The following is a 57,671-nucleotide window of genomic DNA, read 5'->3' on the forward strand; positions in this document are numbered from 1 at the left end:
TCAAAGCCTGTGAAATTTTACTCTTCGTAAAATTTCACAGGCTTTTTCATTTCAGAAGGGGGTTTTGTCCCAGCCTCTTTTTACCTTATGTGATTATTTATTTATCGCTGGATTCGCATTGAGAAATTGCTGGATTCTTTCCGCCGCTTGAGCAAGTCTATCCGAAGGCTGGACAAGAGCCATTCGCACATACCCTTCACCTAATTTACCAAATGCATCACCTGGAACAACCGCTACTCCTGCCTTTTCAATTAATTCAAACGCAAATTCACGGGAAGTCCACCCCGAAGGGATCTTAGCCCAAACGAACATGGTCGCAGGAGACTTTACAACTTGCCATCCAGCCTTTGCTAAGCCTGAAATGAATACATCGCGACGGGATTCGTACTCTTTTACCTGTTCCTCAAGGGCTGAGTAGTCTGAGGTCAGAGCCGTAACTGCGGCCATTTGAATGGGATAAAAAATTCCATAATCAATATGTGACTTTAAGGCAGCCAATATCCTGATAGCCTCCGGATTTCCTACAACATATCCAATGCGGCAGCCTGCCAAATTAAAGGTTTTAGAAAGTGAGTTAAACTCAATTCCTACCTCTTTTGCACCTGGAACAGACATGAAGCTTATTTTGGGATGCTGGTCGAAAATCAATTCTGAATAGGCAAAATCATGTGCGACAAGGATATTATTTTTTCTCGCAAACGCAACAACCTCTGCAAAGAAGGACTCATTCGCTAAGGCGGTAACCGGATTTCCCGGATAGCTGATAATCATCATTTTCGTTTTTTGTAAAATCTCTGTTGGAATTTCATCAAGCTTTGGCAGGTATTGATTCTCCTCCAGCAACGGCATTGGATACACAAGACCGCCAGCTAGCGACACACTCGCTTCATAAATAGGATAACCCGGGTCTGGAACCAAGACATACTCACCAGGATTAACGATGGCGGTTGCCAAATGGGAAAGCCCATCCTGAGAACCCATCAGCTGCAAGACCTCTTCTTGCGGATGGATGTCCACTCCATATCGCTGTTTATAAAAGTGTGAAACACCTTCATGAAATTCTTCTATTCCCTTTAACGTGTAGCCATATTTCGTTCTATCTTTACTATGCTCTAAAAGGGAATCAACCACATAAGAGGAAGGCATCATATCAGGACTCCCGACACTTAAATCAATCACATCAATTCCTCTTTTAAGAGCATCCTGTTTTTTCCCTGCAAGTTCAGTAAAAATACCAGTTGTTAATTTCTTTAGTTTCTCCGATGCAACAATCTTCATTGTTTTCCCCCAAATCTTTTTTTGCATTTTTCAGTATCCCGTAGATTCTATCTAAATGTTACCATAATTATATGATGATAGGATTCGCCTCAATAAATTTAGTTGACATCCCAAGTAAAAAACCTTTATAATTTATCTTGAATTAAAGATTTTTTAAATAAAAGTAATTAACAAAAAAAACATCATGAGCTTAACTGTTTAAGGTAACGATATATTTACTAGCACAAAAATAACAATCAAAGGGGATTATTATGATAAGAAAAATAGACAACTCAAAAATGGGAAGAAGCAACCTTGGCTGGCTCCAAAGTATTTTTCATTTTTCATTCGCAGAATACTATAATCCAGCCAATATCAATTTCGGTGCGCTGCGTGTCATCAATGACGATTTAATTGCACCTCAAACCGGCTTCGGTACCCACCCGCACCGGGATATGGAAATCATTTCATATGTTGTTGATGGAGAACTAACACATGCAGATAGTATGGGAAATGAAAATTCAATTACACGCGGCCAAGTCCAATATATGAGTGCGGGTACTGGCGTTCTGCACAGTGAATACAATCATGGACAAGATACGTTAAGAATGCTGCAAATCTGGATTATTCCTGATCAGAGAAACTATACACCAAATTATGGCGATTACCGTTTTAATTGGGACGACCGTCAAAATAAATGGCTTCACATGGTATCAAAAAAAGAAGGAAATGCTCCAATTAAAGTTAATCAAGATGTTAACTTCTACTCACTAGAGCTTTCTAAGGATAACGAGATTAGCTTTCCTGTAAAACAAGGAAGACAAGCCTATTTAGTTCAAATAGAAGGTGCATCAACCATCAATGACACTTCTTTAACGGCACGGGATGGACTGGAAATTGTTGAGGAGGATATTACAATTCACGCAGCTGAAACCTCACACTTTCTAGTGATAGAAATGTCAATGGCAGTTGAATAGAAATAGAACGACAAAGAGCGAGCAGTGTCCTGTTCGCTCTTTGTTTAAATCAGATTTTTGGCTTCTTCAATAAACTTATTAGAAACAATTGATTGTGTTCGATTGATATTGTATACAAGATAGAAATATCTTTCATGGTCAAAATGCTCAATGTCATACAAACGAATTTTTTCACTTCCGCTATATTCTCTTGCAGCAATCTCTGACATAATCGAAATTCCAATGCCTTCTTTCACAAACTGCAATAGGCTTTGACTGCTGTCCGTATAGGCAATAGTGTTCAATTGATCATGCGAAATCCTATTTTCTTTAAAAAATCGTTCAAGAAGTGCATTCGTTCCAGAATCAGAATGGCGCATAACAAAAGGATACTTTACCAGCTCATCTATATTTACCGGGCTTTTAAATTCCAGCTCATCAGATGAGACTAGCACTAATTTCTCCTTTATTAGCGGTATATACTGCAGCTTATCATTATCATATTTTTCACCGATAATGCCAAAATCAACTGATCCATTTAATACTTTTTCGGCTGCATTCTTAGAAGATGATTGATTAATATAAAAAATAACATGTGGAAAGCTCTTTCGAAACTGCTTTACCATTTTTGGAATCATAAATTGCCCAGGAACAGAGCTTGCCGCAATACGGATATTCCCCTTTAATTCTGTCATATCTTGACTTAAATCAAGCAAAGCCTGATCCTTTAGCTCTAATAGCTTTAAGGCCCATTCATACAGCCTTTCTCCATGTGGAGTCAGAACACTCTCTCTTCCCACACGATCAAAAAGAGTAACATTAAACATTTTTTCCAGCGAATGAATATGTGAGCTGACAGTGGATTGGCTTAAGTAAACATGTTCAGCTGCTTTGGAAAAGCTTCTGTGCTCAACCACCTTCGTAAAGATATATAATTGATGTAAATCCATATCACACCTCAAATCCAACCATCAAACGATTAAAATTCGTATAAAAAAATAAAGGTTGATTTTATTATTATAACTTTATAATGATTAGAATGAAAATTTTTCTTGGATCATTTACGACTTTTAACGTATATGGACCAGTTCCCCTACATACCTTAGTGTGATATCCAAATTGATCGTCAGAGGTGATGAAATGCATTTTCCCCCTCGCTATCAGAACTATCAGCCATATACACCATATAGAAACGGCTATCCTTTTACAATGACCATTGAAGGAGAAGGTCAATTAAAGGTTAAGCCTGACCAGGCAACCATTTCATTAGGTGTTGTAACGGAAAATCTCAATCCACAAAAGGCTCAGGAAGAAAATGCTGAAATTACTAGTTCAGTGATTCTTGCATTAAAAGAAGCAGGGATTGACGAAAATGATATTAGAACAACTTCCTATTCAGTCAATCCCCGCTATGATTATATTGATGGAAAATCAGTCCTAAGAGGCTATGAAGTAGAGCACCAGTTGGAAGTAACCGTGAAAAATCTGGCTGCCATTGGAAGCATTTATGATACAGCTATAAAAAATGGAGCAAATCGGAGCGGAATGATTCAGTTTCTTGTTGCACAGCATGATCTCTTTTATCGAGAAGCACTTAACAGAGCTGTCCAAAATTCAAAGGAGAAAGCCGAAGAAATAGCTCAATCGATTGGAGCAGTACTAAACCCCATGCCAATAAAAATAACAGAGCTGCGAGATCAGCCCATTACACCTTTCCCAGCTTTTTCAATCGGAGCCACTGCAGTTACGAAGCATGAAGCACCGCCGATTCAAACGGGTGTCCACACAATTATTGCACGAATCAAAGTGGTCTATGCCTATAACGGATGAATACACCTTATATAAAAAGAAGCTGGTTAACTCCCTTCAAACGAAGTGGTTTAACGAACTTCTTTTTTGTCATTATCTGGCGTTTACTAAGCTTTCTATTTCCTTTTTGGAAGGAAGCGCTGAAATGGCTCCAGATCCTGTTGTTGTTAATGCCCCGCTTGCATTTGCAAAGCTCAGTATTTCTTTATGATGTAAATGTACTATTGTTTCTAAGTTTAAGGTATTAGTCTCAAATTCTAACAGTTTATATAATAACCCACCAATAAATGCATCACCGGCACCAGTCGTGTCTTTTACTTCGACTGAATATCCTTTTGAATGATATTTTTCTGATAGCATGATTAATTCTGCACCAGCTGCACCCTTTGTGAACACTACTGCTTTTACCTTTCCCATAAACAAGGATTGAAGTGCTTCTTCCTCATTATTGATTCCGGTAATAAACTCAAGCTCTTCATCAGAAACCTTTACTATGTCTGCAAGGGGAAGAAACTCAAGTATTGCTTTTCGACAGTCTTCTTTATTATTCCATAGTGGCAGCCGTACGTTGGGATCAAAACTAACCATTCCACCTGCCTCTGAAACGGCATGTATTGCTTTCTTATGCGCTTGTTTCATTGGGCTCTCAACAAGATCCACAGAACAAAAATGAAGAAAATCACCCTCTTGAAACCAAGTTGGATTCACTTCCTCCTCTTTTAACAATAAATCTGCCGAGGGATTTCGATAGAAGGAAAAATCACGTTCCCCGTTTTCCTTAAGTGATACAAACGCTAAAGCTGTATTGGCTTCATCTGTCCGAAATATCTTATCTGTTTCAACCCCGGCCTCAATGAGTTTCTCCACTAAAAAATCTCCAAAAGCGTCCTTCCCTAATTTTGAAATCATAGAGGAGCTTTGCCCGTATTTTGAAACAGCTGCCGCCACGTTTGCCGGCGCTCCCCCGGGTGTTCTCTCAAAGGAATAAACGTCTTTTAAAGCTGCCCCTTTTTGCATTGGAATAAAATCAATTAATACTTCACCAATTGCAAACAGTTTTCCCATAGTTTCCACCTCATAAATCATTAAACTTCTTTGCCATATTCCATTTCATTGCCCTCAATTTTGTATGACCACCGTTAGCAAAGAAGTGTATCCCTCTGCTATCTTGATGAGGAAAAATTCTGCCTGTAAACACTTCTTCCCCATTATTTACGAACACTTCAACCGAAGATACATCAACAAATAGACGAAACGAAACGATATCACCATCTAAGTGACATTTTCTTATCTCACCAAACTCCATACCGACTGGCTGGCCGGAATGAGTTCGATCAAAAATAACCATCTTTTCAGCTGCATCATACTTAATGGTTGTTTTTTCCTGATGACCGACACGTACCTCTATTCCAAATTCCTGAGCATTACTTTCAGAGAACTCAATCAAAAGCTCGTAAGCATCGCCAGTAAATCCATCAATTGAAATACATTCATTTTTGAGCGTGATTTCGGCTTCAATCATTTCTCCTCGAAGACTTTCAAGCTCTATTACTGGCTGTTGGTAAAGCTTCCCTCCCCTGATTGATAGTTCTCTCGGAAGCGTTAAACAGTGAGCCCAGCCATTTTTATCTGTCGGATAGTCAATTTCCGGCAGACCCATCCAACCAACTACTATCCTGCGCCCTTTGGGGTCACACATGGATTGTGGCGCATAAAAATCAAAGCCTCTATCGAGTTCATGAAACTCTCCATGAGTCAGCTGTTGTTTGTCTATATCTAACGGACTGCCCATTACATAGCCTGATTGGTAAATATTTTGGAAATGGTCCCCTTCAGCTGCTATGCCTTGTGGCGAGAATAGAAGAATTCCTTTTCCATCAAGTTCAAAGTAATCGGGGCATTCCCACATATAGCCAAAATCTTTTAACCTTGTTTCGATTTCCCCTTGGAACGACCACTCCTTCATATCGGAAGATTGATATAAAACAACACATCCAGTTCCGCATTCCTTTTGTGCTCCAATTATTGCATAGAAGTGGTCATCTTGTTTCCATACCTTTGGATCTCGAAAATGATCTGTATACCCTTTTGGTACTCCATCAATAATAGGTTTATCCAGTTTTGTAATGGTTCCCGTTCTGTCCATGACGGCTAAACATTGATAAGGATGCCTTTCCCAATAATCATCCCTAGTGTTGCCAGTATACATTAAAAGTAAATTTCCTTCATGTTCAATCGCACTGCCAGAATAAACACCATGACTGTCAAACTGGTTCGTTGGCTTGATTGCAATCCCTACGTTCTCCCAATGAACCAGGTCCTTGGATTTTGTATGAAACCAATGCTTTAACCCATGTACCGGACCCAGAGGAAACCATTGATAGAATAAATGGTATTCACCATTGTAGTAGCTAAAGCCATTTGGATCGTTCAATAGACCAGTAACTGGTTGTATATGGTAGGACTGTCTCCATGGACATTCATTTACTATTTTTTCTAATGCAGTTAATTCTTCTACTGTAACATCTTCAAGCGCTCTATATCGTTCTTCTTTTGTCCATTCCATGTTGATCAACTCCTAAAAAAAGAAAGGAGAATCATCGGACTCTCCATTCAATTATTCATTATTACGCTGCTTTTTTTTCCACTCCTGCACTTTTTCTCTTTTTCTCATTTCTTCCAGCTAATATCATGGTGACAATAAACGAAACGGCAAAGGCAATGGCCATCCCAATAATATAAGAGATGATTGTATCTGGTCTGATTGAGATGATTCCCGGAAGACCCGCAGCCCCCAATGCAGTTGCTTTTACTTTGAATAAAGTGACAAAGCCGGATCCTACTGCCGAACCAATGATGGCACCAATAAATGGATAACGCAGCTTTAAATTAATTCCAAACATAGCTGGCTCTGTAATTCCTAATAAAGCTGATATTCCTGCAGCAGATGCAGTTCCTTTGACCTTAGCATCACGAGTTACCTTTAAGACAGCAAGTGTTGCAGCCCCTTGTGCAACGTTCGACATGGCAGCAATAACGAAGATAAAGGATCCTCCTGTCTTAGCCATATCAGCTAGTAACTGAGTTTCCACAGCGATAAAGCTGTGATGCATCCCTGTAATAACAATCGGAGCGTATAATAAACCAAAAATAATTCCTCCAACGGCTCCGGTTGCATCATAAAGCCAAACAATGCCATCTGTTAAAAGATTACCTGCAGATCGAGTAAGCGGTCCTACTAATGTAAAAGTTAAAATGCCTGTAACAAAAATCGAGATTAAAGGTGTTAACAAATTATCCAACGCGGATGGGATAACCTTTCGCAAATAGGTTTCTGTTTTTGCCAATATATATGAAGCAGCGAGAACAGGAAGTACGGTTCCTTGATATCCTACTTTTTCAATTTCAAAGCCAACTATCTTCCAAACTGGAACTTCATTATTAAGTAAAGCTGCACCATAACCATAGCCATTTAATAGGTCTGGATGAACCATAAGCATCCCAAGTGTTGCTCCAAGATAAGGGTTACCGCCAAAACGTTTGGTTGCAGAAAAGCCAATTAAAATGGGCAGGAATACAAAAGCTGCATTGGCAAATGTATTAATAAGTGCAGCTAAATCCGTCATTCCAGGATAAGCAGTGACTAATGATTTACCATCAATAAAAAGATCCTCTGCTGTTAATACATTATTAATCCCCATCAATAGACCGCCAGCAACAATTGCCGGGATAATTGGTACAAAAATGTCTGAAAGCATTTTTACAAATTGCTGCAAAGGGTTAAGCTTTTTACTCGCTGCATCCTTCACATCACTTGTAGACATCTCTGTTTGATCGGATAGTTTTGCAAAATGCTTATATACTTCATTTACTGTCCCAGACCCTAAAATAATCTGATACTGTCCCCCAGTTGAAAAAGTACCTTTTACGATTTCCATGTTATCTAGCTCTGATTGGTCTATAGCTGACTCATCATGTAACACTAGACGAAGACGAGTAGCACAGTGTGCTGCAGCTGATACGTTTTCTTTCCCGCCAATGGCTTCTAAAATCTCTTCAGCAACTTTCTTATGGTTCATCTTTTTTCACCTCTTATTTATAATCGTTTCTTCGGAACCGGTTCCAAAACACCGCAAAAAAATATTCATTATGGAGGATATTACGGAACCGGTTCCAATTTGATGGAAAAAAAATATCAAAAAGGAGAAACCGATTTCAACTATTACCAATCAATCGGTTCTTTTTGGAACCGGTTTCGTTACTTGTATTATAATGTCCCTTTTAATAGATTGTCAACGCTTTCTCGCTCAATAATTTCAAATTTAGATATCGTCAGTTGATCCAATTGTTTTTCATTTATTAGATCGATTATGTTTTCAGCGGCTTTTTTACCAGCTTCTTTATAAAAAAACTTGGCTGTTGTTAGTCCCGGATGGATAATTTCTGTAACCTCATATCCACCAAAACCTGTAACTGAAAGATCCTTAGGTATCGTTAATCCCATTACATAGGCCACTTTATGTACCCCAAGTGCGATATTATCAGTTGCACAGACAACAATAGTTGGTTTAAATTCATTGATTATTTTATAGGCTGCAGATTGAGCCGAAGGAATATTGAATTCCGTTTCATAATAGCGTACCTCACAGTCTTTTCTACCTTCCAGTGCCATTTGGAATCCCTTTTTCCGCTTAACACCAACAGCTATATCCTTCTCTGTTACACCCAAATAAGCTATTTTACGATGACCTTTTTCAAGGATATATTCCCCAATTTTATATCCCGCATGATAATCATCGTGAATAAGGCTGTGAAGGTCTTTATGCTCTTGACCAATCAACAGAACCGGAACGTTCACATCAGCAAATGCCTGTAAATGTAAATCTGTAATCTCTGTGGCCAGTAGGATAATACCTGCCATTTTTTGTTTTGCAAAACTATAAATACTTTCAATTTCACGTTCTATTTTTTGACTTGTATTAGAAATAAGCATCTGAAAGTTCGCTTTTTTTAATTGTTCATCAATCCCAATTAGAGTTTGGGAGGCAGCATATGAATCAAGTCGTGGTACGACGGTTCCAATAATGTTCGTCTTCTTTGCCTTTAAGCTTTGAGCAAATGGATTTGGCGAATAATCGGTTTCTTCTATTGCCGACTGGATCTTCTTTTTTGTTTCTTCACTTACAGAGCCGCCATTTAAATAACGAGAAACGGTACTTTTTGCCACTCCTGCAATTTTTGCAATATCTGAAATTGTACTAACCATTCATTTCTCCCCATATTTATTTCTTTTCTTCATTATATCCTATTCATATTTTAGTTAAAAATAAATCTAAGAAGGATTTTACAAAAAAGGCTCTGTTCAACTTTGTTGTTGATTTCCGTTCCAGTCACTTCGCTTTCCGTGGGCGACCGCAGGAGTCTTCGTGCCTTCCACGGAAATCTACAAGTGTCCAAAATCAACACCGTGCTTTAACAAGCAACAAAAAAAGAAAGGTATTAAGCATTCGAATCATGATGCCTGATACCTTCCTTATTACAGTTTTATGATCTCTAATGAATATTTTTTGACACATACTTTCCATAGTCTGGTAATGCAATCGCATCAAATTCCTTCACCAGCTTTTGCAGGCTTTCTGTTAATTCTGTTCCTGACATCGGCAATCCATGACCTGTTATAGCAACGGAGGGATTTAATGCTTCCAATTTTTCAACGGATGCTCGTGCTGCATCCCAGTCGGTTGTTAAGTATCTCGGCGGACCGCTTATTTCCAGCTCCTGTGTCAGCACTTTATAAAGATATTCCTGTTTTACTGTCACAAAAGCATCTCCTGCAATTAATGCCCGGTCTTCCTCGCGAAAAAGAGAAATATGCCCTGGTGTATGACCCGGAGTATGAATCCACCGGAACGAAGGCATATGCGGCACACTTCCATCCGAAGGAAGGGCCTCTACATGAGTTCCTAAATTTATTGGCTCAATTGGAAACATTGGGGACATTTTGGCAACCATTCCCCCTTCAACCGTAGGGTCTGGTTCAGGATATCTTTTTTTCCCCGTCAAATAAGGCATTTCTAACTCATGGGCATAAACAGGAATTCTCCAATGGTTTACTAATTCAATAATAGCTCCTACATGATCAAAATGACCATGAGTTAGTATGATTGCCTTCGGTGGATTATTTTCTCCAAATCGTTCCACTGTTACAGAGATAATTTCATCTGCTGATTTTGGCATACCAGCATCAACTAACACAAAATCCTTTGAATCTGGCTGGCCGACAAGACAAATATTGACTATTTGAATGGTATGACTGTATAAATCAGGTAACACATCTATTCCAACACCACTGCCAATTGATGTTGCTGGAATAAATTTATAATCATCACCGTATGACATAGGTTCACTCATAAAAAAACCTCCATAAGTTCGATAGCAAGGATAGTTTCTCCCTATGCAGTCCGTTTATTCCGAAGACAAACAGATCATCCACAGGAAGGCATAAAATAAATCATATTGCTCCAAACTAAGCTAAACAACCAATAGGAGGATCTCACATGTCACAACAATGCTTTTACTGTGCAAATGATACAGAAAAAGATGTCATTCACCATGTTACATTTCATGTGTCAAATTCCGAAAGAGAAGAACTTTTGTGTGAAGAGTGCTATCAAGAATGGCTTCAGGGAATAAAAGGGTAAATGCCTTTAGAAAATTGCATATGCCTGTCCAGCTTCCCCATTTTGTTGGGTAGCCAATAGACCGATTGGCTGCCTACGATACTAGTTTTTCAATTAATAAAAGCAGCCTACCCAACTGGCCGCCTTACGTTACATGTACTATTTCATTACATCTATATGATTCTTCATATACTCCCAGTGTTGCGGTGCAGTCAGACCGATATGCCAAAATGTTGTTCCAAGTAATTGATATTGGTCTATTAAATTATATTTTTCTATATAGCTCCTTATGTCCTCGAACCAAACGATATGTTCATCAATTCCTCTCCAATAACGAAACCACGGTGCTTGGGCATTCGTATCATATTGAATGGGTTCTTCCACAGTAAGGGCAAGATTTTGCGCACCTTGAACGGACATCGCAGCCGTCACATGACTTGAGACTACCTTATCATACCCATACAAGGGGAGTGATATTTGAAGCTTCCTTGGATTAATCTGTGTGGTGGCATACTGGACTACTTGTTCAATCCAGCCTATTGGGGCGATAGGATCGGGCGGTCCTGTCGGGTAACCATAGTCTATCGTCATCACGGCAACAAAATCAGCAATAGCTCCAATGGCTCTATAATCATAGCCGCCAACAATAGGATTTTGGGGCAAATCTTCACTTTTTGCATGTACGTTTACATGCAAAATCAAACCTCCTAGCCGGGCCTTTAATTCTCTCAAAAATAGAATGAAATCATTTCTCCGCGCTGGAGGAATAAATTCAAAGTCTATACTGACTCCACCATAGCCTCTTTGTTTGGCCAGATGCACTAAGCTCATAATTAAATTATTCCTCGTTGTTGGATTTCGGAGCACATTTCCAATTAATTCTGGACTAAATTGATTAGTTAAATTTCGAATCATTAATAATGGAATGACGTTCAGCTGTCTGCTTCTTTCCACCAGTCCACTGTCATTTAACCTCATGAAAGCATAGCCTTGATTTGTGAGGGCATAGGCGGTTACAGCCAAATATGATAAATGACTTGATGTTGCCTCTAAGCTCTGAATTGACGCTTCGAGTGAGAAAGGCAGGACAAAGCCTAACGTTGCAATTTTCATTTTTATTGGTGAAGGGATACGTAATCTCTGTCCAACAGATAAACTAGCACTTGTTTGCAATCCAAGATTCTCATTGATGATCGCAGTAACAGTCGTTTGATAACGCTGAGCTATACTCCAAAGCGAATCCCGTGCATTCACCTGATAATGTCGAATCTGTAATGGACCATTTTGGGGAATATAAAGGGCAAGTCCGGGTACAATGTTAGCTGCTGGTGTTAGTCCATTTATGCGGACAATTGTGGAAACTGGAATACCATAGTTACTGGAAATTGCCCATAAACTTTCACCGCTTTTTACCACATGAACAGCCATCCCTTTTTCCTCCTTTTTGACCATTTTATTTTTCGCAAAGAGCATATATGCTCTAATCAAAAAAACAATTACAACGCAAAAAAGTAACTTCATAATAAAGTTACTTTTTTCAACTATCCTCTTTATTTTTCGTACGAATAAGATCATCCATGCCGGTGTGTAACTTTCTCCTGCCAAATATGCTTAACAGCAAGTACTGGATGATATACAAGCATCCATGGACCTGAAAAAATCATAACATCTTTAATTTTTTGGCGATAGTCTGGTTTATAGCAATGGACAGGACAATACGAGCAAAAGCTCTTATCTTCCCCAAATTGACAGAAGGACAATCTCTTCATGGCATATTCTTGTAAGTCCTGACACTCTTCACATAGTTCATGGCGATGATGATGATTTTTCCGACAATAGACCTCAATCATTTTTGTGACCGTTTCTTTTTCCTTTTCAATTCTTGGTCCGGTATTGAGTATTTTTTTTTGTCTAGTAGTAGTCACCTTTCACAACCCTCACTTCTTAATGTATTTACTATATTTAGATTACAATCTCAACTAAACCATACCATATTTGCAAAATTAATAGATTGATTTATATCACATATTACTTAGATTTCCGTTCAAGAAACTTCGCTTTTCGCGGGCGACCGCCGAGCCTCCTCGACACTGCGTGTCTGCGGGGTCTCGGCTGTCTCGCTTCTCCCACAGGACATTGAATTACTTCTTCGAATCCGCCCACGCACGAGAAAATTCGATAGAATTTTCGAGGAGTCTTCGTGCCTTCCACTCCAATCAGAAAGTATCCAAAATTAACATTGCTCTGTATCAATATAAATAACCCGTTAGAACAAGACTTATTTGTCTTCTCCTAACGGGTTAACTAATTTCCAGCCAATTTCGTTACACCTTTTATGTTCCTGGACGTTTCTCCCAATGGATCCTCTGATGGTGTTGACCGTTTAATAAAGAAAGCCAATACAAGCGCAAAAGCAATAACAATGGTACTAATAAAGAAGGTAAAGTTAATTCCATCTAACGTTGCAGTCAAAAGCATTTGCTGCTGTATTTCTGCTGTTGGCTGACCTCCTCCTTGATGAAGGGCATCTGTCATCAGTCTCGTCATCACCGATTCCGTGCGGATTGACATGATTGTTACTAAAATCGCTGTTCCAATTGCTCCAGATACTTGGTTTAACGTATTATTCATCGCCGTACCGTGAGGATAGTATCGTCGTGGAAGCTGATTTAAGCCATTTGTTGATACAGGCATCATCACGAGTGACAATCCAAACATCCTGATAGCGTGAATAATGACTAAAGACATGTAGGTCGTTTCGAATGTTAATTGACTAAATAAATACGTTGCAATGGACGTAATGGCTAAGCCTGTAATGGCTAAAATCCTGCCGCCAATTCGATCAAATAATCTCCCTGTTATGGGAGACATGGCCGCGTTAAGAAGTGCTCCTGGCAGCAGCATTAATCCAGCATCCATTGGTGAAATTCCGCGAATGGTCTGAACGTAAATTGGCAGCAATAAAAACCCGGAAAACATCGCCATGTTCATAACCATCGTAATAACAGAAGATAAGGCAAACATCGGATACTTATAAACACCAAAGTTAAGCATTGGATCAGCAAGTTTTGCCTGACGTAAAATAAATATTATTAGTGAAACAGCTCCAATGCCAATCGTTACATATACTTGAGGATTATCCCACCCTTGATTTCCTGCCGAACTAAAGCCATATAATAATCCGCCAAAACCGATACTTGACAGCAAGACTGATAAAGAATCCAGTCTTATATCCACTTTCTCCTTTTTGTCCTTCAGCATGAAGAATCCAATTAAAAGAACCACAATGGCTATCGGCGTTATAAAGTGGAACAGCATTCGCCAATCATAATGCTCCACAATCCATCCAGACAGGGTAGGCCCAATTGCCGGGGCAAACATTAAAATTAAACCAAAGACGCCCATCGCTGTACCACGTTTATGAATTGGAAAACTAACTAACATAACATTCATTAATAAAGGCATCATGATGGCTGCGCCAGCTGCTTGAACCATACGACCTATCAATAATATGAAAAAAAGATGTGAAATCCCGGCAATTATGGTTCCTGCAGTAAACAAACCCATTGCTGTAAGAAATAATTGCCTTACCGAGTATTTACGAATCAAAAAAGCCGTTGTAGGAATCATGACCCCGCTCACAAGCATAAAGCCAGTGGTTAACCACTGAACCGTTGATGTTTCAACATGTAAGTCTTTCATAATTGATGGTAACGCAATATTCAGTAAGGTATTATTTAAAAAGGTAATAAAAGCACCGACCAAAAGGACTGCAATCAGTCCATAGGGCGGGCGGGCAGTATTGATCGATTGATCCATTGTTGTTCCCCCTAACTGCAATTCGTTCACTCGATAAACTGTGTTTCATAAGAATGGTCATCTAACAGTAGTTTAGTTTATTACATGCAAAATATCCGCACATTATCTATCTCGATATACTTTTACGGCAGGAGCATCTCTGATATAAAATCAAAAAGCTACTTTCAACAGAAAGTAGCTTTTCATCATAATTGCGATATTATGCTTCTCCAAAAATGTCTTTCCATTCATTTCTCTTGTCCAGCATTTCATGAGCCAATAGCTTAGCTCCTTCCAAGCTATGGCTGGCAGCCCAGCCACATTGAACCTCATTACATGCCGGTACTTCATTCGCTTCCAATACATCCTTTAGAGTCTTCTCCAGAATATCCAGAATCTCATCCTCATTATCATGATTAATCATGGTTAAATAATAGCCAGTCTGGCAGCCCATTGGACTTACATCCACAACTAGATCTGTATGATTGCGGATGTTTTCCGCCATTAAATGCTCCAGTGAATGCAGAGCAGGCATTTCCATATGCTCCTTGTTGGGCTGCTTAAAACGAACGTCATACTTATGAATGACATCACCATTTTGTCCAGTCTTTACGCCCGCCAAGCGAACATATGGAGCCTTTACTTTTGTATGATCAAGATTAAAGCTTTCAACATTCATTTTTTTTACCATCATAATCACTCCTTCATTAACTTATCCTATCTATATAAGCTTCCCAATCCCCCGGCGTCGCCAAGATGCGGCACGTCGAAGGAAGCATATAGATTATAACATATACCTACTCTTGTCATTTATAGATGGATTAACGGATAAAGCCAGGGCAGAATAATCGATGTAAGAATTGCCGCAAACCCCATCGCCATACTTGAGACGGCTCCTTGAATCGGTCCTTCCCTTACAGCTTGGCTCGTTCCAATAACATGTGAAACCGTTCCAATTCCAAGACCTCGTGAAAAAGGGTCAGAAATCTTCGTTAAGGTTAATAGTGCAGGTGCTAATATTGCGCCAAAAACCCCGGCAAGGATGACAAAGGCTGCGGCAAGTGAAGGATCTCCTCCTACAAGCAAAACCGCTTCAATCGCAACTGGAGTTGTCACAGCTTTCACGGTCGAGGTTGCCTGGATCGTTTCCGATAAGCCAAGAACCTTCGATAACCAAACAGCCGAAACAATCGTCGAAATCGTGCCAATGATTAAGCCGAATAAGGCCGGAACCAATTTTTCCATAATCACCTGCCTGTTATGGTACATTGGTACAGCAAGAGCAACGGTTGCAGGTCCCAATAGGAATGTCATCCATTCCTTTGCAGGTGTATATTCGTCATAGGAAATTCCCATAAAATGAAGCACTGTAATCATGGCGATTGTTGCCGTTAGGACTGGTGTCGTAAGCGGTGATGCAACACGTACGGACAACCATTTCGCACCAAGGTATACAATAATCGTCAATACAATACTAATGAGAGTTAGACTGTGACTGAGACTGTTCATGCTTAGATACCGCCCTTCTTGCTAGAAACTGCGTCAATCCTGAAGTCACGAGTAATCCAATAGTAGAGCTAACAACAATCATAATCAATAATTGGATCCCACTTGCTCGGATTAATCCCCCATAATTCATTAACCCTACTGCAAAGGGAATGAAAAAAAAGGCTAGATGCTTATTAAAAAAGGTAGCTGCCTTGTCAATATGCTGTACTTTTATAATTCCGCTGACTAACAGTAAGAATAATAAAATCATGCCAAACACACTGGCAGGTACAGGCAAATCTAGGAAACTAACAATAAAATCCGAAATAGCATAAATCAGCCAAATAAAAAAAAGCTGCAAGATAAATTTCATAACCTTGTCACTCCTACATAAGACTAGCATCATCCATAATAAGATTTAAATAAATGATTGATGCAAAGAGAGTCTAATTTTGCAAGGAAATTAGGCTTTTTCAATTATATCATACTGATTCCCTTATATTCTTGTATTAATTTTCCAGAACGGAGGGATACATGATGAGTGAGAGGCTTTCCAGTACAAATAGGAGCCATCTATTACAGAAGATCAAACAACATGAATTTGATTTATTGATTATCGGCGGCGGGATTACCGGGGCCGGCATTGCATTAGATGCGGCAAGCAGAGGAATGAGTACGGCACTGATTGAAATGCAGGATTTTGCTGCCGGAACCTCCAGCCGTTCTACCAAACTGATCCATGGCGGTCTTCGTTATTTGAAAAAATTTGAGCTCGGACTTGTTTCTGAGGTTGGAAGGGAACGAGCGATTGTCTATGAAAATGGACCACATGTTACAACACCACTAAGAATGCTGATACCCGTTTACAAGAATACTGGATTAGGGATGTTCACCACCTCTATGGGATTGAGGCTCTATGATTTTCTAGCAGGCGTAAAAAAGAACGAACGCTGCCGTATGTTTCGTAAGGAAGAAATGCTGACGCTCGAGCCCAAGCTTAACAAGCATGGCTTATTAGGCGGAGGAATGTTCGTTGAATATCGTTCAGATGATGCCAGATTGACAATTGAAGTGCTGAAGGAAGCAGTAAGCCACGGAGCATTTATCATGAATTACGCGAAGGCAACGGATTTTATCTATCAGAACAACAGAGTCTCAGGTGTTTATATAGAAGATCAATTGGATGGGCAAATGGTTGAAATTCACGCCAAAAAGATTGTGAACGCAGCCGGTCCATGGGTTGATCAATTGAGGGAGAAAGACCGTTCTTTAGTGGATAAGCATTTATACTTAACGAAAGGAATTCACCTTGTTTTCGATCAGAGCGTGTTCCCTTTACAGCATTCCGTCTATTTTGACACTCCTGACGGACGAATGGTCCTGATCATTCCTCGGGATGGAAAGACCTACGTTGGCACGACAGATACACCCTACAAGGGTGATGTAGCTAATCCAAGAATAACAGTCAGCGACCGGGATTATCTCATAAATACCATTCATTATATTTTTCCGAATTTAAACATTCAAGCACATGATATTGAATCAGGCTGGGCAGGAGTCAGGCCATTAATTCATGAAGCGTCTAAGGGGCCGTCTGAAATTTCACGAAAGGATGAAATATGGACCTCCCCATCAGGATTAGTATCCATAGCTGGCGGCAAGCTGACCGGCTATCGCAAAATGGCGGAAAAGGTTGTCGATACCCTTGTAAAAGCCTTTTACAAAGAAACCGGCGTTACATTTTCTCCCTGCAGAACGAAACAGCTGCCGATTTCAGGCGGATCTGTTGGCGGCTCACAGTACTTCCCTGCTTTTATCGAAAGAAAGCTCAGTCAAGGACTGGAGCTTGGACTGGATAAGGATGCAGCCTATAGGCTGATAAAAAAGTACGGATCAAACATTAATGATTTGTATGAGATTATGGAAAGGAATAAAACCGAAGCTGAGGCCTCCAAACTGCCACTTGAGCTTTATGCTCAAGTAATATACAGCATGACGAAAGAATATGCCTGTACACCCGTTGATTTTTTTCTACGGAGAACAGGTGCCATGCTATTTCAAATCGAATGGGTAAAGAAATGGAAAACACCTGTTATTGAATTAATGAGTAAACAGCTGGGCTGGAGTTCTGAGACAAAAGAGCAATATCATGTAGAGCTTGAGAACCAAATAGAGCATCAGACAGCTGCATTGGAAACAGAAATATGACAGAGAATTTGCAATCTAAAAAGGGTGTCAAGGGACACCCTCATTTTATATTTGGATTATCGTCCAATGGAGAAATCCTAACCGAACTCACTTTAAATCCAGGCATTTTACATTGCGGATCTAATTCGGCCGAAACAAGACGGTTCACATTCTGAGAATCTGCCCAATGGAAAGGAACAAACACCGTGTCCTCGCGTATCGTCTCCAAGAAACTGCTTCTCACGACGATACTCCCGCGTTTTGATTCAATTTTTACAAGCGACTGATCCTTTATACCGTATTTCTTTGCCGTTTTCGGATGTATTTCTATAAAGGATTCAAAATTCCTTGCTGCCAGGGAAGAGCTTTTTCTAGTCTGTACTCCTGTTAAATAATGCGACATCACCCTTCCTGTTGTTAGGTAAAGAGGGAATTCCTTGCTCGGCTCTTCCTTTGGTACCTCAGGCGTGTTGGTGACCACTGCCATCACAGCCTTTCCATCATGGTGGGCAAAGGATTGTTCAAACAGCCTTTCCGTACCTTTGTGATCACCATCTAGACAAGGCCATAAAATGCCGCCCTCACTTCGTAAACGCTCATACGTGATTCCATAATAATCAGCGATTCCACCGCGGCTGGCTGCTCTTAATTCATTAAAAATCTCCTCGGAAGAAGAAAAAGAAAAATACTCTCCCTTTTCCAATACACGGGCAATGTCACAAATGATTTGCCAATCATGCTTTGCTTCTCCTACAATCGGGTAGCTAGCTTCCCGTAAAACAATCCGTCCTTCTAAGTTCGTCGTAGTTCCTTCATCCTCCAAATAGGAGGTAGCTGGCAGAATTAAATCTGCTAATCTAGCAGTCTCTGAAACAAATAAATCAACCACAACAAGAAATTTCAATTTTTTTATTGCTCTCTCTACAAAATGAGCATTTGGATTGGAGACAACAGGATTAGAACACATGAGAAACAGGCCTGTAATTTCTTCTTTATCCATTTTCTCGATCATCTCAAAGGCAGACACACCTTTTCTCGGCAGCTTATCCTTATCAATTCTCCAAATGTTGGCTATATGCTCCCGATGCTCTTCATTTTCAATCGAGCGATATCCCGGCAGCTGGTCTGCCTTTTGACCATGCTCCCTAGCACCCTGACCATTTCCCTGTCCCGTGATGGCTCCATATCCACAATACGGTTTACCTATTTTCCCTGTTGCAATCAAAATATTCAGGAAGTTACGGACAGCATAAGAACCATCTGTTTGCTGCTCAACACCTCTTGCCGTAAAAATCATCCCGGTATCCTTTTCCCCAAACTTTTCTGCGGCCATTTTAATCTGCTCAGAGGGTACACCCGTTAATTCAGCAATTTCATCTAAGTCTAGAGATGATACATATTCCCTTACTTCTTCAAAGCCTTTTGCCCTTTCTTTAATAAAGGCCGTATCCAAATAATTCCTTTCAATGATGACCTTTAATAAACCATTTGCCAGTGCCGCATCTTTACCAGGCTTAACTTTTAAATGCAGGTCTGCCATCCTCGTTGTGGCAGTTTCCCTCGGATCAACAGCAATGATGAACGCCCCATTTTCCTTTGCTTTTTGAAAATAAGGCATGAGCGTAGGCTGGCACTCCGCAATGTTCGTTCCTACTAATAGAATGACTTCAACAAACGGAATCTCTGAAAGACTGTTCGTTAACCCTCTATCCATCCCAAAGGTTTGATTTGCCGCTGTAGCTGCTGCGGACATACATAAGCGCCCATTATAATCAATATGCTTTGTTTGCAATGCCACACGGGCAAATTTCCCTAACAGATAGGCTTCTTCATTTGTAATGGAGGCACTGCCATAAACAGCCAACGCATCGTTTCCATCTTCAGATTGGATTTTCATAAAGTTTTCTTTAATATGCTGGTATGCCTCTTCCCACGAGATACGGATAAATTCACCATTCACTTTTAACAATGGATATTTAATTCGCTCCTTGTGTATGGCATGCTGGTGCGCGTTCATTCCTTTAATACATAGCCTGCCATGCGATGTTGGGTTCTCCCTGCCGACCGTTGTATATTTTTTTCTTGTTACAATGGTCTGTTCAATTAAGCGCATTTTACATTGGACACTGCAATAGGGGCATTGTGTATCATATATATTTTCAGACTGTACCTGCTGCTGCTTTTCTCGAAAATATTTTAAGAGCATTTCGGTCATATGACTTCATCCTTTACCTAATGAATTAGAATTTCACTCCAGACTCTACTGTAGCCCAAGACCTTTTCCAGCTCCTTGATACAGCAAAAAATACAAGGGTTACAGCGAGACCGATACAGGCGAGGGTAATAAACCCTGCGACGTGACTGCCGGTTGCCTGTTTCAGCGGTCCCAAGATATAGTTTGGCAGCAAAAATCCGCCGAATCCTCCAGCTGCTCCAACAATCCCGGTAATGACGCCAATTTCGTCTTTAAAACGCTGGGGAACGATTTGGAAAACAGATCCGTTTCCCATTCCAAGACACGCCATCATAGTACTAGTAATAAGAAGCATAACTAGGAAGGAGCTTGGCATTAGCGTGACGAGCAATGAACAAATAGTAATGCAGGCAAATAAATATTGAAGAAATTTCATCCCTCCAATACGGTCTGCAACAAAGCCACCAATTGGCCTGAATAAACTTCCTGCTATAACGGTAACTGTTACCAAATAGCCAATTTGAATCATGCTTAATCCTCCAGCCATCGCTTTGTCTCCGTAGATATCATAGAAGAAGATACCTAAATAGCTGGCAAGACCGCTAAACCCTCCGAATGTAATGGCATAGAAAAGGCAGAACCACCAAGTATCAGCATGGCGGAACACCGATAAATATTCGGTGAGACTCTTTGGCTCCGGTTGATTAGGACTGTCCTTCGCCATAAGCAGGAAAGAGATAAGGACTAGAAGAAGCGGGATAATGGCAAAACCAAACACACTATGCCAGCCATACACCTCGGCAATTTTGGGACCGAAGAACGTTGCAATGGCCGTTCCACTATTACCGGCACCTGCTATCCCCATCGCCATCCCCTGATACTGCGGCGGATACCAGCGTCCTGCTAGCGGCAATGCCACTCCAAAGCTTGCTCCGGCAACCCCAAGCAAAAGACCGATGGCATGAACTTCACTTAAGCTTGCCCCTCCAAGCCAGCCCCAAAGCAACGGAATAATCGTGATGATCATCCCAATGATGCCTGTTTTTTTACAGCCGATTCTGTCTGACAAAATCCCCATTGGAATTCGTAATATCGCTCCCCCAAGCAATGGCAGTGCAACCATTGTCGCCTTTTGGGCATCCGTTAATCCAAAATCCTTGGTGATGTACAGCGATACCGATCCGCAGAGCACCCATATCATAAAGCTGACATCAAAATAGAGAAATGCTGATAATAAACTTGGAAAATGACCTGATTTTTTAAAACCCTTTAATTCCATGTTATCTCCTCCTTTTTTATGAAAATATCATTCTATTTTTGAACAGATCGGGGCTCTGCTATTTCATTCATTTTACTTGCATCAAGTTCGAGTCTCCCAATCAGTTGGTAACGAAGTTCTGGTTCAAAAATCACTTCTCTTATATGGATTAAACCAATACGATCCATCCATTGATTAATCGGTTCTAAAAAATTCGCTGTCTCGCGGTAATATTGAATAAAGGCAAGAACGATATTGATTGCTGTCTCATTCGTATCGGCAACAAATAATAATTTTCCATCCTGCGAGTTACTCCCCCCACTGCCTCCAACATAGATTTCCCAGCCTCTTTTCATAAGGATTAATCCGATATCGAAATTCTTTGCTTTTTCACCATTGTGTCCGCAAGAAGAGATACTCATGTTGATTCGCTGAGGAGTAAATAAATACTCTACCCTCTTTTCAAATCTAACTGCCATATCGAGAGCTAGCAGTTTCTCTTCTGGACAAGTATTCTCACCCAAATATGTTTCAATCGGTTCAATCCTATTTCGATTGATTGGGGTGATCGACATGTGTAAATCATTCCAGACATAATCTTGGTTAATCATGCTTAGGTAATAATGCAATGCCCCTTGGCATGTGGAACAACCCTGCGGCTGAAGCCAATTTAGCTGATCCATTACTTCCTTAACGGATGCTAGATTTTGAGCTTGTATTTCTTGTACAATTTCATCCTCAGATAAAGTGGTACAGGTACATAAGGTCTTTTCCACTCTGACTTCATCAAATGAATCACTTTTTGTATAATCAAGCATTTGTTCTACTATTGGCCTGCAGCCGCCACAGGAGTTGGAGGCCTTTGTACACATTTTCACTTGCTCCACTGTCGTCAAGCCATGTTTCTGTACCGCTTCAAGGATGGTTCCTTTCGTTACCGAATTGCAGCTACAGACAATATCACTCTGCTTCATGGCTGCAACGGGGCTTACATCATTTTCCTTCAAATGGAATAATTTATTTTTCTCACTATCAGTTAGGTCCTTCTTTTCCTCAATCAGCTTTAAAAGCCTTGAACCATCCTTTGTATCTCCATATAAAACAGCACCGACCATTTTATTTCCTTGAAAGGAAATTCTTTTATATGCACCATTTATCTCATCGTGAAAAGTAATTGCTTTCGTGGTATCGCCGCCTTCAAACTGACCGACTGAGAAAACATTAACGCCTGATATTTTCAATTGTGTGGAAAGAACCGAACCACGATAGCCTTGATTACTTTGACCGCATAGATGCTTTGCTAATACTTTCCCTTGTTCATACAGCGGTTTAACCAATCCATAGACCACTCCTCGATGCTCTACACATTCTCCAACAGCATAAATGTCCTGTATATTCGTCTGCAGCCAGTCATTGACAATGATGGCACGCTTTGTTTCAATCCCACTATCCTTAGCCAGCTGTATATTCGGTTTAACACCAGCCGCCATAACGACCAAGTCAGCCTTTATTTCCGATCCGTCCTTAAATCGCAAGCCCTCTACACGGTGATTTCCCATAATCTCTTCTGTTTCTTTTCCTAGCTGAAAATTCATGCCTTGACTCTCTAACTCTTTTTCCAGCATTTTAGAGGCCGTATAATCAAGCTGCCGATTCATTAAACAATGGTCTAGATGAACGACATCTACCTCCATCCCAAGATTCAGCAAGCCTCTGGCTGCTTCCAATCCCAATAAACCTCCGCCAATGACAGCCGCTTTTTTATATTGCTCCGCTGCTTTCATCATCTTTTGACAATCGTCAATGGTACGGAATGAAATCACGCCTCTTTTGTCTCTGCCCGGAATAGGAAGAACGAATGGAGTAGAACCCGTTGCCACAATGAGCTTGTCAAAGCTAACTTCCCTTTTTTTATCTGTCTGGATAAGTTTTTTCCTAGGATCAATTTTTACTACTGATTCTCCTGTGTATAATTCAATCTTGTTCTCCTGATACCACTTATGATCATTGAGTATAATCGTTTCAATCGATGCACTTCCCTGCAGTACAGTCGATAATAAAATGCGATTGTAATTACCATAAGGCTCGCTGCCAAAAACAGTTATCGTAAATAGATTTGGATCAATTTCTAAGATTTCCTCAATGCAGCGAACACCTGCCATCCCATTCCCTATTACAACTAACCTTTGCTTTTTCATTTATTACCTCCAGCATGTAGGATAAAATGATTGATGGGTATTATTTTTACATAAAGTCGAATGTAAAAAACGAATCATGTTATATAATCTAACATGGAATTTTCAAAAAGAATGACATAAGGTACGGATATAATCGGACAAAGGAGGAGTCTTGATGAAAAGAATAATTGTTGTGGGTGCAGGTATTCTAGGGGCTTCAGCTGCCTATCAGTTATCGAAAAAGGGCGCACAGGTCATCATTGTGGATCGTAAAGACAAAGGACAAGCGACAGATGCTGCCGCAGGAATTGTCTGCCCTTGGCTAAGCCAGCGCCGAAATAAGGCATGGTATGAGCTCGCCAAAGCGGGAGCTCGATTTTACCCAGAGTTAATTCATGATTTAGAAGAGGATGGAGAAATCCATACGGGGTATTCTCAGGTCGGTGCGATCAGTTTACATAAGGATGAGAAGAAGCTTGAAAAAATGGTTGAGCGAGCATTGCTGCGGAGAGATGATGCCCCCGAGATTGGTGAGATCAAGCAGCTAAGCAAACAGGAAACAAAGCAATTATTCCCTCCATTAGCCGATGATTATGCCTCTGTATTTGTCAGCGGTGGTGCACGCGTTGACGGACGGGCGCTTAGAGATTCCCTGCTGCGGGCAGCACAAAGGAACGGCGCTGCTTTGATTTATGATGAAGCAAGTCTGCTATATAATGGCTCCCGCGTAACAGGAGTTCAGACCAGTTCGGAACAAATCATTGCAGATACGGTCGTTGTCTGTACGGGTGCATGGGCACCGCAGCTGCTTAGACCGTTGGGCGTAGACTTTCGGGTACGTTTTCAAAAGGCTCAAATAGCTCATTTGGAAGCTCCTGACGAAAAAACAAGCGAATGGCCGGTAGTCATGCCGCCGGGAACTCTGTATATTTTAGCGTTCAATGATAAACGAATTGTCGCCGGCTCTACACATGAGGATACAGAAATTTATGATACCAGGGTTACGGCAGGTGGACTATCGGAGATTTTTTCAAAAGCATTAGAGACAGCGCCGGGGTTATCTGACGCTGCCCTATTAGAAGCAAGGGTAGGCTTTCGTCCCATTACTCCAGGCTTCCTGCCTGTCATTGGACCGCTGCCTGGCTGGGAGGGAATTTTTATTGCGAATGGATTAGGTTCATCAGGACTAACCGTTGGCCCCTATTTAGGAGCGGAACTGGCCAAGCTTGCACTTGGTCTCGATTTGGAAATTGATTTAGAGAATTACTCTATTAAAGAGGCATTAGGAGATTAACTTTTCTTATCAAGGTTATCCTCTTTATGAAAAAAGCTTGCAGCCTTATCAGCTGCAAGCTTTTTACTTGTTAAATTTTTCTTCTATGTATTTAAGGGCTTGATTAACAAAAGCTTCTTTCGATCCATTTTGCGCTTGAACTGACGCAAGATTTATAGGCATAGATTCCCAATCCATGACGTCCTTTAATATTTCATATGCAGCACTGTTTTTATTTACGACAATTCCTAAATCATATAAATGATCATTTAAACTTTTAAATTCGTAGTCCTTTTCTACTAGCAAATGGAGTATTCTTTCAAGTGCCTGCCGTTCCCAGCTCATCTTCATTCCCCTTTACAGTATTTTTCACTACCTAATTTTAACATACAGGATAGATAGTAGGCTAATATAGCATTTCAAATGATAAGAACACCTCCACTACATGAATGGAGGTGTTCTTATTGTTTGATAAATGCAGGATTTATCATTGACGTATGAGACAATCAAAAAATCACTATTATACTGTGGCGCCTAGAAGCTCAAGGTGTTAAGCATGCTGCTCCTGGGGAAGACGCCAATCAGCGACATAAAAAAATATATCATTCCGTTTCGTTGAAGTCAATAACAACTATTCATCACTTAAAAGTTGTTATTTTCAGCGACGTTTATTACTATAACAATTTAGATCACGGAAGTCAACTTTCTTTTTGAATTTTCTACTACTTGTTTATTTTCTATTAATGTACATCAATTGTTCAAAAATAGCTTGAAGAATGGCAGTTCAAATAATAGCATCTAATTATTATGGATTCAACCTCTTCTTAGTACAATTTCCATCCATTTCATTTACTCATTATTACCATTACTTGTAAATCATTACATATTCTTAATAAACGGTTTCATCCTCTGACAAGCATTCAACCATTAATACCTAAGACTTTTCCCTTGTTTGCTTTGTCACTTCAGCTATTTCCACTTTTTATCCTACTATTCTCCCGGATACAAACGATTCCTCTTACTATATTCTTACAAAGCATACTACTTTCTTTTTATCTTATGATTGTAAAATCAAACATTACAATGTTTTAACAGACCCTATAGAATTACCTGCTAGTTTTATTCATAGAGCTTGTCTCAATAAAAACGCGGAGGTAATTCTATGAACAGTAGATATAACGGAATAAACAGACGTGATTTTCTTAAAGTTGGCGGGATGGGTACAGTGGCACTAACGTTAGGATCAACGGGTTTATTTGCTCTTGGCAATGCTTCAGAAAGCCTCGCTGCAGCGAATACCATTAATCCAACTGGCGGATTTGGCGGTTACGGTCCTCTAGTAAAGGATCCAAATGGAATTCTTGATCTTCCACAAGGATTTCATTACAAAATGCTTTCCCAAGCAGGCGATATCATGCCAAACGGCGATAAGGTCCCTGCTATGCACGATGGAATGGCTGCATTTAGAGGGGACAAAAATACGACAATCCTTGTTCGAAATCATGAAAATAGCACAAACTCCAATTATCCTGTAAACGGTAAAAACCCTTGGAACACTGGCGCAGCAGGAGGAACGACGACTCTCATTGTAGGACCAAATAGAGAAATCATTGATCAATATGTATCAAGTTCAGGAACCATCCGTAACTGTGCCGGTGGTTCAACGACCTGGGGTACTTGGTTAACAATGGAGGAAACCCGTAATATGGGACATGGCTTTGTATTTGAAGTGAATCCACTAGATCCTGAAAATGACATGTCAAGAACCCCAGTCCGCGATATGGGATACTTTTCACATGAAGCAGGTCACGTTGATCCTTCAACAGGAATCTGGTACTTAACGGAGGATGCAAGCCCCAGCTTCCTGTATCGTTTTACTCCAAATGACCGTAGCCAAACACTTGGCTCCCTGCAAAAAGGCGGTATTTTAGAAGCTGCAGCAATTGAAGAATTACCTAGAGCAAGCCAAATGGCTACAGGTCAAAGGTTTGGCGTGGTTTGGAAAAAATTAAATCCTGAGATTGCACAAAGTGATGCAAAGGCAAAGGGATGTATTGAGTTTAGCCGCCTTGAGGGCGCCTATTTCTCTGAGGGTACTTTCTGGTTTGATGATACAAGCGCAGGCGAAAAACGCCTTGGCCGTGTATACCGCTACACCCCAGCTACTAACACACTCGAGCTTTTCTATGAATCTACTGATAAAAATGATTTACAAGCACCTGATAATATCACGATTACTCCATGGGGAGACCTTTGGGTTGCAGAAGACGGTGGCAACGATCGTATCATCGGCATGACACCAGAAGGAAACGTCTATACTTTTGCAGCAAACAAATTAAACGGTTCAGAGTTTGCAGGACCAACCTTTTCGCCGGATGGGAATACATTCTTTGTAAATATGCAAACACCAGGTATTACATTTGCTATTTGGGGTCCTTTTGCCCGTCGAAATGCGGCACGAAAACGCGTAATGAATCAAGCCGCTCCGCCTGCAAATTTTGCTCCTATCGCATCAGATAAGCTGACTGCTTTTGCCGAAGAACAAGGCATGTCCATTTTAGAAGCGGCAGCATTAGAGCGTCATGGAATGCCAATCATCTAATTTTTCGCCATAGAGATGTAAGCATCGGTTTGTAACCTGCTTACATCTTTTTTATTATTTTTTACAGCAAACGACTAAAAATAACAAAATAAATACATAATAGTGTTGCTTTCAGTCCAGTTATCAGTCAAACTTAAGAAATTAATCTAAAACTAATAAACAGGTGATGAAAAATGATTGAAGTCAAAACTTCGAAGCTGAGCGACGGGGAACTGAACCGAGGGGTATTTGCCACACAGGACATTGCAAAGGGTACCCTTTTCCATGCGGCACCCGTTCTACCCTACCCGAATGACGAGCATGTACACATAGAAAAAACATTATTGGCAGATTACGCCTTTGAATACGGAATAAATCACTCAGCTATTCTTTTAGGATACGGCATGTTATTTAACCATTCCTACGAGCCAAATGCCACCTATGATATTAACTTTCCTAACCACACCTTTGATTTTTTTGCATACAGAGATATTAAGGCTGGCGAAGAAATTCTTATCAACTACAATGGGGAAGTCGATGATATGGACCCGCTTTGGTTTAATAAAAAAGATACAGATGAACCAGAAGAGCGTTAATCTTTCCAAATAACAAGGACCTCCCACGCAATCAGGAAGTCCTTGTTTAAATTCCTTATATAACTTCATCCACGAACACCATTTTACTTTCTTGCGTTCTCAATTCTTCGAACCAGGTAATTTGTTCTCTTACCCTGACAACCTCACCAATTACGATCATACTGGGATTATCGATTTTCTCTATATTCGCTTTTTCTACAATCGTAGAAAGGGTTCCTATGATCGTCCTTTGTTTAGCAGTCGTACCTCTGTTCACTATTGCAACCGGTGTATCAGATGATTTCCCATGAAAAGTCAAGGCATGACAAATATCAGCAAGATGCCCAATCCCCATATAAACCAACAATGTATCTATCCCCGCTAAACTGCTCCAGTTAATATTAGTTGGTTTCCCTTTTTCACCATGCCCTGTTACCACAGCAAACGAGCTGGCTATTTTCCTGTGTGTTACCGGTATACCTGCATAGGCAGAAGCGGCAATTCCCGACGTAATCCCAGGAACAACCTCGAACGAAACCCTATTTTGAGCGAGAACCTCAGCTTCTTCAGCACCCCTACCAAACACAAACGGATCCCCCCCTTTTAAACGGGTCACTACCTTCCCTTGTTTTGCAAGTCTAACCAATAATAGATTAATATTCTCTTGTTTTAATGTGTGACATTTTGGAAGCTTACCGCAATATATTAACGTCGCCTCTTTTTTTGCGTATTCCAGTAAGCCTTTGTTAACCAGCCGATCATACAAAATAACATTAGCCCTCTGAATACATTTTAAGCCTTTAATAGTTATTAAGTCAGGGTCCCCTGGACCTGCCCCAACTAAGTACACTTTGCCCATATAATGGCCCCTCCCTTTTTACAGATTTGATGCTTGTTGTGTGATTTCTAATTGTTCTAAAGCCTTCTTTGCACCTGCTTTTCTATGTGTTAGATATAATACTAGTCCAGTAAATAAAAAACCGCCAACAAGGTTCCCGAATAGCACCGGGAGTTGATTCCATAACAACCAATCAGAAACCGTTACATCTGCACCCAGCATCATCCCTGCTGGAATAACAAACATATTAACAACAGCATGCTCAAAGCCTTGCGCAAAAAACATTGTAATAGGCAGCCACATCGCTGCTATTTTTCCGATTGTCGCTTTTGATGTCATCGCCATAACTGCTCCTAGAGCTACCATCCAGTTACATAGAATAGCCTTTACCGTAACCACAAGGAGTCCCTCTGAACCTAGCATCGAATAGGCTACTGTTTTTGCTTCCGCTACGTTGATTATTTTCTGTGCTACCGCATGATTATCCACATGACCAAAATGAGTTGCTGCAATCACATATAATACCGCGTATACTATACCGCCTATTAAATGGCCGACTATAACCCAAAACCAGTTTGACACCATTTGCTGCCACGTTGCTTTCTTTTCTATAACAGCCAATGGAAGCAGGGCAAAATTCCCTGTAACCAGCTCTAATCCTAAAAGAATGACAATTACGAAGCATGCCGGGAATAATAGCGCACCAACAAAACCCATTTGCGATTGGGTTTCAGCAGTAAACGCCAAGGTGGTACCAAAGCCGAGCAGCGCACCGGCTAAGCCGCCTCGAATGAACATATCCTTAACCGTTAGCCTTGCCTTTGCTGCACCTGCTCGAATCATGCTTTCTACAACTTGATCCGGATTTACATATGACATCATTTACCTTCTTTCAAACAATAATTTACAGAACAATAAATACCTCGTTGTTTTCAACCTCTACCTTAAAGGTTTTCACACAGCCGTTATCCGGTTTTTGAACCTGACCATCATTTACGTTAATTTTCCAATCATGCATCGGGCAAAACACATGTTCACCGCTTACCAATCCTTCTACAAGAACCCCGCCTTTATGCGGACAGCGGTTTTCGATTGCTCGAAATTCCCCTGTTTCTAAATGAAATAACGCGATCTCATGTGGACCTATAGTGACTGTTTTCCCTAACTTTTGTGGGATGTCATCCACTGCCGCTACTTTTATCCGCTGAATTAAGCTTGTTTTTTCCATCACTCATTCCTCCAGATCATTATGTCCCATTATTACAGGCAATTAGCTTCTCCATAAAGTTTCATCGAATTGAACAGAAAGGAAACAGGGGGAGCCCCGATTCCCTTTTATTCAGCGGTTACCGGAATTTTCACCTTTTCAAATAATGCCTTTTGAAGCTTGTCACTTTCAATTATTTCCTTCCATGGTTCCTGTGCTACAGTCAACGCTTCATCTAGACGTATATTAAGTTCAAGCCGTTTTCGGTCATCTTCCATTACTGATCGAATATGGTCGAGTCCCATCCTCTCAACCCATTTAGATGTTCTTTCTAAATACATTCCTGTTTCACGATAATATTGGAAATAGGCTCCGGTAATTTCCATTACCTCTTCACTTGTTTTCACTTTACATAATAGATCCGCAGCTCTTAATTCCGTTCCGCCATTCCCTCCGACATAAATTTGGTATCCGCCGTCCACACCGACCACACCGAGATCTTTAATGCCTGATTCAGCGCAATTTCGCGGACAAGCCGAAACGGCCATTTTAAATTTATGCGGCGTACTGATTCGTTCAAATTTCTTTTCTAAGGCAATACCAAGACCGATAGAATCTTGCGTTCCGAATCTGCAAAACTCTGCACCCACACATGTTTTTACCGTACGAAGCGTTTTACCATAAGCATAACCTGACGGCATATCCAGCTCAGCCCATACCTTTGGAAGGTCTTCTTTTTCGATACCAAACAGATCTATCCGCTGTCCTCCAGTCACTTTCAATAATTTCACATCATATTTATCAGCCACATCGGCTATTTTCCGTAATTGGTCTGGGTTTGTTACACCGCCATACATTCTTGGTACAACCGAGAATGTCCCATCCTTTTGAATATTGGCATGCAAGCGTTCATTAACAAAGCGCGATTCCTTTTCATCCTCATATTCAAGCGGGTAAATCATGCCTAAATAATAATTCAAAGCTGGTTTACATTTGGAGCAGCCATCGATTGTATTCCATTCAAGCACATTCATGACTTCCCTTGTTGTTTTGAGGTTCATTTCACGTATAGCTGCGACAACCTCATCCCGTGATAAAGTGGTACAGCTGCAAATCGCTTCCTTTTGATTCGCTTTACTAAAGTCATCACCTAACGTAAGTTCAAGAATATCAGCTACTAACGGTTTACAGCCTCCGCATGATCTAGAGGCATTCGTACAGCCTTTTACTTCATCAACGCTAGTCAGACCTTGAGTTTCAATGGCATTTACAATATCTCCTTTTGTGACACCATTACAGCCGCAGATGATTTCATCATTTGGCAGGGAGGCAACAAAGCTAACACCAGAGTCATCGCTTTCACCTATATCAAAATACTCAGAAGCATTTGCCCCTTTATTAATTAGGCTCAACAGCTTCGTTCCTTCTTTTGTATCACCAAATAAAACCGCCCCAGAGATTTTATCATTCTTAATCAATATCTTCTTATAAGTACCCTTCCAATCATTCGTTTCCTTAATGACCTTTGTTTGTTCATCTTCATTGATGATTCCAGCTGAAAAAACATCCACTCCCGATACCTTTAATTTTGTGGAAAGAACCGTTCCCTCATATGGCTTCACCTGTTCATCACAAATTCTTCCAGCCAGCACCTTTCCTTGTTCATAAAGCGGTGCTACCAGGCCATATACCATTTCGCGGTGCTCCGCGCATTCGCCGACTGCAAATACATTTGGAATCTGCGTTTCCATAAAATCGTTGACAAGGATTCCCCGATTAACCGGAATACCACTTTCAACAGCCATGCTTATATTTGGTTTAATCCCGACTGCCATGACTACAAGATCTGTTTTAATCTCTTCCCCATCATTAAATCGCAGTCCCTCTACTTTACTTTCGCCAAAAATTTCCTTTGTTTGTTTGTTTAGCAGAAAGTTCATTCCCTGCTTTTCCAGTTCCATACGAAGCATACCTGCAGCTGATTGATCTAATTGTCTTTCCATCAAAGAATCAGAAAGATGGATGACGTCTACCTCCATCCCTAGGTTCAGCAGACCTCTTGCAGCCTCCAACCCTAATAACCCGCCGCCGATTACAGCTGCCTTTTTATATTCCTTGGAGTATTCAATCATTGTTTCGCAGTCTTCTATATTCCGGAAAGCAGTAACCCCTTCCTTTTCAACGCCTGGAAGTGGAAGGATAAACGGAACGGACCCTGTCGCAAGAATCAACTTATCGTAAGCCACCTCACGATTTTTATCCGTAAATACCAATTGGTTCTCTGTATCGATACTTGTTACCGTTTCTCCAGAATAGAGAAGAATATGATGCTGCCTATACCAATCCCAATCATTTAACGTGATATCCTCAATGGCGGTATCTCCTTGAAGAACCTTTGATAATTGAATCCGATCATAGTTTGGATGATTCTCACTTCCAAAAACCGTTATGTCAAATGCATCCTTATTTATCTTCAATATTTCCTCTAAACAGCGAATTCCAGCCATCCCATTTCCAATCAGTACAAGCTTTTGTTTTGCCATATTGAGTCCTCCAATCGAATTATAGAAGCAATCTATAAATAATATGGATTCATCATAAAATAAGATTTATTTTATATCCATGTTCATGTAAGAAAATGTTACATGGTTTTTTGGAGTAGTCTGCGTGCTTGGAAAAACAAATTTTTTAACAAGTGGTTTCTCACATCAAAAAAAGTCCCTATTTCTAATAGGGACTTTTTATTAAAAATTCATCCGAGACTGGCCGCCATCAACATTAATGCTTGCACCAACAACCCATGATGCTTTATCCGATGCTAGGAATACAGCTACATTCGCTACTTCCTCAGGAGTGCCAAAACGTCCGGCAGGGATCTCATCCTGGACAAACTTCTGTATCCCTTCAGGATCTGCTTCAAGCCGTTTTTTCCAATTCCCAGTTTCATGAAGGATACTGCCAGGGGCAATGCTGTTGACGCGGATTCCATCAGAGATTGCTTCGTCTGCTAAGGATTTGGTAAAGCTGATAAGTGCAGCCTTTGCGTTATTATAGGTTACTTTTCCCCCGCTCTCCCTGCCAAATATTGAGGTAATATTGATAATTGAACCGCTTTTTAACTTTTTCATATGCGGAATCACTAATTTGCTTAAATGGACAGCCGAGAAATAATTTAGCTCCATGGCATCATAAAATAATTCCAGTTCTGTTTCCGCTGTTTTTCCCCCATTGCTGCCGCCGGCATTGTTAATGAGGACATCAATCGTACCTTTTTCCTCCACAATCGTTTGGATAAGCTTTTCACGTTCCTCACTTTTAGTTAGGTCCGCCTGATAGAGTGAGAGACTGCCTCCCAATTCTTCCTTTGCTTTTTCTAAAAAGTCTCTGCTGCGACCAACAACTGATACATTAGCTCCTTCAGACAAAAAGGCTGCTGCAATTGATCTTCCAATCCCTTTCGATCCCCCTGTAATCAATACATTTTTTCCTTTTAATTGTAAATCCATTGTATAATTCTCCTATGTATAGTAAGATTTTTTCTATATATTATTTCGCTTCATTTATGAGGATCCCTTGTCAGTCATTCATGATTTTGTTGTTAATAGATTTTAAATCGTTGATTTTAAAATACTAGTATGTTTCATTCAAAAATTGGCTATAGATAGTTTGTCCACTAAATGGATAATGGAATCATGATCAAGGTCAAATCTTATATAGGAGTGATTTAAATGTCAGTAGATGTTTATTTAACCTTTAATGGTAACTGTCGTGAAGCTGTTGAATTTTACGCGGAGGCTTTTGGTGAGGAAAAACCAAAAATTATGAGCTTTGGAGACAGTCCCCAAGACCCTAATTATCCACTTCCAGAAGAAGCTAAAGATTTAGTTATGCATACAAGACTTAGTATTGATGGCAGTAATGTGATGTTTTCAGATGCCTTTCCAGGTATGGAAGTGAAAGAAGGTAACAATATAACCCTTTCCCTAGTCAGTAAGGATGAAAACAAAATTAAGTCTTCCTTTAATAAATTAAAAGAAGGCGGCACTGTAGATATGGAGCTTCAGGAAACATTTTGGAGCAAATGCTACGGCCAAGTTACCGATAAATTCGGCATTCATTGGCAGGTAAGCCTTGACAGCGGTGAAAACGCCTACTAAATTAAATAAAAGGATAGAGTATTTTCCCAAAAAAAGATTCTCTATCCTTTATCTATGTCTTTTTTTAAAATAAATCATTGCCTAAATGGTCAATCCCTTTTTCTTAGCATTGGCATCCATTGAAGTACCAATTGCAATGCCAAAAAGTAACCCCAATGACATGCCTATAATGTAATCATCCAATAGAAAATATCCTACAGCATACCCTATAGCAATGCCCAGTGACATATAGGTTCCCATATAAAAGTTTTCTACTACCAGTTTATGCTCTTTTTGCAAATGACTAATGACTCTATTAACTAAACCCTGATACTCCTTGATATCCTGCTTTTCAAGCCGCCCAACTTTTGACTTAAGATTTACAATGCGTGTACTCCATTCAGAAAGAAAGCTATTACATTCCTGACAATCCGCAAAAGACGCCAATCTATTAATAATACGCTCTAACCTTGCTGTATCAAGACGCTTTGCCTGTTTAATCCCAAGTTCCTCAGTTAGTTCCTTAAGCTGATGAATGAGTTGGTTTAATAATTTAGTATCCATCCTCTTCTCCTCCTATGCCCATTCAGGAATCATTCAGTAGAAACAGGAAGCAAATTGTTTGCTAAATACACTTTGTGAATACTTCTTCACTATTATTTTACTACAAATATTTCCAGTCAAAATGTACAATATTTTGAAAAATAAAAAGCCTAACCCAATTGGATTAGACTTCAAATAACCTGTGAAATTCTATTTAATAACTGTTAAGTGTCTAATTTTTCGATGCTTTCCAAGTTCTTGATAAATGGCTCCTACCATTGAAACAATCGTTAACAAGAATAGAACGAAAGCAATCACGGGTGAAATATTAATTAGAGAAACTAAATAAAATGAGAATAATAATGATAGAGAAGTGAATAATAAACCGTTCATGAAAAGCACCCCTTTGTGATATATATAGTTTAATTGTGACAAATTATTGACCAAATTATGACATTTATTTGTCTATATTTTAAGTCTGAATTAACAGAAAGTAAAGATATTTTCAAGCAGAAAGAAAAGAAATTATCAAATTCACTCGTCGAATTTGCGTCCGGATTTTTTTCGGGCTCGCTCGAAAAATTACCTTTAAAAAATCCGTGACATCCGCCGGAGGCTTAACTTCATTCAGCCAGGGTTTGAACCCCCACTGAATCAAAGATCAGTTTGTATCCATCCCTTAACTTTAGAAGTGGAAGACTTCTGTATCTGTCACAAGCTTTCGGTACAAAAACATTTGCTGAATGAAGTTAAATGATATGTTCCAATTCGTGGAATGCTATGTTATGCGGATTAATCTTAGTTTTGGGAGATGTGTTGAATGGGTGCTGTTGAAAGAAATGGATATCGATTTGAACCAGAGTATAGTGTAATAGAACAAAATGGAGCAATCCATGTCTATCACCAAGGAGAGTTTGTTGAAGAGGTGAAATTCTCCTTTTCCGGAAAGTATCCTGAGTTTGACCAAATTGAAGCACTAATTGACAGCTATTGTGAACAAAATGGAATTTAGCGCATTAAAGCGGTGGGGGCCTGTCCCCCACCGCTTTAATGCGCTGCAGATTTTATTTTTGGGCAGCAGATGAAGCATGCTTTTTTAATTCTTTTTTATCAATTTTTCCGACATCTGTTTTTGGGAGTTGGTCAAGGAAGAATATTCTTTTAGGAACTTTGTATTTTCCAAGTTTACGAACACAGTGCTCTTTTACTTCTTCTATGGATAACTGTTCATTTTCCTTGAGGACAATAAATGCAGCAACGATTTCTCCCCATTTTGGGTCAGGTATTCCAACAATCGCTGCTTCGGATACTTGTGATATTTGGGAAATCCAATGTTCCACTTCAAGCGGATACACATTTTCACCGCCTGTTATAATCATCTCTTTTTTTCGTCCTACAATATAGTAATACCCATCCTGATCCCTTTTTGCCAGGTCACCGGTATGCAGCCAATCCGAGGACAATGCTTCGTCGGTTGCCTCCTGATTATTCCAATAGCACGAAAAAACATGCTTGCCTTTAATTAATAATTCCCCTACTTCATTAGCTGCTGCCTGTTCTCCGTCCTCTTTTATGATTTTTACAACATTAAACAGCATCGGTTTTCCAACAGAGCCCAGCTTCTCATCCACCCTGTCCGGGTCAATATAAAAATTGTTAGGCCCCGCTTCTGTTAGACCATAGCCCTCTTTAAATGTTAAACCCCTGTTCCGAAAAGCTTTATAAATTTCTAATGAGCAGGGTGCCCCTCCGGAAAGAAAAATTTTCATGAAAGGAAAACGACTCTTTTTAAATTCATCACTATTCACCATCATATGGTACATGGTCGGAACTAACAAGACAATCGTACATTGATAATGATTCAAATACTCGATGGCTTCAATCGGATTGTAGTCACTGGCGATCACAACTTTCCCGCCAACCATAAGCAGTGGAATGGATAAAGCATTTAACCCCCCTGTATGAAACAAGGGCATATAGGTTAGCGTTGTATCCTCCTGTGAGAGATTCCAGCTCAAAACCGTGTTCAATCCGTTCCAGATGATCGATTGATGTGATAACACGACCCCTTTTGGCTTTCCTGTTGTTCCACCTGTGTAAAGGATCGTAAGAGGATCCTGCTCTGAGAGGTCTACGTCCCCTTCGACCTGAAGCGATTTGTCCAAATATTGTTCATGATCAATTTCAAAGGAAACGGGCGCAAGCTGTACATATTCCAGCTCAGCTACCTTTTCAGCAAAGCTAGAATGAAACCCGATTAATTTTGGCGTACAATCCTGTAGAATATAATCCATTTCATAAGTAGCTAAACGCCAATTAATTGGAACAAAGGTCGCACCAATTTTTGCACAGGCAAAAAGTAAATCAAAATAAACGATATGGTTGGGAGACACTAACGCTACCCGGTCTCCTTTAGCAATGCCCTGCTTTTTTAACCAGCTTGCTGCCGCTGACGCACGTTGATTTACTTCAGAAAAGGTCCAGTTGATTCCCTTATCTGCATGAACAATTGCAACCTTATGCGGTGATATTCTCGCTCTATTTGCAATCCAATCAAACTCCCATTCCACCCCAATTTCACCTGTCCTTCCCCGCTTCAATGTCTTTATTCCTCTAAAAATTCGGATATTACTTGGAGCATCTGGTCCAAATCGTCGATTAACGGTGAATGACCACAATCCTCTAACTCTACAAATCTGGCATTCTTTCCAATATCCTCTACGATCTCCTCTGCCATTTGCTCAGGGATGACATAATCACGATCACCGCGAAGTACCAGCACCGGAATGGTAATATTCTTGACGAGGCCGTTTCCTTCAAGTAATCCATTGTGCTTTTCACTTATATTGAAGGTATTTAAAGCATGGTACACTTCTGCGAGGTTTCTTTGCGTCAGCATATCATTAACGTATTCTTCATATTTATCTTCACTTGGTTGAATTTTTGTATAAATTACGGCATTCCAGACGGCTTTTAAGAATGCATGATCCTTTGTGTCGTAGGCACGCTGAGTAGGAAGGATTTTATCCTTGTCGTTCTTTATTTGTTCAAACGTTGTGTAGCGATTCTCAAAGTCCGGCTGTCCATCCTCCCTTGTGCCATAAAAAGGTACACCTCTCGTTGAAGTAGATTCCAGCAGCACTAGCTTTGAGCAGTATCCCGGATAATCTGCCACAAACTGCATGCTAACGCTTCCCCCGGTTGACCAGCCTATAATGGCGAAGTCTTTTAAACCAATCGCATCCACAACCCCCTTTATATCATCCGAAAAATCTTTAATCGATTGAATTCTGTTATGATAGGAGGATTGACCAAATCCTCTCATATCAACTGCGTATATTTTATAGCTTGGGTCCATCTGTTCTATAACAAGATCCCAATGCTTCGAAGAGATCATATTCCCATGAATAAGCAATACCTTTTTCTCCCCGCCTTCTCTTTCCTGGTAGGCAATGGTTTCTCCATTTGGTAGTGTTACATAGTTATATTTGATATTAGATAAGGTCATTCAGCCTCTTCCTCTCCCCATCGTATTGTTGTTGCTCCCCACGCATAGCCAATGCCAGCACTGACCAATACGACAATATCACCATCTTTAAGCTTCCCTTCCTGCTCAGCTAGCTCTAGTGATAAAATCTGATCCATCTGCCCAATATGACCATATTCCTCGAGATAGATAGATTGCTCCGATGATAATCCTAATTCCTTTAAAACATACTCATGCGCCGATCGTTTCATATGCAGCAAACCAAGATAACGTATGTCCTTCTCGGAATATCCGCTATTCGCCAGTGATGTGCGGATTACCTTTAAAAAGTTAACCATCGATTTCTGTTCTAATCTCGCCTTCATTCCTTCTAAATCCGTTACATCGAGTTTATGAAGAGACAGATTTTCATTTGTTAGCGGATGCTTAGTACCGCCAGCAACGACTACCACATCCTCTGAAAAAGAACCATCGGTAATGAGCTTCGATTCTAGGATCACGTTCTTTCTATGTCCTTTTTTTAAAAGAATCGCTCCACCGCCGGCACCAAGGTTAAACATAAACTGGGTTCTTTTGTTCCTGTAGTCAATAAAGTCGCCGTTACGATATCCACCGGCAAGCAGCACTGTATTTATCGATGGGTCAGAGGTCATCATATCCTTTGCAACCTTTAAAGCCATGATCGTTGTCCCACATCTTAATGCCGCATCAAAGGCCCAGGCGTTATAAGCCCCTATCTCCTCCTGCAGCTTAATCCCTGCAGTCCACAAGGGGTACTCCTTATGTTCTTCTCCAATATAGATGACTAAATCAATTTCCAACGGATCAATTCCCGCCTTACTGATGGCTTTCTTTGCTGCTTGCACACCCATTTCACAGGTATGGTCCTCAGGTCCCGGAATTGTTTTTTTCTTTATCCCCATTTTGTTTTCCACGACCTCTTTTGGAATTCCTGCCATTTTTGCAATTTTCTCACCTGATATTACTTTTTCAGGCAAATAAATTCCCGTACTTACAATTCCGATTTGCATCTGTTCACCTCTGACTTTATGGTTCTTCAACAGAAATCAGTTACTCATGCTTGAGTATTTTGACTCCTGTCTTTTTTCTTGAATTTCAAATTCTTTACTGTTCCCACAATTCCCTGAGGGAAAAACATGACAGCAAGGATATAGATAATCCCAAAGAAAATAATCCATCTTTCAAAAATCCAATGTGTTTTCGCCATTTCTGTTAACCAATGGTGGGCAAATTCAATAATTCCAGAACCGATTACCGCTCCGATAAGGGTTCCGACACCACCGATTATCGTCATTAAAAGGGCATCTAACGTAATATCAATTGAAAAAACACTCGTATTCACAAACCTTAGTGAAATAGAATAAAGCATCCCAGCAATACCAGCAATAACACCCGATACCACACTGGCAATGATTTTATAATGAAGAACATTATATCCAAGCGATTCTGTTCTTTGCTCGTTTTCTCTTATCGCCTGTACGACGCGGCCAAGAGGGGATTGGATGAACCTTCTTAGACCAAGAAAAATCAACAGCATAAGTACGAGACTAATCAGATAAAAGTCCGTTCGATCCTTTAATAGATCTGGTACTCTAAAGGTAAAACCATCATTTCCATAGGTCAAGGTTCTCCATTTTTCAGCAAGAACAAGAAATAAGCCGGAAAAGGCGAGCGTCAGCATGGCATAGAAGTGACTTTTCAGACGGAGTGTGAGCAGGCCAATGAAAAAGCTGATGATCCCCGTTAACAGGACTGTCACGATACTGGCAAGGATCAGATAGAAAATGGAGGGTTCAAAGCTCTTCATAAAGATTCCAATCGTATAAGCTCCGATTCCAAAAAACATGGCATGCCCAAAAGAAACAATTCCTGTATAGCCTAGCAGCAGGTCATAGCTCATCGCAAACATCGCAAAAATAAACACCTGCGTCAGCAAAATAAGCAGCGTTCGCGATTCGTAAACAAACGGAAATATAAGGAGGAAAAGAGCTGTAAGCAAATAGAGGTAGCTGCGTGTCTTCGTTAATCCCAACATTATCTCACCCCTTTAACCCGAATAGTCCCTGCGGTCTAAAAATAAGGACAACAGCCATTAGCAGCATATTCACTGCAAGACTTAAATCGGGTACATAGTAAGCCATAAAGGAACCGGATAGTCCGACTAGGATGGCAGCCAAAATGGAGCCTGGGAAACTGCCCATTCCGCCAATCACCACCACAATAAACGCAAGGATCGCAAATTCCATTCCCATTTCCGCATGGATCACACCAGAATAGGGACCTAATAATATCCCACCGAGTGCCGCCATTCCAGCTCCGGCCATAAAGACAAACATAAAGACCTTTTGAATATTGATTCCCAAAGCTTGAACCATTTCCTTGTTCATCACACCAGCACGAACCACTAAACCAATCTTCGTATTTTTAAGGATGTACTGTACTACGAAGAACATCAGCAGCCCGACAGCAATGATAAACACACGATACTTAATAATCACAATTCCCGCTACTTCCCAGCTTCCCTTCAAAACATCAGGGGGTGAGGCGGAAATTTGGTTGGGGCCCCAGACTACTTTTAATAATTCTGATAAAACCAGCATAAGTCCTAATGTAATCAATATTTGTTGTACATGATTGCCATATACCGGCTTAATAATCCATTTCTCCGTTAACCAGCCGAGCAGAAAACCGGTTGCAACAGCGCCAATCATTCCGATTAAAAAGCTGCCTGTTGAAGAATAAATCCATATTCCGCTATAGGCTCCCCAAGCAAATAAACCGCCGTGGGCAAAATTAAGCACATCCATTAAGCCAAATATTAATGTTAAACCAGCAGCAAGAAGAAAGATTAGCATCCCTGTTGCCAGACCATTTAACGTTAAATTAAAAAATACATCCATTTCTTTCCACTCCCCCTTAGGAGATTCCTAAATACTTGCGGCGCATTTCCTCATCCTCTTTTAGCACATCCATTGTCCCGTTGTGTACGGTTTTACCATCATCGATAATATAGAAGTAATCTCCAATCGTACTTGCCATCATAAAGTTTTGCTCTACCAGTACAATCGTGGTCTGCTCCTTCATTTGCATAATGGATTCCATTACCTTTTCGACCATAATCGGGGCAAGCCCCTTGCTTGGTTCATCAATGAGGAGGAGCTGATTATCATTGATAAAGCTGCGTGCCATTGATAACATTTGCTTTTGCCCGCCGCTCAATAAACCTCCTTGCCGTTTCCAAAACTTCTTCAGATCAGGAAAAAGATTGAGAATATAGTCGAGTTTTTCTTGTGTTGCAGCATTATCCTTCTTAATTGCTACTTTCATATTTTCTTCTACTGTCAGCTGAGCGAAAATCCCTTGATCCTCCGGAACGTAGCCAATTCCTTTCTGGGCAATCGTATACGTCGGATATCCTTGAATCTCTTCCCCGTTAAATTCGACAATCCCCTTCGATGCAGGATTCAATCCCATAATTGTTCGCAATGTCGTCGTTTTCCCGGCACCATTTCTCCCTAATAACACCGTGACTTCTCCTTTCTTCGCTTCAAAGGAAATCCCCTGGAGAATATGGTATTGGCCGATATAGGTTTCAATCTGATGCAGACGAAGATGTACCATCAAAATGACCTCCTAAATATGCGGACTGGACGATTTCATTTTTCATAATCTCTTCTGGTGTTCCATCTGCTAATAACGCACCGTTATATAACACCATCACAGAATCAGATAAATCCAGAATCATATCCATCTTGTGCTCGATGAGAAGAATCGTGCGGTCGCCTTTTTCCTTTATCCTTTTAATCACTTCTAATATAGCTGGTACATCTTCCAGCGACATACCGGCTGTCGGCTCATCCAGCAGCAGCACCTCTGTATTTAGCGCCAGCAGCATGGCGATTTCCAATTTCCGCTTTTCTCCGTGGGCAAGATTCTTTGCCAATGTATCCTTCTTGGATTCTAATAGGACAGTCCTGAGCCATTCCTCTGCTTCAAGCTCCAGCTCTTTATATTTTCGAAAATGAATCATCATTTGATAGCGAATCCCTGCCTGCGATTGGACGGCCAGTCTCACATTTTCAAGCACCGTAAGGTTTGGAAAAACATTTGTAATTTGAAAGGATCGGCCGATTCCTTTTCTTGTTCTTTTAACAGGAGAAAGATTCGTGATATTTTCCCCCTTTAGGAAAATCTCTCCTTTTGTCGGCAGCAATTGTCCGCTTAATAAATTAAAAAAGGTTGTTTTTCCTGCACCATTTGGACCAATAATCGATTTAAAATGATTCGTTGGAACGGAAAGGCTGACCGAATCAACAACTGTATGTCCGCCAAAGGAAATGGATAAATCGCGGGTCTCGATTATACTATTCATCCTGAACACCACCTTGCGTGAGAATGACCTGAGGCCGGCCTTTATAGGTGGTCCGGCCTCATTTCCTAAACCTTAGTACACGTTGATTCTATTTATTTCTAATCGGCGGTGCTGTTTCTTCCGGTGTTAATTCACGGATTAAGACTGGAACAGGATACGGTACTCCCTCTTTTTTCTCCAGCTTAATCGCATAAAGGGTTTGCAGGGCTTGGTGATCCTCTTTGCGGAAGGTCATTTCTCCTTTTGGCGTATCGAAGCTCATTCCTTCCATTGTTTCAATCAGTTTGTCTGTGTCTGTATTGCCCTCTGTTTTCTTAATGGCTTCAACAATGGCAATGGCCGCACTCATTCCACCAGGCGTAAAGAGATCCGGAACATCTCCGTCAAAGCGTTTCTTATGCTCTTCAACAAGCCAATCATTAATTTTATTCTTTGGCAGCTCATGATAGTAAACCGTAAACCCTTCCATTCCAACTAACGGCTCCATTGTGCCAAGTGCAGCAATATCCGGTGCACCAGTCGAAATTTTGATGCCTTTTTCCTGTACCTTCATATCAGCAATTTGCGTCCAAGGTGTATTGGCACCGGCCCAAATAACGAATAAGTAATCAGGGTCTGATTCCACTACCTTTTGGACATTTGATGTAAAGTCAGTTGCAGCCGGGTCGGCATATTCCTCATGAACAATCTCAGCACCCAGCTTCTTTGCGCTTTCTGTAAAAGCAGCCACCCCATCGCGTCCGAATGAGTTATCCGGAGCAAGCGTCGCTATTTTCACACCTTTACCCGCTATCGCAGCTGCACCGGCTACTGCATCCTGCGAGGAGTTCCGGGCTGTACGGAAAATATACGGATTAAACTCTGAACCTGTAATACTATCAGCCACCGCAGGCTCTACCACCATAATTTTTTCATATTCCTCTGCAAGCGGCAGGACAGCCAATGTATCGCCTGAGCTTGATGAACCAACTAGGAAATCAACCTCATCCTCTTCTAATAGCTTTGTAGCCTTTTGAACAGCTACCTCCGGTTTGGTTTCTGTATCCTCCACAATGAACTCTATTTTTCTACCTGCCACTTCTCGTTTTCCATCTGTTGCATAATCTAAACCAAGCTCAAATCCGCGTAATGTCTGCTCCCCATAGGATTCTAATGCACCAGTCTGAGATGCTAGAACCCCGATTTTGATTGGATCCTCCTTTGTTTCATTGGAGGTTTCCTTTGTTCCAGAATTACAAGCACTTGTGAAAATCATGATAAAGGCGAGCAAACATAGTAAAACGACCTTACCCTTCCAAGCTTTCATCTCTTTTTCCCCCTCATAGATTATAAATAGAAAGAGCATTACTACTTTTCATCATATTAACAGGGGGACAAGAGTATACGTATTTTTGAAGGTATAAGATTTTAAAAGGTGTCAGGCACCACAAAAAGACAGATTCCTAGAATCTGTCTTTTTGCGGTGCCTGACACCCATTATGCAGTTTTATTCAAGTTAGCGGCTTCTCTATTAGGCCTAAACGAAATAAGTGCTATCAAAACAATTCCTAGCATCATGCTTATCGTGAAAAAGAGGTTAATCTCCTTTACATATTGCATCATTAAGCCGCCGATAAACGGACCACTGATACTGCCGATACTAAATAGAATGCTGCACATGATATTACCCGCTGTCAGCAGATGCTTGGGAACTAAATCTACCATATACGATACACCGAGTGAAAAGGTAGAGCCGACCAGCATGCCGGCGATGAAAAAGCAGGCAGCTAACCCGATTACCGACTCATGCAATAGCCCTGCGGCCATAAACGACGAAAATCCAACCACCAAAGCAACCATCAGAATTCTTCTTCTTCCATAACAATCACTTAGCATTCCTAAAGGCAATTGAAACACAATGCTGCCAATCGCAAAGGCGGGTAAAATAAAGGCTACGTTTTGGGCATCAATTCCAATTCTTAACCCATAAACCGGAAAACTGCCGTTTAATGAGGCCTCTAAAAAACCATAGCAAAACGGAAACAGGAATGCGATCCACCCATATTTCCATGCCTTGCCAAACCTGCTGAAGGTCCCAAAGAACGAGCTTTTCTCTTCACTTTTTTCCGGGAACTCATTCTTTAGCAAAAATAACGGCAGCCAGACTAATAGACTTACCCCCGCTGCTATCATAAACGGTAAAGCTTCATTGATCTCTAAAAAGCGGGTCATCATCGGTCCTCCAGCAAAGCCTAAACCAAAAAATAAACCATAAAGAGAAATATTCCGCCCTCTTTTATGATTTGGTGAAAAGGAGGTAATCCATGTCTGACTTCCAAAGTGAAGCATATTGTCACCGATACCGACTAACAGCCGGAGCACAAACCAAAACCAGATTGATCTCCATAACGGAAAAAGCGCAAGGGCTGTAATAACTATCAGTCCACCGGTCAGTATGACAGGCTTATAACCAAATTTCCGAATTGGCTTTTCCATAAACGGCGCGGCGGCAAGCATCCCAATATAGATGGATGTTGCATGGAGGCCATTAACAGATGACGGGATTCCATCTTGTTCAAAGATGATCGCTATTAGGGGAGTCAGCATTCCTTGAGAAAATCCTGAAACAGCTACCGTGACGACTAAGACCCAAAACCGAAATCGATTCGATACTACTCCATACATATTCCATTCTCCCTATCATTATACTACTATATTATTACTATCTTCTCATTCTATCCTATAGTTACATTAAGAAACAACCTGACACAGCCTACTTTTCCATTTCAAGGGTTGGAAAATGTTCGATGACAAAGGATTTAAACCTTTTTGCTACAGGAGATAACGTTAGCTCAGATAAAGTTGACAACGCAATGCTTCTTTGACAGGGATAATCTGTAATTTCTAGAAAGCAAAGATTATCAAACATAATATCGCTAATTTTCGGCAGAACCGCTATTCCCAATCCTTTCATAACGAATCCAGCTACCGTTGCCGCTTCTTCTCCTTCGAAGGTAATAGTTGGATTCATATTTACATAGGCGCACATTTCATCAAAAATGTAACGAAGTCCAAAGCCCTTTTTAAAGCAAATGAATTCTTCCTTCTCCAAGCTCTTAATGGAAACAGCAGAATTTTCAGCAAGCCGATGCTGTTTCGGTACGACTACGTACAATGTTTCTGTACGTAAAACCGTTGACTCGATACGTTCGTTATCTGCTCGCGGTAACGATAAGCACATATCTGCTACCCCTTTTTCAACCTGTTCTAGTATGTAATCATTCGCGCCCTGGTAAAGCTGAAACGTAATATTGGGATATAGCTTTTTATAGCTTGCAATTAAATTTGGAATCAAATGCGGTCCGAGTGTATGAAGAAAAGCAACGGATATTTCACCGGTATCAACAGCTATCTTTTCTTGAATCTCTTCAATTCCCTCCTGAATGGCTACTTGTGCCTGCTGTGCCTTTTTTAAAAAGAGTTCACCATACCTGGTTAGCCTCACTGTTTTTCCGTCGCGGTAAAATAAGGAAACCCCTAATTCCTGCTCTAATTTTATGATTGATCGGCTTAAAGCCGGTTGTGAAATTGATTGGTGTTTAGCGGCTTTCGTAAAATGCTTATATTTTGCTACAGCTATAAAATTTTCCAACTGATGCCATTCCATTCTCCCGTCCTCCCATCATCATAACCGAAATGCATCATACTCATAATTATTATAAATTAGACACATGAAATATCACAGAGTATAGTAAGAAATCATATGTAATGAATGGAAATGGGGAATTGCAATGACCTATATACAAGCAGGTTCAAAGGAATTTAAACAGGCAAAGCTTGCCTTTCTTATCGCGGGTCTCGTTACATTTGCCGCCATATATACGGTTCAGCCAACATTACCACTTTTTTCAAAGGAATTTGCTGTTTCAGCACCAGCTGCCAGTTTAACATTGTCCTTCACAACAGGTTTACTTGCCTTTTCCATGTTAGCTGCCGCAACTCTTTCTGATCGAATCGGAACGAAACGAATGATGGTCCTTTCAATGGTTTTTACCTCCATTCTTGGCATCGTAACATCCTTTAGCTCCAGCTTCATGATGCTATTAGTCTTTAGAGCCCTGCTGGGGATAGTTGTTTCCGGTGTTCCATCCATTGCCATGGCCTTTATCGGAAAAGAATTCAGTCCTAAGGATCGTGTTATGATTATGGGCTTTTATATTTCAGGATCAAGTATCGGAGGGATGACAGGGAGACTATTCACCGGATTATTAACAGATCTTTTTTCATGGAGGCTCGCTTTTGCTGCAATTGGAATCATCTCATTAGTATTAAGTCTTTTATTTTGGTATATGCTTCCTGCACCAAGCACGACGGACAACAAGCGCATCGAATGGAAAGCAATCTGGCCATCCTATCAAATGCATCTTATGAATAGGAACATCAATTTCCTGTTTATCCTTGGCTTTTTATTAATGGGAAGCTTTGTCACGATGTACAATTATATTGGTTTTTCACTTATGCAGCCGCCCTATCTTCTTAGTCAAACAATCATTGGCCTTATTTTTATTGTTTATTTATTTGGCACCTTTAGCTCTATCTATATGGGTAAGAAAGCAAAGCAATATGGAACGAGTCTGATTTTAAAGATGTCATTTCTGATCACTATCACAGGTGCAGTGATTACTCTGTTCCCAAATTTAATTAGTAAAATCATTGGAATCTCCATCTTTACCTTTGGCTTCTTTGCGGCCCATTCGATTGTTAGCGCCTTAGTGACCGAACGTGCTAAAGAGAACAAGGCACAGGCCTCCTCACTATATTTACTTTTTTATTATTTAGGATCTTCTTTGGTCGGCTCGTTCGGCGGATATTTTTGGGACCACTTCTCTTGGATAGGTGTTATAGCCTTTCTATTTAGTCTATTGACAGCAGGATTTGTCTTAGTCGTAAAATGCAGTTCACAACATAAAGCAGTCTCCATTACCGTTCAAAAAAGAAAGGCACTTTTAAAATAAATAATCCCCCCTGTTCAATGGAATAGGGGGGATTTCTTTGTATAGCCCTTCAATACTTAATAGTATGGATATCCGGAATATGGATTATATTGTGTTGGATAAGGATATGGGTATGGCGCAGGGGATGGATAACCGCCATAGCCGACGCCTGGATTTGCCAATGCTCCTATCGTCAAACCACCTAATAAGCCGCCAACAAATGGTGCACTAGGATATCCACCGTGGTGGTGTCCTCCATGGTAGCCTCCGAAATACCCGCCATGATGACCTCCGTGGTGTCCGCCGTGATGTCCGCCATGATGATCTCCATGATATCCGCCGTGATGATCGCCATGATATCCGCCGTGATGCCCTTCGTGATGTCCGCCATATTGTCTTGGATCCATCATAATCATACCTCTCCCTTATTCATTTATTTATCTTACCTTCATTAAAGTATGCGGGGGAGATGTCCAATGAGTGGGCAAGTTAGGAGGGCCTGACACATCATTCAGTCCTATTCAGTTCATTTCCTTTTGCAATGTATCCTTCCATTTCGGCCTTTGGCACCATACTGCCGCCCGTTGCCCAGATGATATGCGTTGATTGGTTCATTGCCTTCCGTCCGATTCGATTATAATAGTCCTGATTCTCCTGGGTATAGAAATATCCAGGGAATCCTGCCGCTGCTGAGGGCTCAATTTCAATTTGTTCCTCCTTCGCTAATAATGAAAGAAATTGGAATAAACGATCATCCTGAACAGTGAAAATCCCATCCAGCTGATTGCCAACAATCTGTCCGACAAACCCTGATGCTCTGCCAACCGCCAATCCATCTGCAGCTGTTCGGCCAGTCAATCCGATATCCTGCACAGATATGTTATGCTGCAGGCCTGTCATGACCCCTAACAGCATACATGGAGCCTGAACTGGCTCGGCAAAAAGGCAATGGACATGGGGGCCGTAGATTTGTTTGAGCCCAAATGCTACACCTCCTGGACCTCCACCTACACCGCAGGGAAGATAAACAAATAACGGATGCTCAGCATCGACCGTGATATTTTGCTCCTTCAACTGAGCTGCAACTCGTTTAGCCGCAACCGCATATCCTAAAAAGAGGGTTTTTGAGTTCTCATCATCGATAAAAAGACAGTTTGGATTTTGACTTGCTTGTTTTCTGCCTGCCTCTACTGCCTTTTCATAATCGGCCTCATACTCAATCACGGTGACTCCCTTTTCACGCAGTAGGTCCTTTTTCCATTGTCTTGCATCTGCGGACATATGTACCGTTACATTGAAGCCAAGCTTGGCACTCATGATCCCGATACTTAGGCCCAGGTTTCCTGTCGACCCTACTGCTATGGAGTAGTTTGAAAAAAGCTGCTTGTATTTTTCGTCCGCCAATATTGAATAGTCATCACCGATTGATAAATCCCCATTTTCAAGGGCAATTTTTTCCGCAAAGTACAATACCTCATAGATACCACCTCTTGCTTTAATAGAGCCCGAAATAGGCAAATGACTGTCACATTTTAAAAGCAGCCTTCCTTCAAGCCCCTTGTCATAATAGGATTCAAGAGCTGCCTTCATCCTTGGAATCTCCTTCAGCGGTGATTCAATCATGCCTTTATTTTCGGCTGTTTCAGGAAACACCTTTTCTAAATATGGAGCGAATCGCTCAACCCTTTTCCGTGCCTCCTCAATATCAGCAGCTGTAAGGTCTGATGAGCCATCATGGTTGATTGCAGGATTAAACCAGACAACCTCATGACCTTTTTGCATATCTGAAATAATTGGATAGTGATTAGCTAATTCCGACATTCGCTTTCCCACCTTCTGATTGTTTACTTACATTTACTCATTTCCAATGTACCACTTCAACTCCATCACACAAAAATAGTCCCTCACAATATACGGGACTATAAAGAAACTATTATTTTTTTAATATATTATTATAAAACTCCAACCGTTCTTCGGCATTGCCTTTTGTAATGATATCTACTCCACTGTCAATATTCTGTTTCACCTTTTTTCCCTTCAGCACTTTATCTGCTGTTTCAACACTTAAATACCCCATATCATATGGATTTTGCGATACTGAAATGTTTAGATCTCCATCCTTTATATATTCAAGCATTTCTCTTATTCCATCTGTACCGGTTACAGGTATCTCAAGCTTGTGCTCTTCGATACTCTTTATCGCCGGAATAGCTATAGAATCTGTTGTCGTGATAATTCCCTTAAGATCAGGGTGTTCCTCAATGATATTGTCTACTACCTTCTTAATTTTTTGAACGTTTTTATTACCTATCTCCAGATTATCTCCATATTCCGCTGCAACTTGAATCCCCGCTGCTTCTAAACTTTTTCTCGCACCAATCAATCGATCCTTTTCTGCAAATGACTTGTTCCTGCCAAGAAGCGCTACCTTTTCACCTGGCTGCAGCTTTGATGCCATTAGAATTCCTGCTTTTTCGCCTAATACGAGATTATCTGTTCCGATATAAGCGGTTTTATGTTCCCATGGAGCATTTGAATCAATAAGTAATACGGGTATGTTTCTCTCAGTATACTTTTCTAAATCTAGCAAAATATCGGTACCTAATGGAGAGACAATTAATAAATCTGGATTTTCTTTTAAGGCTTGGTTTAATATTTTACTTTGTTCTTCTGGCGTTCCATTTTTCGGTGCGAGAACCTTTCCATCAACCCCAAAATCCTCAAACCCTTTATCTGCGCCAGCCTTCACAATTTCCCAGAATTCTATATCTTTCTCTTTTACGACAACAATCACCTTTGGTTTATCCTGAAGCAGTTGTTTATATACGAAAAAACCAGCCAATAGGACAACAAGAGCAAGGAAGACAAATAGCAGTCGTTTACGATTAGCAGTCATGCTGAGTCTCCTTTCTTCATGATGTTCAACCTTAATCTGTTATCCACTTAGTGATCAGCCAGAAATGTAATGGCAAAGGTGGTGCCGTTATGACCTGTTTCAATTTCAATTTCTGCTTGATGACGTTTCGCTATGCTATAGCAAATCGCCAGTCCCAGTCCTGTCCCGTTATCCTTCGTTGTAAAAAAGGGTGTACCGATTTTTTCCATCACTTCAGGACTTATACCTGTACCCTGATCTTGTATTTTCAATATCACGTTTTGTTCCTTCGCAAATGTTGTTATCGTCAGCTTTCCTCCAGAAGTCATGGCATCAAGTCCATTTAAGGCAATGTTTAAAATTAATTGCCGAATTTCCTTTTCATCTATGAAAATATCTGAGCATGTATGCAGGTCTAGAATAACCTGTTTATTCGCTCGAAGGGCTTCTGCCTGTATTAATGGGAATAAAGCTTCAATAATCAAGTTTATTTGATGTCTCTTTTTATAGCTGACTTTATTTTTAGCTAAATTTAAAAACTCTGTAATAATGGAGTTTGCTCGGTTTAATTCATCCAGCATCAGCTCAATAATGTCTTTTGATACTTCACTGTTCTTGGCTATTTGTAAAAACCCATAAACGGTCGTCATCGGATTGCGAATTTCATGAGCAATTCCAGCAGCCATCTCGCCTATTAAGTTCAATTGATCCAATCGAGTTAATCCTTTTTCTAAAATGTCTCTTTCCGTAATATCTGTCAAAACAAACAAAATACAAGGCTCAGGTTCAATATCAATTAATTCAGATGACAATAAACCGGACCTCATTTCCCCGCCTTTTGTTTTATACTGAATTTTCATATTTCGAATATGATCGCCTAACCGTATCCTATTACCGCTTGCTTCTTCAATAAAGTCCTGGAAGTTCATTTCCTGCTCATGCAATTCATTGTACTGGTATCCCGTAAATTGGATCCAGCTTGTATTGACATCAATATAGGTTCCTGCCTCTAGCGATACAATTGCCATCAGGTTCGGGCTTGATTCAAATATCTTTCGAAACCTTTCCTGGGACGCAAACAAATCGTCAGTGATTTTCTCCCTCTCAGCGATTTCCTGCTGCAGCCTTTCATTTGTAGATAAAAGCTCAAGAGTCCGCTCCTCTACCTTTTTTTCAAGCTCTAAAATGTGTTCCCTCTCGCTTTGGTAAATCTTTTCTTTATGTTTTTGATAGATTTCAACGAATTTTTCTATTTTCTTTTTTAACGTATCAGGCTGGAAAGGCTTAAAAATATAATCAATCGCCCCAACCTCATAACCTAGCTGGACATTTTCGCTTTCTTGACTAATAGCCGTCAAAAAAATGATTGGTGTATGCTTCGTTTTCTCTCGTGCCCGGATTAGCTTAGCCGTTTCAAAGCCATTTAATCCCGGCATTTGAACGTCCAGCAAAATAACCGCAAATTCTTGATTAATGAGATGCTTTAATGCTTTCTGCCCAGAAGTGGCTCTGACTAAATGATAATCTGGGGACGAAAGTGCAGCCTCCAGCGCTAATAAATTTTCCAGATGATCATCCACCATTAAGATATTGACCTTTTGGGGGATGGTATTATTGGACTTTTCTATATATCTTTTCTGCTGTATCGAATTCTTCATAACATTTTCCATAGGTAGTAAATTTAATCCCCTCTCTCTTACCTAGACCGAGAAAACCTGACAGGCTCAAACTCTCATATAAAAGCTTATGAACGTCATCCTGTAATGTTTTATTAAAATAGATTAAAACGTTTCGGCAAATAATAATATCAAACTCATGAAAAGATGAATCTGTTACTAAGTTATGTTCAGCAAAGACAATATTCTTTTGCAGAAGCGGGTCGAATACAGCCTGTTCACCAATTACCTTGTAATATTCTGAAAAGGCCCTTGTTCCACCTGCTTCTATATAGTTTTTCGTGTACTGCTGCATATGGGCTAGAGGAAATGTCCCCTTTATTGCACGTTGCAGTATTCTAGCATTAATATCGGTAGCATAGATCATTGCCTTATCATATAGGCCTTCCTCCTGTAAGAGAATCGCCATGGAGTAAACTTCCTCACCTGTTGCGCAGCCGACATGCCAAATTCGTATGGTTGTATATTCCCTTATGATGGGAATGATATTTTTTCGAAATGACTTAAAAAATGAAGGATCGCGAAACATCTCAGTGACATTTATCGAAAAGTCAGAGAATACCTTCCTCATCGCAGAAGAATCACGCAGGATTAACTCCTGGAGAGCTGAAATACTTGTCAGCTTATCCTTATGAACCCGATTGGCAATTCTTCTTTGAATAAAGGACTTCGCATAATTTCGAAAATCATACCCGTAGTATCGATAAATTGCTTCTAGTAATAAATCAATCTCTATTTTTTCTATTTCTTCATCTTTTGTTTGTTCCTGATATGTTTCATTTATCACAATACCTTACCCTCTCTTCTTATATAACCATACATTCATGAGTGAGAATAACTGATCAATGTTAAGAGGCTTACTGATATAATCATTAGCTCCTGCAGCTAGACATTCTTCCCTGCTCTTTTTCATCGCTTTTGCTGTTAACGCTATTATTGGCAGTGTTTTGTACTCCTGCATTTGCCGAATTCTTTTAATCGCCTCAAAACCATCCATTTCTGGCATCATGATGTCCATCAGTATGATATCTGTATCAGGATTTGCTAGCAGCATTTCAATCCCTTCATAGCCATTTTCTGCTTCAATAATTTCCATTTCAGCCTTTTCCAGCGCAATCGTTAAGGCATAAACATTACGAATATCGTCATCAATAATAAGTACCTTCTTATTTCTTAAAGCAAAATGCTCTTCGACCTCATGAAACGTATTCTCTTCTGTTACTTGAGTCAACTCATTATAATTATTCTCAAGGGTAACGGCTGCTTCTTTGACAAATGGAAGAACGTCAACGTCTATTTCAGTCCCTTTATTTCGAATTGGAAGATAAAGAGTAAAGCAGCTTCCTTTACCTTCAACACTTGATAAATCCATAAAGCCGCCCAGCATAGAAGCGAGCTTACTGCTAATGGATAACCCTAAACCTGTTCCGCCATATTTTCGGCTCGTTGTTCCATCCGCTTGATTGAAGGCATCAAATATGGACTCATGTTTTTCCTTCGGTATTCCAATTCCTGTGTCCATAACGGAAAATGCCAATACTCTTTCTCCAGGCTTATGGAGCTCTGATCCCTGCCTGCTGTCTTCAAGGAGTACGCTTTGGATAACAAGTGAGACACTGCCTCGTTCTGTGAATTTAAATGCATTTGAAAGCAGGTTGTTAACGATTTGCAATAACCGATGTTCATCACTATAAAAATATTGAGGTACATCCGGCTCCAGCCTAATATAGAAATTAATCGCCTTCTGCTTTGCAAGTGGAGAAAATTGTCTCATCAGCTGTTCTTCAAGCTGACTTAGCTCGATCCTGTCATAAATAATGTCCAGCTTTCCAGACTCTACCTTAGCCAAATCTAAAATATCATTAATTAATAGAAGTAAATCATTTCCAGAGGAATAGATGGTACTTAAATACTCCTTTTGTTTCTCTGTTAAATTTCCCTCGCCATTTTCAGCAAGGATTTGCGCCAAAATAAGTAAGCTATTCAATGGAGTTCTAAGCTCATGGGACATATTAGCAAGAAATTCTGATTTATATTTTGAATTCACTTCTAATTGCATGGCCTTTTCTTCAAGAGCCTCTTTGACAATCTCCAGCTCCTTCTTCTTTTGTTCTGAGGCCGAATATTGCTCCTCAAGCTTTTCATTCGTGGTCCGCAGTTCCTCCTGCTGCAGTTGCAGTTCCTCAGATTGGACCTGAAGCTCCTCTGTTAAGCTTTGAGATTCCTGAAGGAGCCGTTCTGCTTTCATATGGTTGGATATAGAGTTAATTATGATGCCAAGTGTAGCGGCAACTTCCTCCAGCAGCTTAACATGACTGCACTCAAACGTTTCTAATGACGCAATCTCAATGACAGCAAGGACCTCTTCCTCAAATAATACAGGTAGAATCATACTATTTCTTGGCAAGACCTCCCCTATTCCAGAACGTATTTTTATATATTCCTTTGGAACCTTATTTAAGAGAATTGGCTGCTTTTCCCGTGCACACTGGCCGATAAGCCCCTCTCCCATTTGGAAGACCTCAAATTCCTTCTGGTCATTTGAAATGGCGTAGCCACCTATTCTCTTTAAATAAGTTTTTTCGCCATCGTGTTTCTTAAAATAGAACATACCGAGATTAGCACCAACCATGGGCACAAGCTTTGACATTAATAAATCTGCCAGCATTCGAACGTCCTTTACTTCCGGGAATATTTTAACGATTTCTGCAATCTTTGATTGATGCCAGCTATGGGCCTCAGCTTCCGCTAACAGCTTTCTTTCATGCTGGCTGTGCCTTTCCAAATCTGTCACCATTTTATTATAGGCATTGGCAATAGAAGCAATCTCATCCTTTGTCGATACCTTAATCCTCGGAAGATTGTCAACATTACTATCATTAACACTTTCCATTACCGTAACTAGATTTCTAAGATTTTTCGTCATACTTCTTATAATGACAATAATTAGCGCCGCCCCAGAAACCAGTGTGAGAGCCAAATAAAAATAGATGATGGTAACGGACTTATTATAGGTTTCTCTCGATCTCAAAAGTTCATTCTTCATTTCCTGCTCCTGCAGCCCAACAAGAAGATTGGATATTTGCAGCATTCTCTCCTTATTAAGCTTTAAATCTTTAACTAGCTCCTCAGGAGTTTCAACACCTTGATTTACCTTTTGCATCGTGATAACCTGTTTGACGGTATCTAAATACGAGTTGTAAAGTACTCGATACTTTTCAATTAACTCTGTTGATATTTCTTGTTTATCCATTTCCTTTAATAGTTCAATGTTTTTGCTGATTCGTAAATTGGCGCTTTCCCAATTATTAAGAAGTGTCTGGTCCTCGAATAGTTGGTCTTCAATAATATCCAAACCCATTTCGTTTGACTGTTCTGTGTCATTCTTAATCTGATCGGCAATGTCAATTCTTGCATACAAGTCATTTACCACTACATGCATATTAACCATTGATTGTTCGAGCATGTTCATTAAATAAATCACGCTAATCGATATGAGCAAAATGATTAAGCCGATACTCGTATAGAGCTTTGTCCTGAATTTCATATAGCCTCCATTTTTTACTAGTATTCAATTATTTTATTAATATTTCTAAGAAAATTCCTACTAAAGTTTCTATAGATAAGGATAGTAATATAATAACACAATCCCCTGATTATTCGATATTGTTCTTACTTTAAAACTATTATAATATTTGGAAATTTAACTTCAAAAAAAGAATATGGAAGGAACGATTAATAATAACAAAAAAGGTCATATTAAAGGGTAGGAATGAAAAGGAAGGGAGTGAAAAAAATGGAATACTTAACGAGAGAACAGATTATCAATGATTTACAACAGTCATTCCAGCCCTACATAGATAAATTTGGCATCGAAGATATCGGTATTTATGAAGAAGAGGGAGAGAATGATCAATATTATTTCGGCTATACAGCCAGAAAAGAAGGCAAAACCTTTCATATCCACACTCCATTTAAAAAGAATGACAATGGAGAACTAGCGCCTGTAAAAAACGAGTGGGTCATCGAATCTGACGAACCACAGCGCGAGGATATCCGCGGATTTAAGGATATTGAAAGTGCTTTTCGTGAAATTTAAATAACCATACAAGGGAAAAGGACCTTCGAATTTGGACTTTTCCCTTTTTTTGTCCAAATTCATCTTTAGCAGAGCTATATTCCCCAAAATCCACAGAAAACCCCGTGAAGTTTTCCTAAGTAAAAATATCGTAATAACCCATTGACATTGACGTTGCGTAAAGGTGTATCGTTTAGTTACAGGGAGGTTTGAGTTTGATGGAATACACAGTGCAAAGCCTTGCAAGACTCGCAGGAATCAGTACCAGAACACTTCGATACTACGATGAAATTGGGATTCTTAAGCCGGCAAGAATCAATTCATCTGGCTATCGGATTTATGGTCAGACTCAGGTAGACACGCTGCAGCAAATTCTATTTTTTAGAGAATTAGGCTTGGAATTAAACAGCATAAAGGAGATAATCACTGATCCAACCTTTGATGGCACGAACGCACTTAGGGAACATCTACAAAAACTCCTTGAAAAGCGAAATCAATTGGATTTGTTAATCGAAAATGTCAATAAAACGATTGCATCAAAAGAAGGGAGAATAACGATGTCTAATAAAGAAAAGTTTGAAGGCTTTAAGAAAAAAATGGTCGAGGACAACGAGAAGAAATACGGTGAAGAAATCCGCCAAAAATATGGTGAGGATACCGTCAAAAAATCAAATGAAAAATTCATGAACATGTCACAGGAGGATTATGAAAAAGTGACCCGATTAGCTGAGCAGGTTCTAGAAACATTAGAACAAGCCATGGCTACTGGTGATCCTGCTGGAGAGCTCGCGCAACAAACAGCTGACCTCCACAAACAATGGCTTTGCTTCTATTGGAACGAATACAGCAAAGAAGCCCACGCAGGCTTAGCACAAATGTATGTAGACGACGAACGCTTCACAGCCTACTATGACAAAGTCCAGCCAGGTGCAGCAGAATTCCTCAGAGACGCCATCCTTATTTATACGAGATAAACGAAGCACGGGGAAGGTTTGAGCCTGAATTCTCTACTCGGACTATCAAAAGGGTGACTTCCATTGGACAGAGTTGCTTAAGATTCCATTCAGTCTGTCTAAAGAGAGGCTTCCTTCGGACAGAGTTCCTTGAGTTTCCATTCAGTCTGTCTAAAGAGAGGCTTCCTTCGGACAGAGTTCCTTAATTTTCCGTTCAGGTTGTCTCAAGAGAAGCTTTCTTCGGACAGAGTTCCTTAATTTTCCGTTCAGGTTGTCTCA

General features: G+C 40.3%; 52 protein-coding genes. 12 read left to right on the forward strand and 40 right to left on the reverse strand.

Annotated features, from left to right (window positions below; translation table 11 throughout):
- Nucleotides 1-93: 93 nt before the first annotated feature.
- Nucleotides 94-1,278 carry an aminotransferase class I/II-fold pyridoxal phosphate-dependent enzyme gene (locus ACHUFV_RS24885; RefSeq protein WP_394238949.1) on the reverse strand — a complete coding sequence of 395 codons (1,185 nt, stop codon included), beginning with the start codon at nucleotides 1,276-1,278 and terminating at the stop codon, nucleotides 94-96.
- A 251-nt stretch (nucleotides 1,279-1,529) separates the two neighbouring features.
- Here ACHUFV_RS24885 and ACHUFV_RS24890 point away from each other — a divergent pair, with 251 nt between their 5' ends.
- On the forward strand, nucleotides 1,530-2,234 hold the full coding sequence (locus tag ACHUFV_RS24890) for a pirin family protein (RefSeq protein WP_394238951.1): 705 nt from the start codon (nucleotides 1,530-1,532) through the stop codon (nucleotides 2,232-2,234).
- Nucleotides 2,235-2,278: 44 nt separating this feature from the next.
- Here the strand turns inward: ACHUFV_RS24890 and ACHUFV_RS24895 are convergent, their stop codons facing one another.
- Nucleotides 2,279-3,163 carry a selenium metabolism-associated LysR family transcriptional regulator gene (locus ACHUFV_RS24895; protein ID WP_394238953.1) on the reverse strand — a complete coding sequence of 295 codons (885 nt, stop codon included), beginning with the start codon at nucleotides 3,161-3,163 and terminating at the stop codon, nucleotides 2,279-2,281.
- Nucleotides 3,164-3,353: 190 nt separating this feature from the next.
- Here ACHUFV_RS24895 and ACHUFV_RS24900 point away from each other — a divergent pair, with 190 nt between their 5' ends.
- A complete protein-coding gene (locus tag ACHUFV_RS24900; protein WP_394238955.1) occupies nucleotides 3,354-4,043 on the forward strand; it encodes an SIMPL domain-containing protein in 690 nt (229 codons plus the stop codon).
- Between the two features lie 72 nt (nucleotides 4,044-4,115).
- On the opposite strand, the gene ACHUFV_RS24905 is transcribed toward ACHUFV_RS24900, so the two are convergent.
- From ACHUFV_RS24905 to ACHUFV_RS24925, 5 genes are all read right to left on the reverse strand, one after another.
- Nucleotides 4,116-5,087: a carbohydrate kinase family protein gene (locus ACHUFV_RS24905; protein ID WP_394238956.1), complete on the reverse strand. Its 972-nt coding sequence runs from the start codon at nucleotides 5,085-5,087 to the stop codon at nucleotides 4,116-4,118.
- A gap of 10 nt (nucleotides 5,088-5,097) precedes the next feature.
- Entirely contained in the window at nucleotides 5,098-6,588 is a 1,491-nt protein-coding gene (locus ACHUFV_RS24910) for a glycoside hydrolase family 32 protein (protein WP_394238958.1), read from the reverse strand.
- 61 nt (nucleotides 6,589-6,649) lie between these two features.
- Nucleotides 6,650-8,101 carry a sucrose-specific PTS transporter subunit IIBC gene (locus ACHUFV_RS24915; protein WP_394238960.1) on the reverse strand — a complete coding sequence of 484 codons (1,452 nt, stop codon included), beginning with the start codon at nucleotides 8,099-8,101 and terminating at the stop codon, nucleotides 6,650-6,652.
- Between the two features lie 188 nt (nucleotides 8,102-8,289).
- Complete coding sequence (locus ACHUFV_RS24920; RefSeq protein WP_394238962.1) at nucleotides 8,290-9,288, reverse strand: LacI family DNA-binding transcriptional regulator; 999 nt, start codon at nucleotides 9,286-9,288, stop codon at nucleotides 8,290-8,292.
- A 287-nt stretch (nucleotides 9,289-9,575) separates the two neighbouring features.
- Nucleotides 9,576-10,433 carry an MBL fold metallo-hydrolase gene (locus ACHUFV_RS24925; RefSeq protein WP_394238964.1) on the reverse strand — a complete coding sequence of 286 codons (858 nt, stop codon included), beginning with the start codon at nucleotides 10,431-10,433 and terminating at the stop codon, nucleotides 9,576-9,578.
- A gap of 146 nt (nucleotides 10,434-10,579) precedes the next feature.
- Between ACHUFV_RS24925 and ACHUFV_RS24930 the strand changes: the two genes are divergently transcribed.
- Entirely contained in the window at nucleotides 10,580-10,723 is a 144-nt protein-coding gene (locus tag ACHUFV_RS24930; RefSeq protein ID WP_394238966.1) for a hypothetical protein, read from the forward strand.
- A gap of 138 nt (nucleotides 10,724-10,861) precedes the next feature.
- Here ACHUFV_RS24930 and ACHUFV_RS24935 read toward each other — a convergent pair whose 3' ends face one another.
- The 6 genes from ACHUFV_RS24935 to ACHUFV_RS24960 form a co-directional block, all read right to left on the reverse strand.
- Entirely contained in the window at nucleotides 10,862-12,130 is a 1,269-nt protein-coding gene (locus ACHUFV_RS24935) for a glycoside hydrolase family 18 protein (RefSeq protein ID WP_394238968.1), read from the reverse strand.
- 143 nt (nucleotides 12,131-12,273) lie between these two features.
- Nucleotides 12,274-12,627 (reverse strand): nitrous oxide-stimulated promoter family protein, encoded by a 354-nt coding sequence (locus tag ACHUFV_RS24940; RefSeq protein ID WP_394238969.1) that lies wholly within the window; start codon nucleotides 12,625-12,627, stop codon nucleotides 12,274-12,276.
- Between the two features lie 379 nt (nucleotides 12,628-13,006).
- Nucleotides 13,007-14,521, reverse strand: coding sequence for a DHA2 family efflux MFS transporter permease subunit (locus ACHUFV_RS24945; RefSeq protein ID WP_394238971.1), 1,515 nt, complete (start codon nucleotides 14,519-14,521; stop codon nucleotides 13,007-13,009).
- A gap of 199 nt (nucleotides 14,522-14,720) precedes the next feature.
- Nucleotides 14,721-15,191 carry an S-ribosylhomocysteine lyase gene (locus tag ACHUFV_RS24950; RefSeq protein WP_394238973.1) on the reverse strand — a complete coding sequence of 157 codons (471 nt, stop codon included), beginning with the start codon at nucleotides 15,189-15,191 and terminating at the stop codon, nucleotides 14,721-14,723.
- Between the two features lie 119 nt (nucleotides 15,192-15,310).
- A complete protein-coding gene (locus tag ACHUFV_RS24955) occupies nucleotides 15,311-16,009 on the reverse strand; it encodes an LrgB family protein (RefSeq protein ID WP_394238975.1) in 699 nt (232 codons plus the stop codon).
- Nucleotides 15,975-16,361 carry a CidA/LrgA family protein gene (locus tag ACHUFV_RS24960; RefSeq protein WP_394238977.1) on the reverse strand — a complete coding sequence of 129 codons (387 nt, stop codon included), beginning with the start codon at nucleotides 16,359-16,361 and terminating at the stop codon, nucleotides 15,975-15,977. The genes ACHUFV_RS24955 and ACHUFV_RS24960 overlap by 35 nt, the downstream gene beginning before the upstream one ends.
- 161 nt (nucleotides 16,362-16,522) lie before the next feature.
- Between ACHUFV_RS24960 and ACHUFV_RS24965 the strand changes: the two genes are divergently transcribed.
- Entirely contained in the window at nucleotides 16,523-18,196 is a 1,674-nt protein-coding gene (locus ACHUFV_RS24965; RefSeq protein WP_394238979.1) for a glycerol-3-phosphate dehydrogenase/oxidase, read from the forward strand.
- A 40-nt stretch (nucleotides 18,197-18,236) separates the two neighbouring features.
- Here the strand turns inward: ACHUFV_RS24965 and nasC are convergent, their stop codons facing one another.
- From nasC to nirB (ACHUFV_RS24980), 3 genes are read right to left on the reverse strand one after another with little or no spacing between them, the layout of a single operon-like run.
- Complete coding sequence (gene nasC / locus ACHUFV_RS24970; protein ID WP_394238981.1) at nucleotides 18,237-20,390, reverse strand: assimilatory nitrate reductase catalytic subunit NasC; 2,154 nt, start codon at nucleotides 20,388-20,390, stop codon at nucleotides 18,237-18,239.
- 25 nt (nucleotides 20,391-20,415) lie between these two features.
- Complete coding sequence (locus ACHUFV_RS24975) at nucleotides 20,416-21,648, reverse strand: MFS transporter (protein ID WP_394238983.1); 1,233 nt, start codon at nucleotides 21,646-21,648, stop codon at nucleotides 20,416-20,418.
- A gap of 32 nt (nucleotides 21,649-21,680) precedes the next feature.
- Nucleotides 21,681-23,825, reverse strand: a complete 2,145-nt coding sequence (gene nirB / locus ACHUFV_RS24980; protein WP_394238985.1) for a nitrite reductase large subunit NirB — start codon at nucleotides 23,823-23,825, stop codon at nucleotides 21,681-21,683.
- Nucleotides 23,826-23,979: 154 nt separating this feature from the next.
- Here nirB (ACHUFV_RS24980) and ACHUFV_RS24985 point away from each other — a divergent pair, with 154 nt between their 5' ends.
- Nucleotides 23,980-25,098: an NAD(P)/FAD-dependent oxidoreductase gene (locus tag ACHUFV_RS24985; RefSeq protein ID WP_394238986.1), complete on the forward strand. Its 1,119-nt coding sequence runs from the start codon at nucleotides 23,980-23,982 to the stop codon at nucleotides 25,096-25,098.
- A gap of 63 nt (nucleotides 25,099-25,161) precedes the next feature.
- Here the strand turns inward: ACHUFV_RS24985 and ACHUFV_RS24990 are convergent, their stop codons facing one another.
- Entirely contained in the window at nucleotides 25,162-25,422 is a 261-nt protein-coding gene (locus ACHUFV_RS24990) for a hypothetical protein (protein WP_394238988.1), read from the reverse strand.
- An 817-nt stretch (nucleotides 25,423-26,239) separates the two neighbouring features.
- Here ACHUFV_RS24990 and ACHUFV_RS24995 point away from each other — a divergent pair.
- Both ACHUFV_RS24995 and ACHUFV_RS25000 read left to right on the forward strand, forming a co-directional pair.
- On the forward strand, nucleotides 26,240-27,679 hold the full coding sequence (locus tag ACHUFV_RS24995) for an alkaline phosphatase PhoX (protein ID WP_394238990.1): 1,440 nt from the start codon (nucleotides 26,240-26,242) through the stop codon (nucleotides 27,677-27,679).
- Between the two features lie 173 nt (nucleotides 27,680-27,852).
- A complete protein-coding gene (locus tag ACHUFV_RS25000) occupies nucleotides 27,853-28,254 on the forward strand; it encodes an SET domain-containing protein (protein WP_394238992.1) in 402 nt (133 codons plus the stop codon).
- A 55-nt stretch (nucleotides 28,255-28,309) separates the two neighbouring features.
- Here ACHUFV_RS25000 and cobA read toward each other — a convergent pair whose 3' ends face one another.
- The 5 genes from cobA to ACHUFV_RS25025 all read right to left on the reverse strand — a co-directional run bounded on the left by cobA (nucleotide 28,310) and on the right by ACHUFV_RS25025 (nucleotide 33,784).
- Entirely contained in the window at nucleotides 28,310-29,092 is a 783-nt protein-coding gene (gene cobA, locus ACHUFV_RS25005; RefSeq protein WP_394238994.1) for a uroporphyrinogen-III C-methyltransferase, read from the reverse strand.
- Nucleotides 29,093-29,110: 18 nt separating this feature from the next.
- Complete coding sequence (locus tag ACHUFV_RS25010; protein ID WP_394238996.1) at nucleotides 29,111-29,950, reverse strand: formate/nitrite transporter family protein; 840 nt, start codon at nucleotides 29,948-29,950, stop codon at nucleotides 29,111-29,113.
- A gap of 25 nt (nucleotides 29,951-29,975) precedes the next feature.
- Nucleotides 29,976-30,299, reverse strand: a complete 324-nt coding sequence (gene nirD / locus ACHUFV_RS25015) for a nitrite reductase small subunit NirD (RefSeq protein WP_394238998.1) — start codon at nucleotides 30,297-30,299, stop codon at nucleotides 29,976-29,978.
- Between the two features lie 107 nt (nucleotides 30,300-30,406).
- On the reverse strand, nucleotides 30,407-32,821 hold the full coding sequence (gene nirB / locus ACHUFV_RS25020; RefSeq protein WP_394239000.1) for a nitrite reductase large subunit NirB: 2,415 nt from the start codon (nucleotides 32,819-32,821) through the stop codon (nucleotides 30,407-30,409).
- A 201-nt stretch (nucleotides 32,822-33,022) separates the two neighbouring features.
- On the reverse strand, nucleotides 33,023-33,784 hold the full coding sequence (locus ACHUFV_RS25025) for an SDR family NAD(P)-dependent oxidoreductase (protein ID WP_394239002.1): 762 nt from the start codon (nucleotides 33,782-33,784) through the stop codon (nucleotides 33,023-33,025).
- Nucleotides 33,785-34,006: 222 nt separating this feature from the next.
- Between ACHUFV_RS25025 and ACHUFV_RS25030 the strand changes: the two genes are divergently transcribed.
- On the forward strand, nucleotides 34,007-34,435 hold the full coding sequence (locus ACHUFV_RS25030) for a VOC family protein (protein WP_394239004.1): 429 nt from the start codon (nucleotides 34,007-34,009) through the stop codon (nucleotides 34,433-34,435).
- An 81-nt stretch (nucleotides 34,436-34,516) separates the two neighbouring features.
- Here the strand turns inward: ACHUFV_RS25030 and ACHUFV_RS25035 are convergent, their stop codons facing one another.
- Together ACHUFV_RS25035 and ACHUFV_RS25040 are read right to left on the reverse strand one after the other, a co-directional pair.
- Nucleotides 34,517-34,978, reverse strand: coding sequence for a hypothetical protein (locus ACHUFV_RS25035; RefSeq protein ID WP_394239006.1), 462 nt, complete (start codon nucleotides 34,976-34,978; stop codon nucleotides 34,517-34,519).
- 189 nt (nucleotides 34,979-35,167) lie between these two features.
- Nucleotides 35,168-35,350, reverse strand: coding sequence for a hypothetical protein (locus tag ACHUFV_RS25040; RefSeq protein ID WP_394239008.1), 183 nt, complete (start codon nucleotides 35,348-35,350; stop codon nucleotides 35,168-35,170).
- A gap of 427 nt (nucleotides 35,351-35,777) precedes the next feature.
- On the opposite strand from ACHUFV_RS25040, the gene ACHUFV_RS25045 reads away from it, so the two are divergent.
- Nucleotides 35,778-35,969 (forward strand): YbxH family protein, encoded by a 192-nt coding sequence (locus ACHUFV_RS25045; protein ID WP_394239010.1) that lies wholly within the window; start codon nucleotides 35,778-35,780, stop codon nucleotides 35,967-35,969.
- A gap of 52 nt (nucleotides 35,970-36,021) precedes the next feature.
- On the opposite strand, the gene ACHUFV_RS25050 is transcribed toward ACHUFV_RS25045, so the two are convergent.
- The 10 genes from ACHUFV_RS25050 to ACHUFV_RS25095 all read right to left on the reverse strand — a co-directional run bounded on the left by ACHUFV_RS25050 (nucleotide 36,022) and on the right by ACHUFV_RS25095 (nucleotide 46,483).
- Nucleotides 36,022-37,527 carry an acyl-CoA synthetase gene (locus ACHUFV_RS25050; RefSeq protein WP_394239012.1) on the reverse strand — a complete coding sequence of 502 codons (1,506 nt, stop codon included), beginning with the start codon at nucleotides 37,525-37,527 and terminating at the stop codon, nucleotides 36,022-36,024.
- 35 nt (nucleotides 37,528-37,562) lie between these two features.
- A complete protein-coding gene (gene phaZ / locus ACHUFV_RS25055) occupies nucleotides 37,563-38,465 on the reverse strand; it encodes an intracellular short-chain-length polyhydroxyalkanoate depolymerase (RefSeq protein WP_394239014.1) in 903 nt (300 codons plus the stop codon).
- Entirely contained in the window at nucleotides 38,462-39,475 is a 1,014-nt protein-coding gene (locus ACHUFV_RS25060; RefSeq protein ID WP_394239016.1) for a 3-oxoacyl-ACP synthase, read from the reverse strand. The genes phaZ and ACHUFV_RS25060 overlap by 4 nt, the downstream gene beginning before the upstream one ends.
- Nucleotides 39,476-39,519: 44 nt before the next feature.
- On the reverse strand, nucleotides 39,520-40,500 hold the full coding sequence (locus ACHUFV_RS25065; RefSeq protein WP_394239018.1) for a branched-chain amino acid ABC transporter permease: 981 nt from the start codon (nucleotides 40,498-40,500) through the stop codon (nucleotides 39,520-39,522).
- Between the two features lie 4 nt (nucleotides 40,501-40,504).
- Nucleotides 40,505-41,365, reverse strand: coding sequence for a branched-chain amino acid ABC transporter permease (locus ACHUFV_RS25070; protein WP_394239020.1), 861 nt, complete (start codon nucleotides 41,363-41,365; stop codon nucleotides 40,505-40,507).
- Nucleotides 41,366-41,381: 16 nt separating this feature from the next.
- The gene (locus ACHUFV_RS25075) at nucleotides 41,382-42,086 is read right to left on the reverse strand and encodes an ABC transporter ATP-binding protein (protein WP_394239022.1); all 705 of its coding nucleotides are present in this window, start codon (nucleotides 42,084-42,086) and stop codon (nucleotides 41,382-41,384) included.
- Entirely contained in the window at nucleotides 42,058-42,837 is a 780-nt protein-coding gene (locus tag ACHUFV_RS25080) for an ABC transporter ATP-binding protein (RefSeq protein ID WP_394239024.1), read from the reverse strand. Before ACHUFV_RS25080 ends, ACHUFV_RS25075 begins: the two co-directional genes overlap by 29 nt.
- Before the next feature lie 88 nt (nucleotides 42,838-42,925).
- The gene (locus ACHUFV_RS25085; RefSeq protein ID WP_394239025.1) at nucleotides 42,926-44,143 is read right to left on the reverse strand and encodes a substrate-binding domain-containing protein; all 1,218 of its coding nucleotides are present in this window, start codon (nucleotides 44,141-44,143) and stop codon (nucleotides 42,926-42,928) included.
- 170 nt (nucleotides 44,144-44,313) lie between these two features.
- The gene (locus ACHUFV_RS25090) at nucleotides 44,314-45,501 is read right to left on the reverse strand and encodes an MFS transporter (protein ID WP_394239026.1); all 1,188 of its coding nucleotides are present in this window, start codon (nucleotides 45,499-45,501) and stop codon (nucleotides 44,314-44,316) included.
- Between the two features lie 88 nt (nucleotides 45,502-45,589).
- The gene (locus ACHUFV_RS25095; RefSeq protein ID WP_394239028.1) at nucleotides 45,590-46,483 is read right to left on the reverse strand and encodes a LysR family transcriptional regulator; all 894 of its coding nucleotides are present in this window, start codon (nucleotides 46,481-46,483) and stop codon (nucleotides 45,590-45,592) included.
- A 124-nt stretch (nucleotides 46,484-46,607) separates the two neighbouring features.
- Here ACHUFV_RS25095 and ACHUFV_RS25100 point away from each other — a divergent pair, with 124 nt between their 5' ends.
- A complete protein-coding gene (locus ACHUFV_RS25100) occupies nucleotides 46,608-47,831 on the forward strand; it encodes an MFS transporter (RefSeq protein ID WP_394239030.1) in 1,224 nt (407 codons plus the stop codon).
- A gap of 56 nt (nucleotides 47,832-47,887) precedes the next feature.
- Here ACHUFV_RS25100 and ACHUFV_RS25105 read toward each other — a convergent pair whose 3' ends face one another.
- The 6 genes from ACHUFV_RS25105 to ACHUFV_RS25130 form a co-directional block, all read right to left on the reverse strand.
- On the reverse strand, nucleotides 47,888-48,220 hold the full coding sequence (locus ACHUFV_RS25105; RefSeq protein WP_394239032.1) for a hypothetical protein: 333 nt from the start codon (nucleotides 48,218-48,220) through the stop codon (nucleotides 47,888-47,890).
- Between the two features lie 97 nt (nucleotides 48,221-48,317).
- Complete coding sequence (locus ACHUFV_RS25110) at nucleotides 48,318-49,631, reverse strand: D-serine ammonia-lyase (protein ID WP_394239034.1); 1,314 nt, start codon at nucleotides 49,629-49,631, stop codon at nucleotides 48,318-48,320.
- 112 nt (nucleotides 49,632-49,743) lie between these two features.
- The gene (locus ACHUFV_RS25115) at nucleotides 49,744-50,706 is read right to left on the reverse strand and encodes a sugar ABC transporter substrate-binding protein (RefSeq protein WP_394239036.1); all 963 of its coding nucleotides are present in this window, start codon (nucleotides 50,704-50,706) and stop codon (nucleotides 49,744-49,746) included.
- 47 nt (nucleotides 50,707-50,753) lie between these two features.
- Nucleotides 50,754-52,343 carry a response regulator gene (locus tag ACHUFV_RS25120; RefSeq protein ID WP_394239038.1) on the reverse strand — a complete coding sequence of 530 codons (1,590 nt, stop codon included), beginning with the start codon at nucleotides 52,341-52,343 and terminating at the stop codon, nucleotides 50,754-50,756.
- Nucleotides 52,297-53,148: a CheR family methyltransferase gene (locus tag ACHUFV_RS25125; RefSeq protein ID WP_394239040.1), complete on the reverse strand. Its 852-nt coding sequence runs from the start codon at nucleotides 53,146-53,148 to the stop codon at nucleotides 52,297-52,299. Before ACHUFV_RS25125 ends, ACHUFV_RS25120 begins: the two co-directional genes overlap by 47 nt.
- Nucleotides 53,149-53,154: 6 nt before the next feature.
- Nucleotides 53,155-55,908: a response regulator gene (locus ACHUFV_RS25130; RefSeq protein ID WP_394239042.1), complete on the reverse strand. Its 2,754-nt coding sequence runs from the start codon at nucleotides 55,906-55,908 to the stop codon at nucleotides 53,155-53,157.
- Nucleotides 55,909-56,157: 249 nt separating this feature from the next.
- On the opposite strand from ACHUFV_RS25130, the gene ACHUFV_RS25135 reads away from it, so the two are divergent.
- Together ACHUFV_RS25135 and ACHUFV_RS25140 are read left to right on the forward strand one after the other, a co-directional pair.
- A complete protein-coding gene (locus tag ACHUFV_RS25135) occupies nucleotides 56,158-56,460 on the forward strand; it encodes a DUF5634 family protein (protein WP_394239044.1) in 303 nt (100 codons plus the stop codon).
- 197 nt (nucleotides 56,461-56,657) lie between these two features.
- Nucleotides 56,658-57,413, forward strand: a complete 756-nt coding sequence (locus ACHUFV_RS25140; RefSeq protein ID WP_394239046.1) for a MerR family transcriptional regulator — start codon at nucleotides 56,658-56,660, stop codon at nucleotides 57,411-57,413.
- The last annotated feature ends 258 nt before the right edge of the window (nucleotides 57,414-57,671 follow it).

Source organism: Niallia oryzisoli (assembly GCF_043641075.1).
GTDB classification, from domain to species: Bacteria; Bacillota; Bacilli; order Bacillales; family Cytobacillaceae; genus Bacillus_BD; species Bacillus_BD oryzisoli_A.

Bases quoted from the DNA above. Each gene is read 5' to 3' on its own strand.
- nasC (WP_394238981.1), bottom strand. From the start codon at position 20,390: ATGACCGAAATGCTCTTAAAATATTTTCGAGAAAAGCAGCAGCAGGTA.
- ACHUFV_RS24935 (WP_394238968.1), bottom strand. From the start codon at position 12,130: ATGGCTGTTCATGTGGTAAAAAGCGGTGAAAGTTTATGGGCAATTTCC.
- nirB (WP_394239000.1), bottom strand. From the start codon at position 32,821: ATGGCAAAACAAAAGCTTGTACTGATTGGAAATGGGATGGCTGGAATT.
- ACHUFV_RS24975 (WP_394238983.1), bottom strand. From the start codon at position 21,648: ATGGAATTAAAGGGTTTTAAAAAATCAGGTCATTTTCCAAGTTTATTA.
- ACHUFV_RS25060 (WP_394239016.1), bottom strand. From the start codon at position 39,475: ATGCAAATCGGAATTGTAAGTACGGGAATTTATTTGCCTGAAAAAGTA.
- ACHUFV_RS25100 (WP_394239030.1), top strand. From the start codon at position 46,608: ATGACCTATATACAAGCAGGTTCAAAGGAATTTAAACAGGCAAAGCTT.
- ACHUFV_RS24915 (WP_394238960.1), bottom strand. From the start codon at position 8,101: ATGAACCATAAGAAAGTTGCTGAAGAGATTTTAGAAGCCATTGGCGGG.
- phaZ (WP_394239014.1), bottom strand. From the start codon at position 38,465: ATGACCTTATCTAATATCAAATATAACTATGTAACACTACCAAATGGA.
- ACHUFV_RS24965 (WP_394238979.1), top strand. From the start codon at position 16,523: ATGATGAGTGAGAGGCTTTCCAGTACAAATAGGAGCCATCTATTACAG.
- ACHUFV_RS25085 (WP_394239025.1), bottom strand. From the start codon at position 44,143: ATGAAAGCTTGGAAGGGTAAGGTCGTTTTACTATGTTTGCTCGCCTTT.
- ACHUFV_RS24930 (WP_394238966.1), top strand. From the start codon at position 10,580: ATGTCACAACAATGCTTTTACTGTGCAAATGATACAGAAAAAGATGTC.
- ACHUFV_RS24995 (WP_394238990.1), top strand. From the start codon at position 26,240: ATGAACAGTAGATATAACGGAATAAACAGACGTGATTTTCTTAAAGTT.
- ACHUFV_RS24895 (WP_394238953.1), bottom strand. From the start codon at position 3,163: ATGGATTTACATCAATTATATATCTTTACGAAGGTGGTTGAGCACAGA.
- ACHUFV_RS25030 (WP_394239004.1), top strand. From the start codon at position 34,007: ATGTCAGTAGATGTTTATTTAACCTTTAATGGTAACTGTCGTGAAGCT.
- ACHUFV_RS25105 (WP_394239032.1), bottom strand. From the start codon at position 48,220: ATGATGGATCCAAGACAATATGGCGGACATCACGAAGGGCATCACGGC.
- ACHUFV_RS25070 (WP_394239020.1), bottom strand. From the start codon at position 41,365: ATGGATGTATTTTTTAATTTAACGTTAAATGGTCTGGCAACAGGGATG.
- ACHUFV_RS25130 (WP_394239042.1), bottom strand. From the start codon at position 55,908: ATGAAATTCAGGACAAAGCTCTATACGAGTATCGGCTTAATCATTTTG.
- ACHUFV_RS25110 (WP_394239034.1), bottom strand. From the start codon at position 49,631: ATGTCGGAATTAGCTAATCACTATCCAATTATTTCAGATATGCAAAAA.
- ACHUFV_RS24950 (WP_394238973.1), bottom strand. From the start codon at position 15,191: ATGGTAAAAAAAATGAATGTTGAAAGCTTTAATCTTGATCATACAAAA.
- ACHUFV_RS25080 (WP_394239024.1), bottom strand. From the start codon at position 42,837: ATGAATAGTATAATCGAGACCCGCGATTTATCCATTTCCTTTGGCGGA.
- ACHUFV_RS25095 (WP_394239028.1), bottom strand. From the start codon at position 46,483: ATGGAATGGCATCAGTTGGAAAATTTTATAGCTGTAGCAAAATATAAG.
- ACHUFV_RS25025 (WP_394239002.1), bottom strand. From the start codon at position 33,784: ATGGATTTACAATTAAAAGGAAAAAATGTATTGATTACAGGGGGATCG.
- ACHUFV_RS24960 (WP_394238977.1), bottom strand. From the start codon at position 16,361: ATGAAATTTATCTTGCAGCTTTTTTTTATTTGGCTGATTTATGCTATT.
- ACHUFV_RS24945 (WP_394238971.1), bottom strand. From the start codon at position 14,521: ATGGATCAATCGATCAATACTGCCCGCCCGCCCTATGGACTGATTGCA.
- ACHUFV_RS25035 (WP_394239006.1), bottom strand. From the start codon at position 34,978: ATGGATACTAAATTATTAAACCAACTCATTCATCAGCTTAAGGAACTA.
- ACHUFV_RS25120 (WP_394239038.1), bottom strand. From the start codon at position 52,343: ATGAAGAATTCGATACAGCAGAAAAGATATATAGAAAAGTCCAATAAT.
- ACHUFV_RS24885 (WP_394238949.1), bottom strand. From the start codon at position 1,278: ATGAAGATTGTTGCATCGGAGAAACTAAAGAAATTAACAACTGGTATT.
- ACHUFV_RS24955 (WP_394238975.1), bottom strand. From the start codon at position 16,009: ATGAACAGTCTCAGTCACAGTCTAACTCTCATTAGTATTGTATTGACG.
- ACHUFV_RS25045 (WP_394239010.1), top strand. From the start codon at position 35,778: ATGGGTGCTGTTGAAAGAAATGGATATCGATTTGAACCAGAGTATAGT.
- ACHUFV_RS24890 (WP_394238951.1), top strand. From the start codon at position 1,530: ATGATAAGAAAAATAGACAACTCAAAAATGGGAAGAAGCAACCTTGGC.
- ACHUFV_RS24920 (WP_394238962.1), bottom strand. From the start codon at position 9,288: ATGGTTAGTACAATTTCAGATATTGCAAAAATTGCAGGAGTGGCAAAA.
- cobA (WP_394238994.1), bottom strand. From the start codon at position 29,092: ATGGGCAAAGTGTACTTAGTTGGGGCAGGTCCAGGGGACCCTGACTTA.
- ACHUFV_RS24905 (WP_394238956.1), bottom strand. From the start codon at position 5,087: ATGGGAAAACTGTTTGCAATTGGTGAAGTATTAATTGATTTTATTCCA.
- ACHUFV_RS25115 (WP_394239036.1), bottom strand. From the start codon at position 50,706: ATGACTGCTAATCGTAAACGACTGCTATTTGTCTTCCTTGCTCTTGTT.
- ACHUFV_RS24910 (WP_394238958.1), bottom strand. From the start codon at position 6,588: ATGGAATGGACAAAAGAAGAACGATATAGAGCGCTTGAAGATGTTACA.
- ACHUFV_RS24990 (WP_394238988.1), bottom strand. From the start codon at position 25,422: ATGAGCTGGGAACGGCAGGCACTTGAAAGAATACTCCATTTGCTAGTA.
- ACHUFV_RS25000 (WP_394238992.1), top strand. From the start codon at position 27,853: ATGATTGAAGTCAAAACTTCGAAGCTGAGCGACGGGGAACTGAACCGA.
- ACHUFV_RS25065 (WP_394239018.1), bottom strand. From the start codon at position 40,500: ATGTTGGGATTAACGAAGACACGCAGCTACCTCTATTTGCTTACAGCT.
- ACHUFV_RS25010 (WP_394238996.1), bottom strand. From the start codon at position 29,950: ATGTCATATGTAAATCCGGATCAAGTTGTAGAAAGCATGATTCGAGCA.
- ACHUFV_RS24985 (WP_394238986.1), top strand. From the start codon at position 23,980: ATGAAAAGAATAATTGTTGTGGGTGCAGGTATTCTAGGGGCTTCAGCT.
- ACHUFV_RS24900 (WP_394238955.1), top strand. From the start codon at position 3,354: ATGCATTTTCCCCCTCGCTATCAGAACTATCAGCCATATACACCATAT.
- ACHUFV_RS25135 (WP_394239044.1), top strand. From the start codon at position 56,158: ATGGAATACTTAACGAGAGAACAGATTATCAATGATTTACAACAGTCA.
- nirD (WP_394238998.1), bottom strand. From the start codon at position 30,299: ATGGAAAAAACAAGCTTAATTCAGCGGATAAAAGTAGCGGCAGTGGAT.
- ACHUFV_RS25075 (WP_394239022.1), bottom strand. From the start codon at position 42,086: ATGGTACATCTTCGTCTGCATCAGATTGAAACCTATATCGGCCAATAC.
- ACHUFV_RS25090 (WP_394239026.1), bottom strand. From the start codon at position 45,501: ATGTATGGAGTAGTATCGAATCGATTTCGGTTTTGGGTCTTAGTCGTC.
- ACHUFV_RS24925 (WP_394238964.1), bottom strand. From the start codon at position 10,433: ATGAGTGAACCTATGTCATACGGTGATGATTATAAATTTATTCCAGCA.
- ACHUFV_RS25140 (WP_394239046.1), top strand. From the start codon at position 56,658: ATGGAATACACAGTGCAAAGCCTTGCAAGACTCGCAGGAATCAGTACC.
- ACHUFV_RS25040 (WP_394239008.1), bottom strand. From the start codon at position 35,350: ATGAACGGTTTATTATTCACTTCTCTATCATTATTATTCTCATTTTAT.
- nirB (WP_394238985.1), bottom strand. From the start codon at position 23,825: ATGAAAAAGCAAAGGTTAGTTGTAATAGGGAATGGGATGGCAGGTGTT.